Origin of the sequence: Luteococcus sp. Sow4_B9 (assembly GCF_052116585.1) — a bacterium.
Classification (GTDB): domain Bacteria; phylum Actinomycetota; class Actinomycetes; order Propionibacteriales; family Propionibacteriaceae; genus Luteococcus.
Window position 1 is genome coordinate 54835 of record NZ_JBQKKT010000011.1, and the last position, 48154, is coordinate 102988.

Sequence of the window (48154 nt, forward strand, 5' to 3'; positions counted from 1 at the left end):
GGTAGCTGGGCCTGCCTCAATGGACTCCCCGTGGCCACCGTCGCGGAGCGACTGCCCGACGACGAGTTCGCCTGGTATGTGGGTGTTCGCAGCCGCCTCGGCATGACGGTGCACGGCCACCGGGACGGTGATGTCCTCGCGCGTCTGACGGCCGACCTCCAGGATGGGCGGATGGTGTGCCTGGTGAGCGACCGCAAGTTGGGCCCCGGAGGCACGCCCGTGCACTGGCCGACCGCCGCGGGCGGAGTGGAGGTCAAGATGCCAGCCGGTGCGGCCCACCTCTCATTGAGCACCGGAGCCACCTTGTTCGGCGTCGCCTGCCACTACGAGGGACCCCGGATGCGGATGGTGATTGGTGACCCCGTGGGGCCCCGCCCCGGGGCCCAGGACCCGGTGCAGGACATGAATCAGCAACTCGCCGACTTCTTCGGCGCCCAAGCCCTGGCGCACCTGCAGGACTGGCACATGATGCAACGCTTCTTTCCGGGGGTGGTGGCCGCATGAACGGTGCGAACCGCCTGCGGGTGGGGATCGTCTGCCCGTACTCCTTCACACGGGCCGGTGGGGTGCAGAACCACGTCATGGGCCTGGCGGGATGGCTGGCCGCCCAGGGGCACCAACCGGCGATCCTGGCTCCCGGCCGGGCAGATCCGGCGGCGCTGCGAGCCGCGGGACTCTGCGAGGACGTCTTCACGACGGCAGGACCCGCCATTCCCTTGGCCTACAACGGGTCCGTGGCCAGGGTCAATGCCAGCCCGCACGCGGCCCTGAAGGTGCGCAACTGGTTGACCCGTGGCGGATTCGACCTCGTGCACCTGCATGAACCGATGACACCGTCGGTTTCCTTGCTGGCCTTGGGGCAGACGCAGCTGCCGGTCGTCGTCACCTTCCACACGGCAACTCCCGGTTCCCTGGCGATGGAGTTCGCCTACCGCGTCCTGCCGCAGGCAGCGGAACGGATCGATGAGGCAATATCCGTCTCCTCCACCGCCGCAGAGGTCTCCGAGCGCTACAGCGGTCTGCGCTCGACCGTGATCGGCAATGGCATCGATGTGGTCGATCATCCCTTGGAAGCCTGTCACGGTCGGTGGCGTGGTGGCGCCCGGCCCACCATCACCTTCATCGGCCGTTACGAAGAGCCTCGCAAGGGCCTCTCCGTGCTGCTGGATGCCCTGCCAGACATCAGGGACCACTATCCGGACCTGAGGGTGCTCGTCGTTGGTCACGGGGCTGCGCGGGATGTGCCCGGAGTGGACTTCCTCGGCGCCCTGGACGATGCGGGCCGCAATCGGGTGCTCGCGAACAGTGACTGCTATGTGGCCCCCCAGCTGGGTCGCGAGAGCTTCGGCATCGTGTTGCTGGAGGCGATGGCCTCGGGGGCCCCGGTGGTTGCCTCTGACCTGGCTGCCTTCCGCGAGGTGGTCACCGACGAGTCGGGGCCCATCGCGCACCTGTTCACGCCCGGCAGTCCGCAGGACTGCGCGCGTGCCGTGCTGGCGAGTCTCGCCGAACCGCGTGACCTGCACCTGGAGCGCGGCAGGCGCCGCGCGGAAGCCTTCGACTGGCAGGTCCTGGGTCCCCGTATCGAAGAGGTCTACCAGCAAGCCATCGTGGAGGCGCCTGCGCGCCCCGCCAACCACGGGTTGGCGCGCCACGCCTTCCTGGACGACATGCCCACACAGCTGGCCCGGCACTCCCGAACCCGGCAGCCAAGGGGTCTGGTTCCCGGCAGCCGACGTTCTCGAAGATCACCTAGGCTGGGCCCGTGAGTGCGGACGATGCGATGCGCGGCGGATCCGAGGGAGCCAGCTACGACACCGATCGCGTCCTCACCCTGCCCAATGCGCTGAGCTTCCTGCGTCTGCTCGGGGTTCCACTCTTCGTGTGGTTGATCCTGGGCCCGCATTCCGATCGGTGGGCCGTGCTTCTGCTCATGGCCGCGGGATTCAGCGACTGGCTGGACGGCCACTTGGCCCGAGCTTGGCACCAGACCTCACGGGTGGGGCAGATGCTGGATCCGATCGCTGATCGGCTCTACATCGGTTCAACCCTGATCTGCCTGGCTATCCGGGACATCATCCCGTGGTGGCTGGTGGTCCTGCTGGTGGCGCGAGACCTGCTCTTGGTGTGCCTGGTGCCCCTGCTGCGCACCAGGGGCTATACGAGTCTTCCGGTACACCTGATCGGCAAGGCAGCCACCTTCTGTCTGCTCTACGCCTTCCCACTGGTCCTGTTGGGCGCGGGGGGCACGGCATGGGCACTGGCGGCCCGTGTCTCCGGCTGGTCCTTTGCCATCTGGGGCACCGCGCTCTACTGGTGGGCGGGACTGCTCTATGTGCGACAGACCTGGCACCTGATGCAGGGGCCGCGGGTGTCTCGCTCCGGCAGGATCGGCTGACATGTCGGAGCCACTGCGCCGACCCGACGCGAGCATGGACCTGCTCACCAACCTCCAGCGCACTGCACTGGATCCCGAATACCTGTCGGTGCGTCGTGATGGGCGCACCCCTGCACCACGACCCGGACTGCGACTGGTCGGGCTGGCCATGGCCGCATGTCTCCTGGCCATCGCCGCACTCCAGACGAATCGGCACGCACCCGAGGCCCAGGCCGAACGAAACGATCTGGTGAACCGGATCCAGGCGGCCGAACGGGAACAGGACGTCTTGCGCCATCGCGTCACTCAACTGGATGACGAGGTGGGTCGGCTCAGGACGGACGCACTTCCGGTCCAGGACGAGCAGACCCGGCAGCTTGCCGCAATGGCCGGAATGGAGCCGGTCGTTGGGCCCGGCATCGTGGTGGTCGTGGACGACGCCCCCGAACTCGTGGGCAGTGACGCCGCGCGGGTCACCGACCAGGATCTTCGAAGACTCGTGAACGGTCTCTGGACGGCGGGCGCAGAAGCCGTGGCCGTCAACGGGCACCGGATCACGGTCCGCACGGCGATCCGTTCCGCAGGCTCCGCCATCACCGTGGACTATCGTTCCCTCAACCACCCCTACCGGGTCGAGGCCGTCGGTGATCCCCGCAGTCTGGGTTCGGCTCTCGCAGAATCCGACGGGGGACACTGGTGGACATTCCTCAAGGACAACTATCGCCTGTCCTATGAGGTGACCGTGTCCGACGAGCTGCGGCTCAAGGCCGACCCCGGGCTGGGAACCGGGGTAGCCCGGGCACAACGGTGAGGCGGCCGAGCATGGGACTGGGCCGCCGGGGGTTGGACTGCCGGGGGTTGGACGGCGGGGGAACAAGCGGGGACGCATTGGAAGGGGCATGACGATGATCGCAATTCTGGGGCTGTTGGCCGGGATCGCCATCGGCTTCTGGCTGGAGCCCACACTGCCGACGGCCTTGCAGCCCTACCTGCCCATCGCGATCGTCGCGGCCCTGGACGCGCTGTTCGGCGCGCTGCGCGCGTATCTCGAGGGAACCTTCGCGGACAAGGTCTTCCTGGTGAGTTTCGTGTCCAATGTGCTGATCTCCGCCATGATCGTGTGGATCGGTGACCTGATCGGGGTGGGCTCCCAGCTTTCCACTGCCGTCGTGGTGGTGCTGGGGATCCGGATCTTCACGAATTCGGCCGCCATCCGCAGAGCCCTGATCCATGCCTGAGATGAGTGGGCCTGAGATGAGTGGGCCCGAGACGAGTGGCCGGGACACGGCGCGCCGTCCCCGGCGCCACCCAGGAGGCCAGCGTCACCGCCCCGACCCCATGACGAGTCGCGCAGCGCGCAGGCGCGCACGGCTGGAGGCCAGCACCCGGGCCGGCGAGTCGCGTTCCGGTGAGCGCACGGTCGGCGAGCACGGGATTGATGAGCCCGCAAGGACCCGGCCGGAGCGTCTGCGGGCCGAGTATCCCGCTTGGGACCGGATCCTGGGCGACTTCTTCCGGCCCAGTTCCGGCCAGCTCATGATGGCCCTGGTCCTGTGTCTGGTGGGCATCCTGACCGTGATGCAGGTCCGGGCGAAGGGGGCGGACGACACCTACTCCTCGATGCGGCGCTCCGACCTGGTTCAGTTGCTGGACCAGCTGAATGCAGAACAGGCCCGTCTGTCCCAACAGGCGAGCACTCTGGAGAAGACCAGGGAGCAACTCGCCACCGGTGCTGATGCCCGCAGGGTTGCGGCCGCGGAGAACCAGAAGCGACTTGACCAGCTCGGCATCATCGCGGGGACTGTGGCGGCCAGTGGGCCCGGCGTTCGCATCACGATCGTCGATCCGCAGGGCAAAGTGGGTCCCGAGCTGATGCTCGACGCGGTGGAGGAACTCCGTGACGCCGGTGCGGAAGCAATCGAGGTCAACGACTCTGTCCGTGTGGTGGCCAGCACCTGGTTCGGGCGCCGGGGAGACTCACTGGTCGTCGACGGGACGGCAGTCCATCCGCCGTACACGCTCGACGTCATCGGCGATGAGCATGCCCTCGAGGAGGGCGCGAGATTCCGGGGCGGCCTGGTGAGTCAGGTCCAGGCTGAACAGGTGGGGGGACACGTCCTCATCAGCCGGCTGGAACAGGTCCAGGTCACAACGCTCCACCAGCCCCGGACCCCCGACTTCGCCAAGCCCGCCTGAGCCCCTACGCCATGCGGTCGCCCAGAGCGCGTTAGGCTAAGTTCGCCAGCCCCGGAAATGGTCCGGGAGACCTTGTGAAGGAGCCTTTGCCATGACCCGTTTTCCCGAGGACCTCAAGTACAGCGAAGAGCACGAGTGGGTGCGTGCGGGCAATGGGAGCACCGTCCGTATCGGGATCACCGACTATGCCGCGGAGGCTCTGGGGGACATTGTCTATGTCTCGCTTCCCACGGTCGGGGAAGAGGTGGCTGCGGGTGACTCCTGCGGAGAGCTGGAGAGCACCAAGAGTGTCTCGGACGTCTTCTCCCCGGTTGCCGGGGTGGTGACAGCCGTGAACGACGTCCTGGCCGATTCCCCTGAGACGGTCAACGGAGATCCCTACGGGGATGGTTGGCTGTACGAGGTGGAACTGTCCGCCGAGTCCGATGTCGATGACCTGATGGACTCCGACGCGTACGCAGAACTCGTCGGCGAGTGATGCTGCGGGCGACACGCCCGAACTGACAGAATGTGGGGAAGGCCACCGGCCAGTGTCCGGTCGGTCATGGTGGATCCCCCGCGGGCCCAGGACCCCTGGACAACTGGGCCCGTGCACGTCCCCGGTGTGACAAATGAGCTTGGGTGCATGATCGAGGGACATGCACCCTGCAGATGGAGAGCAGATCAATGGTCGAATGCCCCCGATGCGGAACGCCGCTCGCAGCTGACGCGAACTTCTGTTCGAACTGTGGTGAGCGCCTGGCGCCCGATGCCGCCCCTGGTGGCGACAGCACGCGCATGATCCCGGTCGTGACCGAGAACACCGGTAGCCTCGAGCTCGGTGCAGATGACCTGGCCGCCGTCAACGCCCTGCCCGCCGAGCACGCCCTGCTGATCGTCGAGCGTGGCCCCGGTGCCGGAGCTCGCTACCTGCTCGACAACGATGAGGTCACCGTTGGCCGCCATCCCGACTCGGACATCTTCCTCGACGACATCACCGTGTCCCGCCACCACGTGAAGTTCACGCTGGTCGACGGCAACTGGCATGTCGCGGACCAGAACAGCCTCAACGGAACCTACGTGAACCGCACGCTGGTTGACGGCCAGGCGATGCTTCGTCAGGGTGACGAGGTGCAGATCGGCAAGTTCCGGATGATCTTCTTCGTGAGCGAGCCTGGTCTGCGCTGATGCCACAGCCGCACCGTTCGATCGGCCAGGTGCTGGCGGTCGTCAAACCTGAGTTCCCCGATGTCTCGATCTCCAAGATCCGATTCCTCGAGAGCGAAGGGCTCCTGTCGCCCGAGCGTGCCCCCTCCGGCTACCGCAGGTACTCTCAGGGTGACATCGACCGACTCCGCTACATCCTCCGGGTACAGCGCGACCACTACCTGCCGCTCAAGGTGATCCGGGAGCATCTGGACCTGATGGATCGCGGTGAGCAGCCGCCCAATCTGGAGGCGCCTGCATCCGCGGCCGCGGCCGACGCTCCTGTCGTGGGCGTCCCCTTGCAGCCGACCACCGATGCAGCCGCCCCGGAGCGTTCGCAGTCGGCCACGCGCAAGCCACTGCGACTGACCCGTCGAGAGCTCCTCTCGGCCTCTGGCCTGAGCGAAGCGGTCCTGATCGACCTCGAGCGTCAGCAATTGGTCACCACCCGCAGGCAGTCCAGCTTCTACGGCCGGGAGGCGCTGACGATTTGTGTGGTGGCGCGCAAGCTCCAGCTCTACGGCATGGACTCGCGTCACCTCAGGGCCATCAAGCAGTCGGCAGAGCGGGAGGCCGGCCTGGTTGAACAGGCCGTCCAGCCCTTCCTCCGTCGGCCGAGCGCGGAGGCCGCCGAGGCAGCCCGCGAGGTCACGCAACTCGTGGTCCACGCGCACGCCGCGATGATGCATTCGCTCATCCAGCGCTGAAGTCTCGCGAACCGACGCGACGAGGTGCTGGGGCACGGCTCGTCGACCACGCGTTAGGCTGAGGCCATGCGGGAACTAGACGTGCTCGGTGTACGTGTCGACCAACCGTCCAATGCGCCCATCCTCCTCCTGCAGGAGTCTGGCGGGGTGCGCGTGCTCCCGATCTGGATCGGGGCAGGTGAGGCGGCCATGATCGCCAATGCGATGGAGGGCCTCCAGCCGCCCCGGCCACTGACCCATGACCTGTTCGTCGAAGTGCTCAGCAGACTCGGCCATGAGGATGTCCAGGCGCGGATCACGGAGATGCGCGACGGAGTCTTCCTGGCGGAGCTCGAGGTGGACGGCCACGTGGTCTCGGCTCGTCCCTCGGATGTCGTGGCACTGGCAGTTCGCAGTCGTCTGGTGATCACCGCGCCCGAGTCACTGCTCGAGGAGGTGGGGGTGGTGCTGGACGAACCCGGCCAGGACGAGGTGGAGCGATTCAGACAGTTCCTGGATGCGGTCAACCCGGATGACTTCGAAGCGTCATAACCACTTGTCAGCCGCCACACTCAACCCGGGCTTCACCCCTTGCCCTGATCAAAACACCTAGTCACGGCAAGTTTCAAGGTCTTCCTGAGAGTCGCGACGGGCTTCGGCGTGTTCTTTGCCGAGCCGTCGCCACAGCGATTACCGTCATGACCACGGCCACGGAGGCCCGGGCGAAACCGATCGCCCGATCGGGGAGAAGGGGCAGGACGTGCAGGAACAGTCGAGCGAGCACACCACCGCCGTGCCTGCGTCCCAGGAGGCACTCTTCGACGGCGACTTCTCCCCGCTGCCAGAGGACCTCGGCTTCCGGGGCCCCGTCGCCTGCAAGGCAGCCGGCATCACCTACCGGCAGCTCGACTACTGGGCCCGCACCAATCTGGTCACCCCCCAGATCCGAGGGGCCGAGGGGTCCGGCACCCAACGGCTGTACTCCTTCCGCGACGTGCTGCTGCTCAAGGTGATCAAGCGCCTCATCGACGCAGGCATCTCACTCCAGCAGATCCGCATCGCCATCGAGCACCTGCGCCAGCGCGGCGTCGAGGACCTGACACAGGTGACCTTGATGAGCGACGGCGTCTCGGTCTACGAGTGCACCTCTGACAATGAAGTCGTCGACCTGTTGCGGGGCGGTCAGGGGATGTTTGCCATCGCGCTGGGCGGTGTGTGGCGCGACATCGAAGGGACGCTGAGCGTCCTGCCCACGGAACGAGCGGAGGAGACGCCGTCCTCCGCCTCTCAGACCGCCGAATCCGTCCGCCCTGTTCTCCGGGCAGTGTGATCCAGCCGCTAGTGTGACCTCATGGTCACGCAGCCTTCCGCACATCTGTTCAGCAACCGCCACATCGGTCCCGACACCACCGAAGAGCACGAGATGTTGGCCCTGCTGGGCCTGTCCGAACTTGATGATCTCGTAGCGGCGCTGCCCGAGGAGATCCGTCACGATGGTGAGCTCGACCTCCCGCCGGCCCTGACCGAGCAGGAGGTGCTGAGCGAGCTGCGCACGCTGTCCGAACGCAACCGCCCCCGACGCGCCATGATCGGCATGGGCTACCACGGCACGATCACTCCCGCCGTGGTGCGGCGCAATGTGTTGGAGGACCCCACCTGGTACACGGCGTACACGCCCTACCAGCCCGAGATCAGCCAAGGCCGTCTGGAAGCCCTTCTCAACTTCCAGACCCTGGTGAGTGACTTGACCGGGCTGCCGACGGCCGGCTCCTCGCTGCTCGATGAGGCGACGGCAGTGGCGGAGGCCGTCGGCGTGGCCCGTCGAACCACTCGCAAGGGCAATGTGGTGCTGCTCGACGCGGATCTGCTCCCGCAGTCCGCAGCTGTTGTCCGCACGCGAGCCCTGGCTCTGGGCTGGCAGGTCGTGGAGGCCCAGGACCTGGTGCAGGGGCTGCAGCAGCACGAGGCCTTCGCCGTCGTGGTGCAGGTTCCCGGCACATCCGGCCTCGTTCGGCCGGTGGAGGAGCTGACCTCCATTGCCGAGAAGGCCCACGAGAACAACGCCACGGTCATTGCCGCCGCAGACCTGCTGGCACTCACCCGCCTGGAATCCCCTGGATCCTGGGGTGCAGACATCGCCGTCGGTTCCAGCCAGCGCCTGGGCGTTCCGCTCTTCTACGGTGGCCCGCACGCCGGCTACATCAGCGTCCGCGAAGGACTGGAGCGCTCGCTGCCCGGCCGTCTCGTGGGTGTCTCGGTGGATGCGGACGGAACCCCCGCCTACCGACTGGCCCTGCAGACACGCGAACAACACATCCGTCGAGAGAAGGCCACCAGCAACATTTGCACGGCACAGGTGCTGCTGGCGGTCACGGCGTCGATGTATGCCGTCTATCACGGCCCCGACGGGCTGCGGTCGATCGCGGACACCATCCATGGCCGGACCCGGATGCTGGCGGCGGCCCTGGACAATGCTGGCCTGGAACTGGCCGGGGAACACTTCTTCGACACACTGACCGTTGCCGTGCCGCGTCGCGCCACGCAACTCGTTGCGCAGGCGCGGGAGCGGGGTGTGCATCTGCGCCTGGTGGACGACGACCACCTGGGCATCAGCATCGGTGAGGACACGGAGATCACCGACCTCGAGGCCGTCGCGGAGGTGCTGGGTGCCACCCTGGACGAGCGGCAGGGACTGGGTGACCTTGCAGACCACGACCGTGAAGAGGACTACCTCCTGCACCCGGTCTTCAACAGCTACCACTCCGAAACGCTGATGCTGCGCTACCTCCGCGCGCTCAGCGACCGCGACTTCGCGCTGGACAAGGGGATGATCCCGCTCGGGTCCTGCACGATGAAACTCAACGCCGCCGCCGAGATGGAGCCGATCAGCTACCCGGGATTCGCCAATCTGCACCCCTTTGCCCCCGCCGAGGACGCCCGCGGCTATGAAGAGCTGGTGGACCGGCTGTGCCGGTGGCTGGAGGTGATCACGGGCTATGACCGGGTGAGTCTGCAGCCCAATGCCGGCTCCGCGGGCGAGTTCGCGGGTCTGATGGCGATCCGCAGCTACCACCTGGCCAATGGCGACGATCAGCGCACGATCTGCCTGATTCCGGCATCGGCACATGGCACGAATGCTGCCAGCGCCGCCATGGCCGGCATGAAGGTGGTTGTGGTCAAGAGCTTGGATGACGGCTCGATCGACATGGATGACCTGCGTGCCAAGGTGGACAAGCACGCTCAGGAATTGGCGGCCATCATGGTCACCTACCCGTCCACCCACGGAGTCTATGAGGACACGATCGGGGAGCTCGCCCGCCTGGTGCACGAGGCTGGGGGACAGGTCTATGTCGACGGCGCCAACATGAATGCACTGGCGGGACTGGCCCGGCCTGGCCAGTTCGGCGGCGACGTGAGTCACCTGAACCTGCACAAGACCTTCGCCATCCCGCACGGAGGCGGCGGTCCCGGCGTCGGGCCGGTGGCGGTGCGCGAGCACCTGGCTCCGTACCTCCCCAACCACCCCCTGGTTCCCCAGGCCGGTCCGGCGACCTCCTACGGGCCGGTGGCAGCTGCACCTTACGGATCGGCCGGGGTGCTGCCCATCTCGTATGCCTACATCGCGATGATGGGTTCCGAGGGATTGCGTCGAGCCACGCTGACCGCGGTGCTCGGCGCCAACTACATCGGCAAGCGCCTGGCCGGTCACTACCCGGTGCTCTACACGGGTGCCGACGGTCGAGTGGCCCACGAGTGCATCCTCGACCTGCGGCCCATCACCAAGACAAGCCACATCAGCGTCGACGACGTGGCCAAGCGCTTGGTTGACTACGGCTTCCACGCCCCGACGATGAGCTTCCCGGTGGCCGGGACGCTGATGGTGGAGCCCACCGAGAGCGAGAGCAAGTACGAGCTGGACCGCTTCTGTGACGCGATGATCCGCATCCGCGAGGAGATTGCCAAGGTGGAGTCGGGGGAGTGGGACGTGCAGGACAACCCCCTGGTCAATGCACCCCACACCCTGGCCCGGGTGACTGCCGACGAGTGGACCCACCCCTACAGCCGTACCGAGGCTGCCTTCCCGGCGGGTCGTCACGTTGGTCCGATCGCGGGCTCCGGACAGGACAAGTACTGGCCGGCCGTGGCCCGCATCGACGGGGTCTACGGCGACCGCAATCTGGTCTGCTCCTGCCCCCCGATCGAGGAATTCCAGGACTGATGCCCGGCACCGTGCGCCAATGGTCCTTGTCGTGCGCACGGTGCGGCTACCCTCGTTGTCGATAGATCATCGAACCGGGGAGGTGCGACTGTGCGGTTGTGGCGGTGGTTGAAGCGCACGCCGTGGTCAGCCCATCTCATTCGCGCCAACGACCGTTTCCAGAACCGGATGGGCAACCAGCTGGCTGGCGGAATCACCTATTTCTCGGTGCTCACCCTGGTTCCTGCGCTGATGTTCGCGTTCAGCTTCCTGGGGTGGATGCTCACGGTCTTTCGCCCGGACTGGTTGGTTCAGCTCAAGGACGTGGCCGTGCGTGAGGTTGGGGCCGTTGCGGGCGGTTACCAGGCCATCCGGCTGATCGAACGTGCCTTGAACAACTGGCGCACCGTCCTGTTGATCGGTGTCTTTGCCGCGGCGTACTCGGGCTCGGGCTGGATGGGCAATCTGCGGGGTGCGGTGCGCGCCCAGTGGCGGCCTGAGTTCGACATGAGTCCCCCGGGGCGCAACTGGTTGGCGGAGCGCTTCGTCAACCTGCTCTACTTCCTGGCACTGATCGGAGCCCTGGCAGTTTCCTTTACGGTGGTGACCCTGTCGGGCAACTTTGCCGATCGGGTGGTGCGCTGGCTGGGCATCGAGCAGACCCCGGGCGTGGCGGACCTGTTGACCCTGGGGGCCATGCTGCTGACGGTCGTACTGTCCAGCCTGCTCTTCTGGTTCCTCTTCCACGTCCTGCCGCAGTACCGCGCGCCCATGAAGGACATGATCAAGGGTTCCCTCATGTCGGGCGTGGCGATGACAGCCCTGCTGTACGGCACGACCCAGGTCATCGAGGTCTTCAGCCGCAGCCTGTCCACCGTCGTCTTCGGCAACATCATCATCGTGATGCTCTTCTTCAACCTGTTCGCTCGGTTGATCCTCTTTGCGGCCGCCTGGATCGCCACCAGTTACCAGCCCGCCATTCCCCGACGCTATTCGGAGGTGGACCTGCCGCTGCGTCGTCGCTCGGACGTCATGACCGTGCCCGGTCACTGGGAGGCGGCGGAGGCAGCGCGCCTGAGGGACGAGAAGGCCAAGGAACGCGAGAAGCTCGCACGAGAGGAGGCCAAGCGGCTCGAGTCGGAGCACCGGCGACGGCGAGGCCTGCGGCGCCACAGCTGAGCACCAACCCGTGAGCTCGGCATCCTGCCCAGCGACGAAGGCCCGTTCCCGGGGAGGGAACGGGCCTTCTGTCGGCCATCCGCGACTGTCGCATGGCAGTCGCGCAGCTGGTCAGTGCTCGGGCAGGTGCTGGACCGGCTTGGGCGCGCCCTGTCCGATCGTCTCGAGCATCTCGACGAACCAGGGCTCGTCGATGTTGAAGGCCTTGCCACCCTTGATGCGCTTGAAGTCGATGGTGCTCAGCACGTCGCCAGCCTCCTCGTCCTGGCCCACCACTCCGGGCTTGCCCGCCAGAGCCGAGTCCACGGCCAGATCGGTGCACTGCTTGATCAGGGCAAGGTCGGCGTCATTGGCGGCCGCGGCGCGGCTGTAGTAGCCGGACTTCTGGACCATGACCTTCTCAGCCTTCAGCAGCTTGGCGAACTGCTCCCCGAACCACTTGCCGGGGTTCACCTTGTCCAGCTTCACGTGGCCGAAGGGGTCGCGCGGCACCTCCTCGCCGGCCTTCTCCATCTCGGCGATGATGGACTCGAGTCCCGCGCCCTCGGACAGGAAGATGGTCACATTGCCCACCTCGTCCATCACCTTGTTCAGACGCTCGGCCTCGGCAGCCAGGTCCAGCTCTGCCTCGGGGACGTACACCGCGTGGACATCCCAGGCCTCCTTGCTCAGGCCGATCTCCGGAACCCAGGTCTCGACGCTGTCGAGCCACTCACGGTACTTGGCGGCGGTGGCGGCGGTCAGCCAGCCACAGTTGCGGCCCATGACCTCGTGGATGATGAGCATCCGCGAACCGGAGTTGTGCTCGCCGATGATGTTGCGAGCGAAGCCGGCGCCCTGCTCGGCTGCCGTCCAGGCACCCAACGACTGCTTGATCGGGATGACGTCGTTGTCGATGGTCTTGGGCAGCCCCACCACGGTGAGCTCGTAGTCATTCTCGTGCAGGTAGGCGGCCAGGTCAGCCGCCGTGGTGTTGGTGTCGTCGCCGCCAATGGTGTGCAGGACGTCGACGCCATCGGCCACCAGACGGTCCGCCGCCACCTTCAGGGGGTTGTCGCCCTCCTGGACGAGGCCGCGCTTGACCAGGTCAGCGGCATTGGTGAGCTTGACGCGGGAGTTGCCGATTGGGGAGCCACCGTACTGGTGCAGCACGGCCGCATTCTCGCGGACGGACGGCGTGACGGTGTAGAAGTCACCCTTGAGCAGACCTTGGTAGCCATGCTTGTAGGCGATGATCTCCGCATCAGGGGCGATCTCGGTGTAACGCTCGATCAGACCACCGACGGCGGATGACAGACACGGGGCGAAGCCACCGGCGGTGAGCAGGGCAACCTTCTTGACCATGGGGTCGGACCTTTCCTCGAAGATGTGACACCGTCAGCCTAGCCAAACCCGCCTCACCACACCGGCACGGGGCGGGCCAGCGCGCTCGAAATGGCACACCGACATGGCCATTCGTCCGCTGGCCATAGCTGTGCAGCCGGTGAGACAGTTTCGCCATGAATCGGGACGAACGTGGTTCCAGCCTCACGGTCTTCACGGCCACCGCCATGATGGCGGTCTTCCTGACCGCGGGACTCGTCGTGGACGGGACGGCACGGGTGCGCGCCCATCGAGAAGCGGAGGTGGCGGCGGCGAGTGCGCTGCGCAAGGGCACGGATGCCACCGCAGCCCAGCGCCTGATCGGCCGCGACGGTACGGCAGAGGGCCTTGCAGCAGCCAGACGTGCTCTGACCGACGCCGATGTCCAGGGCGATGTCACCGCCCAGGCAGGTGTCATGACCGTCACCACGAGATCGGCCGCAGGCACCACCTTCCTGTCACTGATCGGAGTTCGTGAACTACCGGTGACTGGCTCTGCATCGGGTGAGCTTCGGCGCGTCTGAGCTTGCTGGAGGGCTTCGGCATGGCGGACCCTCGCGTCTTGGACAGGCACGTAGTCTGGTTCTTCGTCCAGCCCAGATCGATGCCCAGCCTGACGGTGGTTCGTCTTCCGTCGACCTCTGAGAGGAGTCCTCAATGTCTGACATCGAGATGACGCCCGGTCAGGACGAGCTGGACTTGCGCTTCGCGGAGCTCCTGGCCACAGCCATTCGCAGGCGCGGCCTGTCGCTGGAGCAGATTCGGCGGCTGCTGCGCTCGGCGGGCACACCGGTCTCGCTGGCCACCCTGAGCTACTGGCAACGTGGTCGTTCCCTTCCCTCGAAGGAGAGCTCGCTGCAAGCCATCGCGCATCTGGAGGAGATCCTGCTTCTCCCCGTGGGGCGGCTCTCCTCCGCCTTGCCCTCCGATGCGTTCAGCCGCTGGGACTTCCTCGCAGCCCTGCCGATGTCCGATCGGGACAAGGCACTACTCGAGCGGCTGGGCATCGCGATCCATGGCCCCAGCATCACCCACTACATCCATGACCGCGTGAGCATCCTCGACGCTGGGCGGACGCGCCTGGAGGAAACCAGCGAGGTCATGGAGAGCACGGTGGACGGCCTGGAGCGCACGGCTCTGCTCTACGGCCTGAATCCAACCTCACCGCAGGCCATGGCCGAGGGGGACCAGGTTCCGTTCGTGGAGGCCATGTGGGGCTGCGAGCTGGGGCGCGTGATCCCCTTGGAGGAACGCGGGCTGATGGCGATTGAGCTCATCCTGCAGACTTCCGTGAACCGGGGCGAGGGATATCTTCGCAGCTATTCCTTGCGCTGGGAGGATGAGCCGCCCTGCACCGAGAGCGACATCCAGCGGGTGGGACCGGGGACGGTGGGCATGATGGTCCTGGAGGCGGACTTTCCGGAACGTATCCCGGAGAGGGTGACCTACGAGACCAGTCCCTATGCCTACGATCCGTACAACCCCCCGGAACGGCTGGTGCAGGAGCTTGCGCCAGGCCCGCAGGTACAGGTCTGCCTCGTGGATGCGCCGGCTGGCACACATCTCCTTCGATGGACCTGGGGTGGGCATGACTGAGACCACCTTCTCCCTCCTCCTGGCGCAGGCGGTGGCCGAGCATCCCGCGACCCTGGAACAGATCAGCGCCGAACTCCGTTCCCGGGGCACGCCGCTGTCCGCAGCAACGCTGAGCTACTGGACCACGGGCAGGTCCCGCCCCGCCCGGCGCAAGTCCCGGCTGGCGGTACAGCATCTGGAAGAGATCCTGGGGCTGGAACCCGGCCACCTCACCAGTACCCTGCCCGGGCCGACGGACAGTTCGTGGCTGCCGCGCGTGGGCGTCGAGGACCTGGCAGCGGTGCAGGAAGTGACGACGCGACTCGGGCTTGACCTGGGCAAGCACAGCGAAGCCCTGTCACTGATCGAACTGGTGCACCTGTCGGCAGAGCGCGGTCGAATGGTGCGTGAGTGTCGCCAGCTCCACCGCGCAGACGACCCTCAGGTCGAATCCATCGTGATGCTTGCACCACGACCCTCTGACTCCGCCACGCTGCTCGACGTCGAAGCACTGCGCTCCTGCCGAATCGGCGCGGTGGAGATCGTGGACGTCGCCGGGGTTGCCCTGGTGGAGGTGGTACTCGACCGTCCGCTGCGCAGGGGCGAGCTGGTGCAGATCGAGTACCGGCTCGCCTGGCAGGGCCCACCAGGAAGCATCGACCGGATCACCCGTCGGGTGCCCACCACCGTCGGCCAGTTGATCTTCGCCATCCACTTCGAGGGGAAGATCCCCGACGCCATCGAGCATCGAGTGGTCCAGGACGGCACGATCCTGCGCAACAGTGCGGTGCAGCCAGCCCAGACCGTCAACGTGGTGGCGCGCGATGTGCCCTGGGGACTGTACGAGGTGCTCTGGCATGACACATCCGGCCACGGCCACGCCTCGAAGGGCCTGTCCTGACCGCGCTCGGGGCCCTAGACTCCCTCCATGGCCCGCTACCTAGACGTCCACCCGAACAACCCCCAGCCCCGTGCCCTGGCCCAGGCAGCACAAGTGATTCGCGATGGGGGACTGGTGGCCTACCCGACGGACTCCGGCTTCGCCTTGGGCTGCCAGATGGGCAATCGGGACGCGATCGACCGCATCAAACGGTTGCGCAGGCTGGATGACAAGCACCACTTCACACTGGTGGTCAGCGAGTTTGCCCAGCTGGGGCAGTGGGTGGAGATGGACAACTGGGAATTCCGGGCCATCAAGGCCAACACCCCCGGTCCCTACACCTTCATCCTGCGTGCCACCCGGGAATTGCCCAGAGCGATGCTGCACCCGCGCAAGAAGACCGTCGGCGTCAGGATTCCGGACCACGTCACCGCGCTCGCGCTCCTCTCGGAGCTGGGGGAGCCCCTCACATCATCGTCGCTCATCCTCCCGGACCAGGACGACCCCATGACCGAGGGCTGGCAGATCGCCGACGAGCTTGGTCACGACATCGACCTGGTGCTGGACTCCGGTGACGTCGGCGCCGGCCCCACCACCGTCGTGGACTTCACCGGCGATGGCGTCGAGGTGGTTCGTGACGGGACCGGCGACCCCGCCCCCTTTGTGGAGTGACGGTGGGCCCCGGGTGTCACCTAGGCTGGAGCTCATGCCCAGCAACCCACTCACTTTCTGTTCCGAGCGGGCCTTCGGCCTGCCCGACTTCGGTTCCCTGACTCCCCAGCACTATCGGGAGGCCATCGAGGAGGGAATGGCGCACCACGAGCAGGAGATCGCGGCGATCGCCCGCAACAGCGACGCGCCGAGCGTGGAGAACACGGTGATCGCGCTGGAGCGATCCGGCCGCGTCCTGAACCATGCCCGCCGCATCCTGGCCAACAAGGTGGCGGCCGATTCCACCGAGGAACTCCGTGAGCTCGACGCCGAACTCGCACCCCGATTGGCGGCCCACGCCGATGCCGTTCTGCTCGACCCAGACCTGTTCGAACGCATCGCAATCGTCCACTCGCAGCTGTCCGAGCTGGATCTGGACCCGGAGACCGAGCAGTTGGTGAAGCTCACCCATGATCGCAGCTGGCTGGCCGGGGCCGGCCTGCCGGAGGAGAAGAAGGCTCGCCTGCGCGAGCTCAACCAAGAACTTTCCCGGCTGACCACCGACTACCAGCGCAAACTGCTGGCCGACACCAATGAATCGGCGGTGCCCTTCACCAGCGCCGACGAGCTGGACGGCCTCAACGAAGGGCAGCTCTCGGCCTGTGCCCAGGCCGCAAGGGACCGTGGGCTGGACGGATGGCTGGTCACCCACACCCTGTTCAGTGACCACCCCTACAACGCGCAGCTGGTCCGCCGCGAGAGCCGGCGCCGCATCCACCAGGCGTCAACGGCACGGTGTCGCCGCGGCAATGAGCACGACACCAGTGCGCTGGTGCTGCGCATCACCGCCCTGCGAGCGGAGCGTGCCGCGTTGCTCGGCCACCCGAACCACGCGTCTGCTGCCCTGGCCGACCAGACCGCGCGCACTCTCGCGGCGGTCGACGAGATGGTCTATCCGCTGGCTGGACCCGCTCTCGCGAACCTGCACAAGGAGGCCCAGATCCTGCAGGAGGCCCTCGACGCACACCAGGCGTCAGTGGGCGAGCCGACTCACCCCTTGGAACCGTGGGACTGGTCCTACTGGGCCGAGCGCGTGCGTTCCACCGAGCACCAGGTGGACACGGCCCAGCTCCGGCCGTGGTTCGAGCTGGAGCGGGTGCTCCACGACGGAGTCTTCTGGACCGCCACTCAACTCTTCGGCATCACGTTCACGGCGCGGCCGGACATCGTCACCTACCACGAGGAGGCGCGTGCCTTCGAGGTGAAGGATGCCGACGGGAGCACCCTGGGGCTGTTCATCCTGGACGTCTTCACCCGCGACTCGAAGCGGGGCGGCGCCTGGATGAACAACCTGGTCGAACAGAACCGGCTCTTCGACGAGCTGCCGGTGGTCTGCAACAACCTCAACGTGCCCAAGCCAGCCCCGGGCGAGCCCGTGCTGCTGAGCCTGGACGAGGTGACCACCCTCTTCCACGAGTTCGGGCACGCTCTGCACGGACTGCTCTCCGATGTCACCTACCCCAGCCTGTCGGGGACCCACGTTCCCCGGGACTTCGTCGAGTTTCCCAGTCAGGTGAACGAGATGTGGATCACCTGGCCGGAGGTCGTCAACCACTATGCCCGGCACCACGAGACGGGCGATCCCATCGATCCCGAAGTGCTGCGACGGATGGCAACCAGCAGCACCTTCAATGAGGGCTTCGCGACGACCGAGTACCTTGCGTCAGCGCTCCTGGACCAGGAGTGGCACAGGATTTCCGCCGACGACGTGGTGCAGGACGTTCAGCTCTTCGAACAGCAGGCTCTGGAGCGGGTGGGGCTGGCCAATCCGTGGGTGCCGCCCCGCTACGGCAGCTGCTACTTCTCGCACACCTTCTCCGGAGGCTACGACGCAAAGTACTACTGCTACATCTTCAGCGAGGTGATGGATGCCGACACCGTTGAGTGGTTCCGGGAGAATGGTGGTTTGACCCGGGCCAACGGCGATCGTTTCCGCGAGGCGGTGCTGTCCACCGGGCACTCGCGCAATCCCCTGGACAGCTTCCGTGAGTTCCGGGGACGTGACGCCGACCTGCAGCCCTTGCTGGTTCGACGCGGGCTGGCCTGACGGGCCCTGAAGAGGCTGCTGCCCACAGCTTGCGGGGCCCAGGCAGGTTCTCGCCTGCCTGGCCCCGCAATCCTGCCGGGGAAGTGCGCTGGATCAGCAGTGGTAGGTGTCGCTGGGAGCGGGGAAGTGGTGGTAACCGTCGGGAGGTGTCATCCCGAAGGAACGAGCCAGGGACAGGATCTTGTTCGCCCGTGCCAGGCGAGGCAGGTCCGAACCGTTGCGGATCTCGCCTCCGGCCTCATTGAACTCGGCCAGGAAGTCCAGAGCCCAGGACATGTCATCGATGCTGGGGGAGAGAATCTCGTTCACGGTGTGCGTCTGCTCGGCCATCAGGCAGATCTTGCCGGTCATGCCGAACTGGCTCGTGACTCCGGCCGACGTGGCCAGCGCGACGCCGGTGGCGCCCACCGCGGGCCCGTCGATGGCCCCGGGCAGTCCCGCGGCCTTGGAAGCGATGGTGAACTGGCTCCGGGTATAGGCGAGCGTCGTTGGATCATCGGCGAAACCGGTGTCGCGTCGGAAGTCACCCAGGCCGAAGGCGAGACGGAAGGTGTTGCGGCTGGCGGCGATCTGCGGCAGGTGGGTGATCCCGCGAGCGGTCTCCACCAGCGCAACGATCGGCATGCCGTCGGGCAGCAGACTGGCGGTGCGGATGACGTGCTCCGGTCCTTCCACCATGGCCAGGAAGATGCCGTCGAGTCCGGGCAGTCCGGCAAGCTCCTTCAAATCGCCCTCCCACCACTCGGTGCCGAACCCGTTGATCCGAACCCAGGCATGGTGGTCCCCCGAGGTCAGGTACTCCACGACATTGGCACGCGCCTGTTCCTTGTGGGCGGGGGCCACCGCATCCTCGATGTCCAGTACGACGACGTCCGCCTCACCGATGTGCTCATAGCGATCGGTGTGCAGGCCATTGACGAGCAGCCAGGAACGGGCCAGGTCTGGACCAAAGGTGACGGTGTCGGTCACGTGCGTGCCTTTCTCGATTCCGGACGCAAGGGCCCACGCCGGGCGTCCTTGCCTGGACGGAGCCTAGCGTTGATCTCTCGACGTCAACAGACCTTCCATCGGGTGAGATCACCCTGCGCAGTCAGTCGTCGTCGATCTCGCCCGCCAGAGCCCGGGCTGCCAGGCTCTCGCTCTCCGCAACCTCCCAGACCTCCTTGGCCGCCGTCACGTTCAGGGCGACGATCAGCAGGCCCAGCACGATGTCCGGCCAGCCGCTGTTCGTGTACCAGGTGACCAGTCCCATGGCGATGATCGCGATGTTGGCGATGACATCATTGCGGGCAGCCAAGAAGGCTGCCGTGGTCATGGAACCGCCATGATTGCGCCAGCGGGCCAGCATCCAGGTGCAGGCCAAGTTCACCACGACTGCTCCTCCCGCCGTCAGCACGAGCGAGAGGACTGCCGGAGGCTCCGGGTTCTGGAACTTGGCCACGGCCTGCCACACTGCGGCGATCGCTGGGAGCAGGATGATGCCGGCCATCACCTTGCCGGCGACAGCGCGCTTCTGGATGCTCCAACCAAGCGCCAGGGCAATGAGGCTGTTGACCGCGAAGTCCTCGAAGAAGTCGACCGAATCGGCAAACAGACTGACCGATCCGATGGCCAGGGCAACGGCCCCTTCGACGAAGAAGTAGGCCAGGTTGAGCAGGGCCACCAGGACCACGGTCCTGCGCAGCGAGGCCTTCAGATCCGGATCCGCGTCCAGATCGGCCCCGGGAAGTTCAGATGTACACACGTGGCACCACGGTACGCTTCGGCTGGGTAGTTTGGTGCAATGCACTCCGCACAGCCCCTGCGCGTCTCACTGCGGCGCACTGCTCCCGACGGGAGCCGATCAGACCTCGTCGGCGACCTGGTGCGAGCTGATGACGAGTCGATCGTCGTGCTGCCCCTGGGCAGGGGCCCGGTGACCATTCCGCGGCAGGAGGTCACTGCGATGCGCAAGGTGCCACCACGCGTGGTGCGGCCCACCTCGTCGGTCGATGACCTCGTCCGGCTGGCCGACGAGTCGTGGCCTGGCACCCGGGTGGTCCGGATGGGCGGTTGGACGCTCCACGTGGGCCTGGGATATTCCCGGCGAGCGAACTCCTGCCATCCGACGGGGGACCCGGAACGCCCCCTGCCGCTGGCCATCGACCAGGTGGTCGGCTTCTACCGCGAGCAGGGCCTCGCGCCGCGCTTCCAGCTCGCCACCAGGCCGGGGGACCGCGCGGGTCAAACGACGGAACTGGACCGGCTGCTGGCGGATCGACGTTGGGAGCGCGGTGCCACGTCCCTGGTCATGGTGGCCGATCTGACCGTGCTCGATGTGGAGCCGGCCCCGAGCCACTCCACCAACAGCATCCGCTGGACCTCCGTCCCCGACGAGCGCTGGTTGTCCGTCCAGGGGGAGGAGCACCCCGGGCGGCTGCCGGTGCTCACGTCCGCCGAGGCGCACTACGCCACGGTGGGGGAGACTGAGCCCAGCGCCTGCGGGCGACTCGCGGTGGTGCGCGACTGGGGTTGCCTGTCCGGTCTCTTCGTGCGGCCCGACCGGCGACGATGCGGACATGGGCAGGCCCTGACCATCGCGATGATGGTCAGGGCCCGGGATCTTGGAGCCAGCTACTGCCACCTTCAGGTGGAGGCCGGGAACTCCGCTGCGATTGCCCTCTACGAGTCACTGGGCTTCGCGGAACACCACCGCTACCACTACCGGATGCTCCGGTGAGACTGCGGCGCTGACCCTCAGGTGAGGATCCGCAATTGCTTGCGGTAGGTGTACTCCTCACCATTGAGTGCCCGCAGGCAGGCGCGGACGTGGGCGAAGACCTGCAGGATGGCGGCGAAGATCATCAGCGGGATGCCGATCCACGCCAGGATGATCGTCAGCGTCAGGATCCAGCCAATCACCATGGCGATGTTGACCCAGATGTTGAAGTTGAATGCACCTGCGGCCGCCTTTCGGACATAGGGCGACTTGTCCTTGTACAGCATCCAGATCACCAGCGGCCCCACGAAGCTCAGCCACCCCGCGCTGATCACCATCGAGATGAGGGTGGACGCGTGTGCCAGGGCAGCAGCGCTTCGGTCATCCGGTGGAATCGCCTGGGCCCCTGCCGGCTGGTACGCCGTGCCATAGGGGGACGTGGGGGGCTGCTGGCTCGGGTGGGGCTGCTGGCCCGGATTCCACTGGTTGTACGCCTCGTGATTCTGCGGCTGGGCACCAGCGGGCTGCGAGGTGGACACCTCCCACGGATTCGTGGGGGCCTCGAAGGAAGGACGGTCCGGTCCGGCGTGGTTGCTCATGGCACCATGGTGCCCTCTCCAAGGCCGACGTGGCCTGGATCCCATGGGTTACCAGGGTGGGTTCAGGGCCCGCTCGGGGTCGCACTCGTCGATTCACTAGGCTGGTCGCCATGACCGGTCAGATCGTCTTTGCCACGGCCACGCTGCTGCTGCTGGCCATGCCATTGGTGGCGCTGCTCGCACGCGCGCTGGGCGTTGAGTCCCGGCTCCGTCAGGACCACGTGGCACGTCTGCTGGGTGAGCAGGACCTCGGATGACCGTGGTGGATGACTACCTTGCGGGTTGCCGCGAGGAGGACCGCGATTGCCTCGAGCAGATGCGGCGGGTCGTCCACGACTGCTGCCCTGGACTCGACGAGGTCACCAGTTACCGACTGCCCGCCTTCCGCCTGCACGGTTACACCACAAGCAAGGGGATTGTGGGTGGCTTCGCGGCGGGACGCTCCTTCTTGAGCTGGTACCCCTTCTGCGGGCGCACCCTCGTGACCCTGGCCGACGAACTGTCGGGCTTCGAGCAGACCTCTGGATCGGTGCACTTCAGTGCCCTGCGCCCGTTGCCGGAGGAACTGGTGGTCCGGCTCGTTCACACACGACTGGCCGAGATCCTGGAACTCTCCTGACGAGGAGTACCTGCCCACACGACCGGTGGAGCATCCCATTCAGAGCTTGCTGCGCAGGGTTTCAGAGCTTGCTGCGCAGGATTTCAGAGCTTGCTGCGCAGGGCGTCCAGCACCTGCGCTTCCAGGCCCAGACCCTCCGTGATGTAGCCGTCGAGACTGCCGAACTGACGCTCCACCTCATCCAGCCCGGCCTGGAGGAAGCTGCGATCGACCACATTCATCGGTCGGTTCCGCCGTGCCAGGGCACGGCCGCCCCGGGCGGTGTCCGTGAACCAGCGGAATCGCGCCATGTGGGAGACCTTGGGTTGTGAGGCCAAGTAGTCGGTCATCACCTGTTCTGCCGAGTCACCGTGGATGTGCTGCAGAAGCACCGCGATCCATCCGGTGCGGTCCTTTCCATCGGTGCAGTGGAAGAGCACGGCCTTCGGCTCACCCGCGATGAGGCGCAGCGTCTGCGCGATGCGCTCCCGCTGCCCCTCGTCGTTCACCATCCGGAGGTAGCGCGCCTTCATGGCCTCGATCGTGTCGGCCTCGGTCCTGCGTTGGCCCGTGACGGCCTCACCCGTGCCGTGCAGGTCCACCAGGACCCAGCGCACGCCCGGCAGATCGGGGTCGGGGAAGTTGGCGGCCACCTTCTCGGTGCGCAAATCGATGATCAAGCCGATGCCCAGCTGCGCGATCATTCGGCGATCGGCGCGGGTTGCTCCCCACAACAGGGAGGACCGATAGACCCCAACGTGGGGGCGGGTCGAGCTGGTCACCGGTCGCAGGTTGTACACCCCGAAGGGGATGCGGACACGATGAGTGACGGCACGAAGCAGGGCAAGAGCGTTGGCCATGCCCAGCACTCTAGAGCTCCTCGAGGTAGGAGCCGTCCAGATGGGCCAGTTCCTCGGTGATGCGCTCCCGGGCTGTGGCCTCGAAGAGCCGTCCAGCGTGCGTGCCGTGGAAGATCTGGCTCATGCCCAGGAATCCGGTCAGTGCGCCCCGGCGCCCGGAGCGCCACTGGACATCGTCGAATCTGGCGTATTCGCGGCGCAGGTCCCGGACGGAGACGTGGTATCGGCCCGGAGCCGACGCAAGGATGGCCATGTCGGCGTCCGAGATGCGTTGCCCACTGGGGTCATCGCTCTTGGGAGCATGGTCCAGGGTGATCAGGACCAGTCGTTGCACCTCGCTGACCTCCGCGTCGGGCAGCCCCAGCGTCGGGAGCATCTCGCCGGCCAGGTCCGCGGAGGACCGCTCGTCCTCTCCCGGAGCCCCGTGGTGCACGACGTCGTGGAAGAAGGTCGCCAGGACTTCCGTCCGATGCAGGGATGTACCCGACAACTCGGCCAATCGTCGCTGTGTCCGCAGCATCTCCGCCAGATGACGCAGGTCGTGGTAGCGCCGCCGCTCCACCTGTTGGCGGTCCAGCAGGGAATCGATCGTCCGGACGGCCGGCTCATCCGTCCGGGGCAGCACCTCAAGCACTTGAGAGCGCACCTCTTCCCGGGCCCGGCGTCGGCGCGGAGCCTTCTGGTGGGGAAGGATGCGAAGCCCAACCGCGCGCAGCCTGTCCACCAGGTCGCGTTCGTCGACCTGGACGGCCCCCGCGGCAAGGGCAGCGCCCAGCCGGTCCACCCTCAGGTCGTAGTGGTCATGGTCGAAGGCTCGAACATCCAACCCGGCTGCCCGTGCTCCTTCGTGCAGCTCCCACAGATTTGCGTCACTGACCAGATGTCCGTAGACGCTCCCGTGCGCAGGCCACCGCGGGGAATCAACCAGAAGCATCAGCTGAGTCCCAACAGCCACAGGGCCAGTCCGGCAGCGCCACAGGCCAGCAGGACACTCACGAAGGTGCCGATGATGAAGCGCTCGGCGGCGCCTGCCGTCGTGGCCTTCAGCTCTGGGTAACGCGCAACGCCCTTGAGCGCCAGACTGATGGGTATGGCCTCCGGATAGTGCGCCACGAGGCCCGCGTAGATCGCCAGCCGCTCGAGCGCGCCGATCCAGGATCCACCGCGCAGTTGCTGTCCCGCTGCCACCAGCCCATCCACGGAACCGTCACTGGACGCACCCGGGGGGTCATCCTGCGAGGACCGCTCAACGTCGGTGTCCGGACCAGTAGCAACGGCGGTGCGCCGATCCACCCGACGAAAGACGATCTGGACGATCGGTCCGCCACCCCAGGTCACCAGGGCTCCGAGCAGGACGACCACCAGCACGTCGAGTGAGAGGTCTGCCCAGCGCCCGAGGAGCAGGACTGATGCCATCGCATCCTGAATGATCGTCATGCGTGACCACCTGCCTCCCACAGCTGCACGATCAGCTCGACACACAGCTCACGGCCGCGACGCGACTGTTCCCAACCGGCCCGACGGTGTCGTTGACTCGCGGCGGAAGCGGTGATGCCCAGATGGTCTGCAGCCTGCCCCACGGTGCGCCCCTCGTCGAGGAGGTCCACGATCTCCCACCCTTCATCGGTCCGTCGTCCCAAGAGTTCCTGCCACAACCACAGTGCGGTCTCCGCACGTCGAGCTGGCCCCGCACAGGAGGGACGATCTTCACCGTAGACGGCTCGTCCGACACTTTCGTGCACCATGAGACGCAGTCCGGTGGGGGAGTGACGTGCCTCCTCCAGCGCTGTGCGGGCAGCGAGATAGGCGCCACCCCGTGCAGCCCGGGTGGAGTCCGGCAGGGGTCCCTCCACATCGCCGAGCCCGATCCCTAGCCGCCAGACCTTGAGTCTGGTGGCCACTTCCACCACGTCGACCACAGCGGCAGGGTCTGCGAGCAGCACTTGCACCTCATCTCCTGCGGTGCGTTCCGGGGGCAGAAGGAATCGACGTCCAAGGACTCGTTCGAGGTCCCGCATGAGGCCGGGAACGGCATCACGTGCGTGTCTGGAGTCCCTTTGGTCCAGCGTGACTGCCCAGACCCGAGTTAAGTCTCGTCCCTTCATATGCTACATCTTAGGCCACAGACTTCACGAATTGGGGAGCGATGAAGTGCCAAGGCCCCGATCACGATGGCGGCAGTGTTGGACGTTGCTGTGCTAGACAAGGTGTCATGGCTACCACTGCAATGAAGGGCAACCCGGTCCACACCGTCGGGGAACTGCCCACCCCCGGAACCGTCGCTCCCACCCTCAACCTCGTTGGCGCCGACCTCTCAGCCGTCACCACGCAGTCCCTCGCGGGTCGCCGCGTCGTGCTGAACATCTTCCCCAGCGTTGACACCGGCGTCTGCGCCACCAGCGTCCGCAAGTTCAATGAACTCGCCAGTGGCTTGGAGAACACCACCGTCCTGTGCGTGAGCAAGGACCTCCCCTTCGCCCAGGCCCGCTTCTGCGGCGCCGAGGGCCTCGAAAACGTCCAGGTCGCCTCCGACTTCCGCGGCACGTTCGGCCAGGACTACGGCGTGCTGCTGACCGACGGCCCGCTCGAGGGTCTGCTGGCCCGCAGTGTCGTCGTCCTGGACGAGCAGGGCTCGGTGCTGCACAGCCAGCTCGTACCCGAGATCACCACCGAGCCCGACTACGACGCAGCGATCGCAGCCCTCGGCTGAGGAACCGGACTCCATCTGGCCGTGGCCCGTACCCTGCAGGGTACGGGCCACGGCCATCGCTCTGTTCGGGCCCGAGGTCCGGGCTGTCCGCAGCTGTCAGGCGAGGTCTCCGCTGAGGATGTAGCCGGTCTCCAGATCCTGGATCCGAACCGAGATGATCCCGTGGGGGTCGATGGTGTAGATCTCCTCCACCAGCGGCCCGGTCTCCAACCGGCGGACCTCCTGCTCGTGCCCGGGAATACCTGCCTCCTGCAGCTCACGGTCGAAGGGGAAGACAAGTTCGCCGCGAGGCGAGATCTCCCCGCGCGGCTGGCCCAGCGGATCCAGCGCTGAGTACTCGACGAAGCGGAAGATACCGACATTGTGAGCCGCTCGATAGCGACGGGTCACCACCATGGTGTCTGTGACGCTGACGGCATGGTCGGGGGACAGGATCGGATCGAACCTCACCTCACGGCCATCCTCCCCCTCGCGGAAGACGCCGAAGCCCCGCGAGAGCCGCTCGGCGAGTGTGAAACCAGATTCGGGATCAGCGGCAATGGCCAGTCCGATGGCAGTGGAGGCACCGGGATAGGGCGACTTGTGGACCCGACGGCCGAATCGTTCCCTCAGGACTCGAGGCACCAAGGGCAACGCGGAGGCACCCCCCACCAGGTAGAGCCCCGCGATGTCGCTCGTGGACTGGTCCAGCCCAGCCACCAGCGGTTCGGTGATCTGCAGTGTCTGCTCGACCAGTGGCGCTGCAGCCTCGTAGTAGTCGGCAACCTCCACCGTGGACAGGACCTCTCCCACCTCGATCGCGACCCGCCGGGTCTGTGGGGTCAGGGACTCCTTGGACTGTCGGCAACTGGCCATCATCGCGCTCTGCTCGGCCCGGGAGAGGGAATCTCCTGCCATCCCGGCTCGATCCAGGGCCAGGTGGGCCAGCACCTCGTCGAAGTCGTCACCGCCCAGGCGGTTGATGCCGACGCTGCTCAGCACCTCGTGGGCATCGTCCTGCACGGAGACAAGCGAGGCATCGAAGGTGCCACCACCCAGGTCGTAGACCAGCACCCGGTTGCGTCGGGAGGTGATCGTTCGACTCTGCCGATGGGTGTACTCGAATCCGGCGGCCGACGGCTCGTTCAGCATCGCGCGGACGGGGAAACCCGCACGACGGAAGGCCTCGAGCGTCAGCAGGCGCTGGGCGGTGTGGGCATGAGCCGGCACTCCCACCACCACGCCGTTGATCTCCCGAGACTCCAGCGATGAGGACTCGACGAGTGCCGTGCGCAGGGCAGTGAGGAAACTGGTGACCAGGTGCAGCAGCCCGATCTGGTGCCCGTCCACGTCGATGGTGGATTCCAGGGTGAGGTCGGGCCGTGCGAGGTGCCTCTTCACCGAACGAATTGCGGGGGCCCCGGCGTCGATGGCCTCGAGCGCGTCGAAACCGTGGATGAGGACGCCATCGGCGAGGGCGGAAATCGTGGGGAAGTGGCTGACGAAGTCGGAGTGGAGGTCCTGGAAGTCGACCACCGGGTAGTTGCCGCGATCAACGAGCGCGACGACGGTGCGGGTGGTGCCGAGATCAATGCCAAGGTGCATGGTCCAAGCCAATCACGGAAAGCGCCCAGCCGAGGGCTGTCGATCCAGTGGCGGACCCGGCTCCGGACGGCCGCGCAGATGTGTCTGCCGCACCGTCAGCTGACACAATGGGCGCCATGGCAGACAACCAACCCCGCGACGACCACGCCAAGAAGCTCAAGCAGACCGTCTCCACGGTGAAGCAGTTGCGTGGCTGGGTTGCCAGCGACCCCACCAGGACGGAGGACTTCGTCGACGCGCTGAACGAGGCCACTGGCCTGCGGGTGCTGTCGCGGGCGTGGGCGGAGGCCGCACCCGAGGCTGCGGAAGCCGTCGGGGCTGCGGACAAGCTGGTGCGCTCTCGTGGCCCGATCGGGCCCTACACACCGGTGGTGGATGCGGCCCGCTACTTCACGGCCCTGACCCACGTGGCCACGGTGCAGCTGGGCATGGGTCTGGTGGAGCCGGCGGGATCGACGATCGGGGCGGCCCTCGCATGGAAGGACCAGCTGACCGAGCGTGGCCTGGGCGAGGCCTTGGTTCCGCGCACCGCGATCTGGTCGCTCCTGACCGACGCTCGCACGGCCATGGCGCGCGGTGACCTCGCCCATGCCAATGCCATGGCCGACTCGGCTCTCGCCATGGCCCGGCGCAGCGTCCTCGAGCCCGACCACACCCCGGTGCTGCTGGATGCCCTGCACACCGTTGCCGACGCTCGCACGAGCGTCGGCCTGCCCGACCAGGCGGTGGAGCTGCTGCGAGAGGCAGTCTCGGTGTGGCAGGAATGGACCGAGAGCGACTTCACACAGCTTCCGCGGATGGCCAAGCCGCATCTTGAACGCCTGATCACCCCTGCCGTCCAGCTCCACCGATCGCTGGTGGCTGCCCTGTGGCAGGTGGGCCGAGGGGACGAGGCGCTGGACGTGCTGGAACACTGGTGCACGCTGCTGCACCGCAGCGCTCCCCGTCGCGGCGAACCGGGACGGGTGGACGTTGCCCTGGCCCGCAGCGACCAGGCCTGGTTGCTTGCGGAGGCCGGACGTGGTGCGGATTCCCTGAAGGCCTCGGAGGCGGCTCAGCAGGCCATGAATGCCCTCCTGAAGGCGGAGAAGCCTGTCGGGCAGCATCTGGCCACCCAGCTGGCGGTCTGCGCCTCACGCGCCCATGCCGAGCTGGCAACCGGACGTGTGGACGCGGCCGCGGCGAGCATCGACCAGGTCTACAACCGCCTGCAGGCACACCGTCAGGTCACCGTGCCCGAGGCTGCTCGAGGGCTGGCGCACTGGGTTCGCGCCGATGTGCTGTCCGCTGCAGGCGACGAGGCCACCGCCACAGCCAGCCGCACAGACGCGGAGCAGATCGCCGATGCCCTGCGTGAGCAGCTGATGGGTTCTGGTCTGCTCAACGGAGAGGGCGCACTCGCCGTCCTGTTGGCCGGCACCCGTCACACGGCCCTGCCGGGCAATCAGCCGACACCGCACTGGGATGTACCGGATGCCTTGGACGCGCTCTCCCCGGCCGGTGCACCGGTCTCCACGACGGTGTTGAGCGACGAGGAGGCGATGCGCCTGATCGACGAGCAACGGGAGCAGGAGGCACGTGAGCGTGCCGTGGCCGAGCTCAGGGCCGCGACCGAGCGTGCGGAACGCGAACGGGCACAGGCGGAGCGTCGAGCTGAGGCCCGAAGGGTCGAGGAGGCGGCCGCAGTTCAGAGCGCCGCCGGCCAGGAGGCGGAGGAGACTGCTCGTCGGGAAGCCGAGGAGACTGCTCGTCGCGAGGCGGAGGAGACTGCTCGTCGGGAAGCCGAGGAGACTGCTCGTCGCGAGGCGGAGGAGACTGCTCGTCGGGAAGCCGAGGAGACTGCTCGTCGGGAAGCCGAGCAGGATCCAGTCGCCCGGGCGCGCCAAGCGGTGGACCGCGCCCAGAACTCCACCGACAAGCAGGAGCTGGTGGAGGCGCTGGAGGGGCTGGTCCATCAGCTCGAGCCGCTGGCCCCGCAGGATCCCCAAGGACGTGGACGAGAGCTCGTACGTGCTCTGGAACAGTTGTCGGATGCCCAGGGCTGGTGGGGCGGCCGTGCCGCTGGCAAGCGGGCCAAGCAGCTGTCGAAGCAGTGGGGCCTCTAACCGAGCAGGGAGTCGACGGCGTCCCCGAGGGTGGGACCCAGGTCTTGGTGCAGCACGAGTGATGCCTGCCCGTCGTGGGCCGTCGGATCACGATTGATCAGGACCAGGTCACGCCCCTGGTAGAAGTTGACCAACCCAGCCGCCGGATACACGTTCAGCGAGGTGCCTCCGACGATGAGGACGTCGCACGCCAGGATCGCCTCGATGGCAGCATCCATCACCCGCTGGTCCAAGGGCTCCCCGTAGAGGACGACGTCCGGGCGAACCATCCCTCGGCAGATGGGGCAGCGGGGGACGCCCGTCGAATCCAGCATGAAGCGCATGTCCTGTACCTGTCCGCAATCGATGCACCGATTGCGCTGGGCAGAGCCATGCAGCTCCAACACGCGGCGCGAGCCGGCCGCCTGGTGCAGGCCATCGATGTTCTGCGTGATGACAGCGGACAGTTTGCCGACCTCCTCGAGCCGGGCCAACGCCTGATGCGCCCGGTTGGGACGGGCCTTGGGGTGCAGCAGCGACGTGCGGTGGAAGTCGAAGAAGGATTCCGGATCATGCTCCAGGCATTCGTGGCTCAGCAGGTATTCGGGAGCAGGGGAGTCCGGGGTGGCCGTGGCGTACAGCCCGGCGGAGGACCGAAAGTCCGGGATGCCGCTCTCCGTCGAGATACCCGCACCTCCGAAGAAGACGATGTCCTGCCCCCGGTCAAGGATTGCCTGCAAGCTGTCCATGTCTGCATTCTCCCATCGGGAGAGCAGAAGCGGGCGGGAGCTTGTGCTCCCGCCCGCCCTCCTGAGAGTGCGATCAACCCAGCTCGATCAACCCAGCTCGATCAACCCAGGGTCTCGCGCCCGCGGGTGACGATGAGCGGATCGGGCTCGTGCACCACGGAGGTGTCCTTGCCGTCGTAGTCGAACTGGTTGAGGAAGAAGCGCATCGCATTGATGCGGGCGCGCTTCTTGTCATTGGACTTGATGGACCACCACGGTGCGTAGTCGGTGTCCGTGGCGGCGAACATTGCATCCTTGGCCTGCCCGTACTCCTCCCAACGGTCCAGGCTCTCGATGTCCATGGGGGAGAGCTTCCACTGACGGACGGGGTCAAGCTGGCGGATCGCAAAACGGGTGCGCTGTTCGTGCTGCGTGACCGAGAACCAGAACTTGGTCAGGGAGATGCCCGCATTCGTGATCATCTTCTCCAGCAGGGGGGCCTGCACCATGAACTGCGAGTATTCCTCCTCCGAGCAGAATCCCATCACGCGCTCGACGCCCGCACGGTTGTACCAGGAGCGGTCGAACAGAACCATGTCTCCGCTGGTGGGGAAGTGCTCGATGTAGCGCTGGAAGTACCACTGGCCGAGTTCCTTGTTGGAAGGCTTGGTCAGGGCGACGGTGTGCAGGTGACGAGGGTTGAGGTGCTCCTCGAAGCGCTTGATGGTTCCACCCTTGCCTGCGGCGTCCCGACCCTCGAACAGGATGATGTGCTTGAGGTCGTTGTCCTGGGTCCAGTACTGGAACTTGAGCAGCTCCACCTGCAGGGCGTACTTCTCCGCCTCGTAGGCGTCGCGGTCCAGGCGAGTGTCGTACGGGTAGTCCTCGCGCCATGTCTCGACCGCCGAGCCACCCGGATCGATGAGATCGGGATCGCTACCCGCAATGTCGGGCTGCACGGTGTAGCCCTCCGCTCGCAGACGATCGATGTACTCGCGGTAGTCGCTGTTCTTCTTCGGCATCGCTCTTTCCCCATGTCGGCGCGGGTTTCGCGCCCCTGATCGATCCTAGGGGCGCTGCGCTCGGAGCGCCTAGGGGCTGGGACTGCTCACAGCGATTGTTGGTCCTCCGGACAACTGGTCGTCACCCAGGGATTATCCACGGAATCAGGCGTGTGAATGGTACCGTCGATTCGGGGCAGACCCATCCGTCGCCCCACCAGTACATCCAGGGAGATGAAATCCATGGCCGACTTCCAGATCGAAAGCCTCGACCCACAGCACGCCGAGACCATCAGGGCAACCCTGCCGCTCGTCGGATCCAAGATCGACGACATTGCGCCCAGCTTCTACCGTCGCATGTTCGCGGCACATCCCGAACTTCTCCGCGACACCTTCAACCGCGGAAACCAGGCCCAGGGGGCACAGCAGCGAGCCCTGGCTGCATCCGTGGCCACCTTCGCCTCGCTCCTGGTCACCCCGGATTCCCCGAGCCCCGATGAGCTGCTCTCCCGCATCGGTCACAAGCATGTGTCCGTCGGAATCACCGAGGACCAGTACCAGATCGTCCACGACCACCTGTTCGCGGCCATCGTCGAGATCCTCGGCGCGGACGTGGTCACGCCTGCGGTGGCCGCAGCATGGGAAGAGGTCTACTGGATCATGGCGCGCACCCTCGTGCGCTTCGAGAAGCAGCGTTATGGCGAACTCGGGGTCGCCGACGGCGATGTCTTCCGCACCGTGCGTGTGCTCGAGCGGATCGACCACTCGGATCTGGTTGCTTCCTTCCTTCTGGGAGCGCGTGACGGCGAGTCCACCCTGCCCACCTTTGAGCCGGGCCAGTACATCTCCGTCCGCAGGACGATGGGCGACGGTGCGCGCCAGCTCAGGCAGTACAGCCTCTGCAACACGGGGGAGCAGGGGCAGTGGCAGATCACGGTCAAGAAGATCCTGGGCAGTTCAACCCCCGATGGGGAGGTCTCCTCGTCGATCATCGACGGATTGCACGCGGGCGACGAGCTGGAGGTGAGCCTTCCGACGGGTGATCTGGTCCTGACGCCGGGTGATGACCCCGTCGTGCTGATCAGCGCTGGCATTGGTGCCACCCCCATGCTGGGCATGGCGCGTCACCTGGCGATGACGGGCGGCCGCCAACTCCTCACACTGCACTCGGACCACGATGCTGCCGATGCACCGCTGGTGGACGAGTTGGTCGAGGCCACCCGCGATGCCGGCGGACGACACGAGCTCTGGTTCAGCACGTCGGCCGCACAGGGAGCGCACACCGGGCGGATGGACCTCACCGGGGTGGAGCTTCCTGAGCGTGCCCAGTACCACCTGTGCGGTGGGAATGCATTCCTGCAGAACCTCCGGGAGCAGCTTCAGGCCCGTGGCGTACCGTCCGAGGACGTGCACTACGAACTCTTCTCGCCCAACGACTGGCTGCTGCCCGGCTGACCCGGACTCACCATCGAAGGGCTGTCTGGACTGGTCGGGATTCAGGCGAGTTGGCTGATGGCATGGATGACCAGACCAGCCAGACAGCCCACGATCGTGCCATTGATGCGGATGAACTGCAGATCGCGCCCGACGAACAGCTCGATCCTGCTGGCGGCCTCGTCCGCGTCCCACCGGTCCACGGTTGTGGAGATGACGGTGGCGAGCTCCTGGCCGTAGGTGTCCACGACGAATGCCACGATGTCCAGGACCCGGTCATCCAGCCGTTGCCTCATCGAGGCATCGGTGGCCAGTTGCTCCGCAAATTCCGCCAGCCATTGATCGGTGCGCTCCCAGACCGGCGAGGTTTCATCATCGAGGGCGGTGGTGATCGAGTCTCTGACGCTCTGCCAGACGGCGACGACGGCCGGACCAATCGACGGATTGTCCAGCAGACGTTCCTTGACGGCCTCGGCCTTGGCCATGATCGATGGGTCGTGTCCCAGATCGTGTGCCAGCTTCGCCAGATAGGTGTCAACCGCCTTGCGGAAGGGGTGGTGGGGCTGGACGCGCACGGCCATCGTCCACTCCAGTGCTTGCGAGTACCCGAAGCCAGCCACTTGCTTGTCCACCCAACGGGGACTCCAGCTGGGCGCACGCTCACCGATGACGTGTCGCGCCGCATCCGGGTTTCGTTGCAGCCATTCGTGGAGCTCGCGGACCAGCACATCCACCATCTGTTGATGGGCACCGTCGCGCACCACGTCGTCGAGCAGGCCGCCGGCGATCGGGCTCATCTGCGTGGCCTTCAGGCGGGGGAGGACGGTGTCGGTGACCACGGCGCTCACGTCGTCGTCCTTGACCCGGTCCAGCAGCAGCCGGGCTCCGCGCACCAATTGGGCCATCAGACGATGTCGATTGGCCGGGATGGCGAGCCACTCGGAGATGCGGGCGGACACCTCGGCCTCGCGCACCCGTTCCTGGAGGATGTCCACCGTCAGGAAGTTGTTGGTGACGAATTCCTGCAGGCTTCGCCCGAGTTCGTTCTTGCGGCGCTTGACCAGGGCCGTGTGCGGAATGGGAATCCCCATCGGGTGGCGGAAGATGGCGGTCACGGCGAACCAGTCCGCCAGCGCACCCACCATGGCGGCCTCACTGCCCGCATTGACCCATCCGATCCAACCTGCGCGCTGCTCACGCAGGGTCAGGGCGTAGAGAATCGCCGCCAAGACCAACAGCCCGGTGGCCAGCGTGCGCATCTTGCGCAGCTCCACCCGTCGCTCTGCGTCTCCCGGGGCATCCATCATCAGGCTCACCCCTCCAGTCTGTCGCACACCGCAAGTTCCGGCTTCCACCGCGGGCCCACAGCGGCACGGAGGCGGCGGCGGTGAATCCGGATATCCTTGGCCCCATGAGCCGCCCATTTGACCGACAGTGGCTCGACTCGGACCAACAGCGGGCCTGGCGGCTGCTGATCGCGCTCATGTCCGCGCTGCCGCAGCGTCTCAGTCGCGAGCTCGTGGCCGACAGCGAACTGACCTTCCACGAGTTCGACGTGATCGTCCGACTCAAGGAGGCACCGGAGGGGCAGCTGCGAGTGTCCGCGCTGGCCTCGACCCTGGGGTGGGAGCGCAGCCGCACGTCGCACCAGCTGGCTCGCATGGAGTCGCGCGATCTGGTCATTCGGCAACGAGTGCCCCACGACGGCAGGGGTGCGGTGGTGCGCCCGACTCAACGGGGACTCGATCTCATCGAGCACGCGGCGCCGGCTCACCTCGACTTCGTCCAGCGGACGCTGTTCGATCCACTCACGCCCGAGGAAACGCTCATCCTGGGCAAAGCCCTGTTGGCGATGGCCCGAGAACTCGAGGTCGACCTCTCGAGCGTCGAGGCCTCAGCGACCCTGCCCAGCGGTCCCCGAAGTGCCAGCGCGACCACCGTCGGGCAACAGCATCTGAACCAGTACCCTGCAAGCGACGAGGACGAGTTATGAACCAGACGGACAAGCAGACCGCAGGCACCTGGGCCGTGGTCGTGGGTGCACTGGCGGTGCTCGTCACGACGATCGCCTCGGGCGTCCTGTTCAAGGGCTATCTGGTGCTGGCGCGGATGCCCGGCCCCATGCCATCGCTGGACGCACTGCCAGACAACCCCGAGGCACGGGCTGGCAGTCTGTGGATGATGGTCGGCGCCGGCTGCTTCGCGGTCGCCGCGATCCTGGCTCTGGTGGCCATTGGGGCCGGCTTCCACTTCTCACGCCGCCCAGACGGATACTCCCGCGGGGTCTGGGCGCTCGCCCTCGGCGCCTGCACGCCTGTGCTGGCCATCATGCTGCTCTCCGGGATGGGAGCCACCTGATCGCGTCAGAGACGACTTCTGATCGCGTCAGAGACGACGAAGCGCCTGCCCCCGGGATGGGGGACAGGCGCTTCGCTGCTCTCATCAGGTCAGTCGCGCACGATCATCGCGAGGCCGCCGAAGGCCGGCAGATTGACGGTGAAACCGCCCAGGGCGTCGACATTGTCCACCTTGCGGCGCGTGGACAGGTCGAAGACCCGACCCTGGGGGATGTGCTCGGACTGCACGCGGGCGCTCAGCCGTTCCGACCCGAAGTTCAGGGCGGTGATCTGCACCGCACCGATCTCCAGGCGGTTCACCATCACCAGCAGCGACTTGTGCGGTACATCAGGAGTGTCGAGCAGCTCGCCCGAAGCGATCCCATTGCGCTTGCGGACCTTCAGGATCTGGGCCAGCCGGGAGGCAAAGGAGTGGGAATTCTGCAGCTGCTCCGGCAGGGGACCGTAGAGTGACGTGGCCCGGGCCATTCCGGACTGCGACACGGTCGCGTCGGGGCTGGTTCCCAGCAGGTCATAGGCTCCCCGTTCGATCCACCGGGTGTCGCCCGACTCGATCAAGGCAGAAACCTGACTGCGGTCAAGGGGGAGCGCCCCCACCAGATCCCATCCCGAGAGTGCGAAGACGCCTGGCTGCCAGGCGTTGTACATGCACAGCAGGAGATGGGCACTGGTGATGCGCTTCACGTCGGACTCGGTGATGTCCGCCAGATCAGTGATACCGAGCGAGGCACTGATGATGGACGCCGTGGTGCACGCGATGCCGTTCTGGGTGAAGACAGCATTGTAGGGACCCGCCTGCGCGGTGAGCGTCTGGCGCATGGTCTCGCGGATGTGTTCCGCCATCTCGGCGCCCGTCCAGTCGCGACCGTCCAAGTGGTAGACGTCGTCCTTGTGGTTGTTGGCAAAGTGGACCAGTTCATAGGTGAGCTCGTCATGGTTCTGCAGGGCGTGCACCAGCGAAGCCTGGTCGATTCCCACCTTCGCGGCCTCGCGCAGGGTCATCCTCAGGAATTCGGTGTCACCCGTGGCCATGGCGTACTGATAGGCGGGGCGCGTCACGAAGTCATAGCTGAGGTCGGGACCCACCGCCGAGGTGCTCTTGATGTCCTCCATGCCCAGGTTCATCTCCTGGAAGGTGAAGCCACCCACCTTGCGCACCATGGAACCAATCAGCTGGTTGGCCGCCTGGGAGAGCGGATGCCCCTCAGACCACGCGGCATCCCGGTCCACGGACTTCTCCACGCCCAGGAAGCCATTGGCGTCCAGACGTAGACCGCCCGAGCCGAGATCCAACTGGGAGTGCAGCGCATCGCCCATCACCAGGCGCATCCCGGCGAAGGTCGGGTCCAGCCAGTTGATGGAGGGCTGCCCATCCTTGAAGTAGTGCAGGTAGACCCAGCGGCGCTTGACGCCCTTGTAGTCATAGATTTCGGGAGTGGCAGACCAGTTGGTCTCCTTCACCCCCGGCTCGTAGAAGATGACCCGCTGCATCTCGCCGATGATGTAGCCAGCGTCGGACAGTGCTCGCTCCGCTGCCGCATCCAGATTGACCGCGTCCTTGCCCGGGGGGACCTCCGGCAGGAGGTGCCAGGCCTCCTCGGGAATGTCGATCATGTGGTAGATGCCGGGATAGTCGTGGTAATTGAGCTCAGCCAGCCGGAAATCGGCCCCCTTGCCGGTGTGGGCAGGGATGATGTCGTCGATGATCGTTCCCTGGTGGCGCGCTGCGTTCTCACACATGGTGCGGAACTCCGCCTCCGTCCCGAAGACAGGGTCGATGGCCATGCTGATCCGGTCGAAGTGCCCGTCGACGCTCGGGGTCGGCTTCCATCCGTTCAAACCGCCCGCAAGCTTCACCGGCCCGGTGTGGATGGCATCGATGCCGATCTGTTCGAAGACCTCCCACAGTTCCTCGGATCCCAGGGCGCCCAAGAAGGACTGCCCGTCCTCGGTGATCATGCTGAGCGGATAGGCGGTGAACCAGGCGGAGGCCGTGGAGACAGCGGCACGCGGGTCCGGAGCCGAGAAGGGGTTCACCCACATCTGGTGGCTTCCGGCCAGCTGACGAGCCACCGTGGTGGCATCGTGCAGCATCGACTGGCTCTCCAGCCAGTCCACATAGGCCCGGTTGCGGCCGTCGGCCTCGAAGGGAGGGGTCAGAGGGCTCGCGCCCTTGCCCTGGCGATGGCGGGTTGCCTTGGGACGGACGATGGCGGGCCGAGCCGCATAGCGCTGTTGCTCGAAACTCACCTCGGGAAGGATGTCCTCCAGCGGGATGCCGTCGGGAGTCACTTGATCGGTCTGACTTGCCTCGGCAGCGGTCACGGGCGCCTTGTGGTCGGGATTGCTCACCCTGCCAATCTAGCGATCCGCGACGACCTCTGTCTGCCCCCGGACGCTTCGCCGGCAGCCGAACTCGTCAGCACGCTGGGAGCAGCCTCAGCGACGATTGCGCAGGCGCATCAACTCACGTCGCTGTGCGGGGGTCAGGGAGTCCATGCCCTTCTCACTGATCTGGTCCAACAGGGCATCCAGGCGCGCTCCGTCGTCGGCCTTGCGCTGCTGCTCCTTCGCATGGGCCTTCTGCGCACGGGTGGGGCGGCTGGGCCGGGCGGAAGGCGCTCCCGGGATCCACTTCAGGTCACGCAAGAGCCCCAGACCACGCGCCAGCACCGCCACCAGGGCCGTGGAGGAGAGCAGGGTCAGCAGCCCGGCGAGATCTCGCACACCGATCATCCCGAGGATCTGGATTCCCACCAGGACGGCGCCGATCACCCAGGCAGGGATGTTGAAGAAGAAAGGGCGATGCGGATTGTCGGCGATCCAGATCAACAGGACGACGAACTGGACGAGCCAGATTCCTGCCACCGCATTCGACGAGCCGAGCAGCAGGCCGAAGATGACGGTGGTGATGCTCAGCGCGGCCCAGATTCCCGCCAGCAGTTGGGCCATCCGAACCTTGCCCATCGAGGCCTCCAGCTCGGAGCCGAAGACCCAGAAGAAGAAGAGGTTCAGGACCGGCCACAGGCCGATCGCATTGGCCAGCGGCCAGGTCACGAGCCGCCAGACCTCTCCCCGCAGAAGTGCCTCGGGGGTGAGCATCGACAGCGCGGGCAGTGCCGGCGCCCCGGCAGCGACCAGCCAGGAGATCACGACGAGCCCCACCACGGCGAGCGTCGTGCCCACCTCGGTGCGGCCGATCTTGAACCAGTGGTCGCGCAGGTTGTTGCCCATCGGGAAGTATCCACTCACGGCCACCACCGTACCGGCCGGCGCAATGGACGTGCAGGGGGCGCAAGTGCGCGAACATGCACGCGGGGTCCGCATCGTCACCGATGCGGACCCCGCGAGACAGTTGGGTGGATCAGACGCTCAGATTGCGCGCGACCATGTTCAGCTTGTGACGGGCCAGCGCCAGGTTGGCGTTGTTGCGGTTCAGCACCAGGTACACGAACAGACCCTTGGTGGTGTCCTCATTCATGACATTGATCAGGTGGTACTGCTTGCCCAGGGTGATGAGGATGTCCTCGACCTCGTCAGACAGGTTCAGGTCGGCCATGGTGCGCAGCTTGGCCTGGATGACATTGGCATTGCCGGCCGCGGCCACGTCGAGGTTGAAGCCGGGATTGCCACCGGTGGCCAGGGCCATGCCCGAGCCGAGGTCGACGACAGCGGCGCCGGTGGCGCCATCGATGTTGAGGAGGTCCTGGACGGACTGCTGCAGAGAGCTCATGGAGAGTTCCTTTCCGATGCAAGGGCAGCTGGAGTGCTGCTGGAAGTGCTTTCGAACCGTGTGGCTCGTGTGGCTTGTGTGGCTTGTGCCTGCGCATCGGCGGGAGTACTGAGTGTTCGTGGCTGATCGTGGCCGACGCTTGCGATGGACCTGACATCCATCCAGCGGTGTGCCTCGCTGGAACCTGACAGCGTGATCAACCCTTGTCACCGACGGCAGCCGAGGCTGCCGGTCGTCCCCCGACGACGCTTGGAACACTAGGGTTCCCGTGGTGTGGAGTCGAGCCGAACCGGCTGACTCCGGTCATACTTCAGTCAGCCCACAAGAAAGCGGCTGGCCCGGAAGCCCTCGAAACCATCCGCGGGCTCGTCATCAATGTCGTCATCCACCTCCAGCGCTCGTGCTGGGGGAGCGACCATGGCGTCGTCCAGCTCGTCGTCGGTGATCTGGTCCGGCCGCACGATCGAGGTCACGCGACCATTGCGCATGATCGCAATCCGGTCGCACCAACCGCGCAACTCCGCGGGATCCGACGAGATGAGAATGGCGGCTCCACCGGTCTCGGTGTGTTCGAAGATCATCTGGTAGAGGTCCTGACGCGAGCGCACGTCCAGCCCCAGGGTGGGGTGGTTCAGGATCAGGACCGCCGGCGCGGAGTCAATCCAGCGTCGCAGCGCCACCTTCTGCTGGTCACCGCCGGACAGATTGCGCACCTCGCTCTGGGCACTGGTGGCCTTGATGTTCATGGTCTGGATCACGTCGATGATCTGACGCAGCGCGGCCATCTCCGTGGCATCCGAGTTGCCCGCGGTCAGCGAGCGCGCGATCGTGGCGGAGTCCTCGAAGGCGAGACGCTCCTCAGTGGAGAAGTAGGCAATGGGCGCCTTGCCACCTGCCAGGTTCTGCAGTTCCTCAGCCACGTCGACCTCACCTTCGACGTCATGGTCGCAGCGACCGCTGAGCGCCTCGGCCAGCTCATCCATCCCGCCACGACGCGCCGGCCCGGTCAGCCCCAGCACCTCGCCTCGGCGCAGGTCCAGATCCACCTCCTGGATGGTGTCACCGGAAAGGCCGCGCACGCTGAGAGCCAGTTCATCCCGGGGGTGGTCGGAGCGATCACTGAGAGCGATCTGTTCACGGGTCAACAGCAGCTGTGCCATCTCGTCCACGCTGACGTCGTCGCTGTTGACCACCCGGAAGACGTGCCCCTCCTTGAGCACGGCGACGCGATCGGCGACGCGCTTCATCTCGGAGAGCCGATGGGTGATGTAGATCGCGCTGGTGCCACGCTCGTTGAGCTCCTGCAGCTGGTCGTGCAGGTCGTCGATCTCGCGCCGGTTGAACAGCGCGCCAACCTCGTCCATCAGGATGACCTTGGCGCCCTCGACGGACATCCGGGCCATCTCCAGCATCACGAGCTCCAGGCCCGACAGACTGCCCAACCGGGCGTCGACGCTCAGGCCGTAGCCGTGTTCGGCCAGGCCGCGGGCCGCCTGCTCACGAATCTCGTCGTGTGGGAGTCCGCTCAGTCGGCCGGTACGGAACAGTCCCTGGGCCACCGTGAGGCGAGGATTGACCTTCAGGTCCTGGCGAATGACGCCGATGCCGAGACTCATCGCCTCTCGTTGGCTGCGCGGGTTGATGCGCTCACCATTGAGGTAGATCTCGCCATCGTCCGGGGCGTAGGTACCAGACAACAGGCTCATCAAGGTGGTCTTGCCAACGCCGTTCTCACCGATCAGCCCCATGACCTCGCCCGGCGCCACGTCGAGATCGATGCCCCGCAGGACCGGTCGCCCACCGTGGCGCTTCTTCACGCCCACCAGACGCAGCAATGGTTCCATCAGTTTCTACGCTTCCCCTCGAGCAAAATCAGGCGTCCACAACGCCCCAACTGTCCGATCAGAAAGCGTATCCGCACCGCCCGGGGGCGTCGGTCACCCGAAGCGTCTGCGGGAGGCAGCCTCAGCAGCCGGACAGGTTTGGGAAGCGATTCCGACGCGCTCAGGGGCGGATCCAGTTAGCGTGTAGCCATGGATGCCACGCCAGACCGACAGTTGGCCGATGCAAGTGTCAGCGACCTCGTGCAACAAGCCTGGCAGCAGGCCGGCGATGCGGTCATCATCATCGACAGCGACGGCAAGATCCGCGGTTGGAATGCCCACAGCGAGCAGTTGTTCGGACATCGGGCAGCGGACGTGCTGGGGGAGGACGTCGCCGTCATGATTCCGGAGCGCCTGCGCGCCGCGCATGACGCTGGTTTTGCGAAAGCTATGACACAAGGGCATTTGTCCTCAGAAGGGCGGGCACGTCGGACGAAGGCAGTACGAGCCGACGGCAGCACCGTGTACGTGGAGATGACCTTTGCCGTGGTTGTCGATGCCAACGCAGAAGCCATTGGCTCGGTGGCCGTGGCTCGCGAGTGGGTCAAGCCTGCCTGACCTGACCCACCTTCCGTCCACGGTTCACCGACGGGCCACGCGTTGCGGAGCTGACGGCGTGGCCATGGAAGAGCCGAGAGAAGTGCACGGCGTGGCTACGGATTGTCATAATGTACGTTATCGGTCACTTGTGGTGTGGTTCACGGGAGCCTGGAGCGGCCCCAGCGGCACCTGCACGAACCCCTCGCTGCCAGATCCACCGCACCGCGCCAAGTCACGGATATTGAGGACGCTGTACGTGCCGCCATGTGAACAACTCTCGTGAGCGAAATCCGCACGAAACGTCCGCCGACGGATGGCCGTGGCACGCCATCCAGGTCAGCACCATCCGGGCAAACCCGATCTGAGCCCGCGCGACCCGCCGTCTCGAACATGGAACTCAACCATGCGTATAAAATCGAACACATTCGCACAGAATCGAACGCGGGATCCCCCTGCGCATCCGCGACCATCGTGCCCATCAGCGCATCCCGGCGCCTACTGGTCCGGCTGGCGCCGCAACCGTCGCAGCTGTTCCAGGGCCGCGTGCTCCAGCAGGACGGGAATGAAGTCCCGCACCGGCCCCGTCATGTCCTCATAGGCGTCCTCGATCACCGCTCTGACGGTACCGGGCGGCAGGTCCGGGAAGGCCTGCTCCAACCGCTCGATCACGTGCTGCACCTCGCGCCATTCGAAGTCCGGAGTCACTTCCAGCACCACCGAGGTGCGCCCGTCGACCCGGTAGCGGCACTGGTCGCTCAGCGCCACTGAGGGCTCGGCGAAGTCATCAGGGCTGGCCAAGGACGTGTCGACCACTCGGCACCAGCGATAGCCCTCCTCCAACGGAGGCAGCGCGAAGTCGAGAGGCTCCCAGTAGGAGTTGAAGACCACGAACAGGTGCTCGTCGCTGGTCGGATGCCGCAGCTCAACGGCAAGGCTGTGGGAGTTTTCACTGAAGTCTGGCCGTCCGAGCTCGACGCCGTGCCAGGTGACAGAGGTCCCGGTGGCGTCTCCCCAGTAGGACGGTGCGGCGCACAGCACCGACGCGCTCCGGAAGCCCAGTGTCTTCTGGACGAAGCGCAACAATCCCGCGTGCTGGATCGTGCCGTGCCAGTCGAACCAGCTGATCTCGTTATCCTGGCAGTAGGCGTTGTTGTTGCCGTGTTGGGTGCGCCGCACCTCGTCGCCCATCAGCATCATCGGGCGCCCCTGCGAAACCATCAGCGCCACGAACGCATTGCGGATCTGTCGCTCACGCAGCGCTTCGACCTGTGTGTCATCCGTCGGCCCCTCGGCACCACAGTTCCAGCTCTCGTTGTCATTCGCACCGTCACGGTTGTCCTCGCCATTGGCCAGGTTGTGCTTCTCGTTGTAGCTGACCAGGTCGTTCAGCGTGAAGCCGTCGTGCGCGGTCACGAAGTTGATGCTGCGCAAGGGGTCCCGATCGGGTTGGCTGAACAGCTGGGCGCTACCCATGAGGCTGTCGGCAAAGCGACTGGCCAGGCCAGTGTCACCCTTGAGGAAGCGCCGCACCACGTCGCGGTAGGCGCCATTCCACACCGCCCACCGATCCCCGACGAAGGTCGTCACCTCGTAGAGGCCGACCGCATCCCAGGCCTCGGCGATGATCTTGGTGTCGGCGAGCAGCGGGTCGGTCTCGATGTCCCACAGGATCGGTGGATTGCGCAGCGGCGCACCGTCCTGGCCGCGCGAGAGCACCGACGCCAGGTCGAAGCGGAAACCGTCGACGTGCATGTGCTGCACCCAGTACCGCAGGCAGTCCAGGATGAGCCGCCGCACCACGGTCTCGTTCGTGTTGAAGGTGTTGCCTGTGCCGGTGAAGTCGTCGTAGCCGAGGCCGCCCGCAGTGTTGACGATGTAGTAGGTGAGGTTGTCGAAGCCTCGCCAGGAGGTGACTGACCCGCCCACTCCCCCTTCGCACGTGTGGTTGAAGACGACGTCGAGAATCACCTGGATCCCTGCGGCATGCAGTGCCTTGACCATGTCACGAAACTCGTCGACCGGGCCCAACGGGTCCACCCGCGAGCTGAACTGCGCATGCGGGGCGAAGAAGGCCAACGGCTGGTAGCCCCAGTAGTTCGATCGCCCCTCCGGGGCCGTCTGCCAGTCGAACTGCTGCACCGGCAGCAGTTCCACCGTGGTGACTCCGAGCTCTTGCAGATACGGGATCTTCTCGATGAGGCCGCGATAGGTTCCGCGCACCGACGGGTCGAGCCCCGAGTTTGGATGGGCGGTGAATCCCTTGGCGTGCATTTCGTAGATGAAGGTGGCATCCAGATCGCGTGCCAGGGGCCGGTCACCTTCCCAGTCATAGCTTTCCGGATCCACCACGACGCCCTTCGGCGCGAGCGCGGCATTGTCACCGGGCCTGCAGGCAGCCTCCCGCGAGTAGTCGTGAGGGAAGCTCAGGCAACGCGCATAGGGGTCGACCAACAGCTTGTCAGGGTCGAACATCAACCCCTCTTCCGGGCTCCGCGGACCGTCCACGCGATAGCCGTAGAGTTGCCCCGCTCGCAGACCGGGGACGAAGACGTGCCAGTAGTAGTAGGTGCGATTGGTCCGCGGATCCAGCTGGATTGATCTGCTTGGGCAGGCGTCGTCGGCATCCTCGAAGAGGAGCAGTGCGACGGACGTCGCATCCCGAGAGAAGACGCAGAACGTGACACCCGTGTCGCTCACCGTCGCGCCCAAGGGTGGTACGCCGGAGACGGACAGTCCTGCACCGGCCGGGCCGGAGCGTGCGGCCAGCCGTGCGCGGCTGCGCCGTTCGACCATCACCGGGATGAGGTCTGGGTTGAGGCTCAAGGTCATCGCTCTGACCTCGCGCACCGTCGTGTTGACCTCAGCTCCGGCCAGCCGCGGGAACTCGCGGGTGAGCCGTGCGATGAGGGTGTCGAGTTCGAGTTCGTCCATGCCGGCCATCAGCCACCTCGATGAGGATCTTCGCGGTGCCACCAACCTAGCCCTGCCGAGGGAGAAGGGCCATCCCCCGCTCACGTCAGGACGCATCCCATGGCGTCCCACATGAACCACGCTGGAAATCGACGCGATCTTTCAGGCAATGGCCGTGGCGCCGCCCCGAGCACAGGCGATGCTGGAACCAGACGAACCGTCGCGACGACAGACCGGAGGAAGTCCCCATGCGTTCCCGCTCCCTTGCGACGGCACTGAGTGCTCTTGCCGCCGCTGCCTGTTTCATGTTCGTGGCCGTTGATCGATGGGCCATCTGCCTCACCGGGGATCGCGACGCATGCTTCGCCCGTGAGGATGACTCCTACGACAGAATGCTTGAGGCGGCGGGCTCTGCCCAGCCCTTCATCCTCGCCCTCGGCTATGGGCTGCTCGCCCTGTCTTTCCTGCTCGCTGCACGTCGCCGACGAGCAGTGATGCCACCGGCGCTCCTGCTGGCCCTTTCGCCGGCAGCCTATGTCCTGTTGTTGGCTATCGGACGCTGGGCATCTTGGGGCCACCTCCTTCCGGCCGGTCCGATCTCCATGATCTACACCTTGGGGCCGTTCATGATCCCAGCGGCAGCTCTCTGGTTCGGGCATCGTGCGGGAATGGGTACAGGCCAGCGGGCCCTACTCACGGTCGGAAGCTTCATGACAGCGTTCCTGGTCGACTTCGTGATGGTGGCGCCCCTGCTCATGGGCGGCTATGTCTCCCACGACACCACGCCCTACTCCTGGGTGTCGAGCGCCGTCGGCTCCCTCCTGGTCGGGATCGCCTTTGCCTGGGATGGCATGTCCTCAGGCAGGGCCGTCCCCGTCGAAGTGCGCGATCGTGCTGTCTCCATGACGCCGGCCTGAGCAAACCACCGCACGCCGGCCCAAGGCCGCGGAATCACCACAGGCGACGCAACAGCCCCACCGTTTCATCCAGGTCGAGCCCGCTGCGCTTGGCCGCCTGGACCACCCTGGCCATGTCCGTACTCAGCATGTCTGACGTGCCGGTTCCCACCACGATGGTCCCATTGCGGCCGCGCGTCTCCACATGGCCCTCCGCTTCCAGCACGCGATAGGCCTTCGCCACCGTGTTCACCGCCAACCCCAGACCAGCTGCCAGGGCCCGAACCGATGGCAACCTCGTCCCCGTCGGAATCTCGCCCGAGCTGATGCCACGAACGACCTGATCCACGACCTGGGCGAAGGGTGCCGTTGCCAGCTCGGGGTCCACCGCGATGACAACGTCATGGATGCGAGCCCGCCCCGGGCCCACTCCCCCGCTCGTCGATACGTCGTTCATGATTGCGATGCTAGCGCCGAAGAGCACCCGTCAACCGTCTGGGCAGACGCGACGAGGCTGCCACCCCGATGATGGGATGGCAGCCTCGTCATGGACGGACGGACCACCGCGCCGAATCGTCGATGGTCAGCTCGGTAGCTCTCAGGCCTTGGAGGGCTTCTCCAGGTTGAGCACCTCGGCCGTGTGACTCATCACCTCGTAGGCGCGATCAGGGTTCTCGGAGAGCTTCTCGCCATAGGACGGGATCATCTCCTTGACCTTGGGCTCCCACTCCTCCATCTTGTCGGGGAAGCAACGAGTCAGCACGTCCAGGACGATCGGCACCGCGGTCGAAGCGCCCGGCGAAGCGCCGAGGACGGCGCCCAAGGTGCCGTCGGCAGAGGTGAGCACCTCGGTGCCGAACTGGAGAGTGCCACCCTTGCCGTTGGCGTCGGTCTTGATGATCTGGGCACGCTGACCGGCCTTGATCATGTGCCAGTCCTCGATGCTCGCGGCAGGAGCAAAGGCGCGCATCTCCGCGAGCTTCTGGGCCGGGGTCATGAAGATCATCGTGGCCAGCATCTTGATCAGCGGGATGTTGTCCTTGGCAACATTCAGCACCGCGCCGATGTTGTCCGTGCGGATCATCTTCGGCATGTCGAGCAATGATCCGTACTTCAGGAAGCGGGGGTCGATACCGGCATAGGGACCGAACAGCACCGAGCGGCTGCCATTGATGACGCGGGCGTCCATGTGCGGGTTGGACATCGGCGGGGCGCCCACCGGGGGCTTCGCGTAGACCTTCACCTTGTGCTGGTTGACGACCGACGGGTCGTCGGTGGAGAGGAAGGCACCGGTGACCGGGAAGAGGGCGTATCCCGCAACTTCCGGGATGCCGGCCTTCTGCAGCATCTTGAGGGCCCAGCCGCCGCCGCCGTTGAAGACGAACTTGGCGCGCACGAACTTCTCGCGCCCGGTGCGCTTGGCACCTACCTCGCCGTGCTCGACGATGCGCAGGGTCCAGCTGCCGTCGGTGTTCTGCTTGAGGTCGGTCACCTCGCGGGAGGTCTCGACGTTCACGCCATGGAAGGCCAGGTAGTTGAAGATCTGTGTGGTGATCGAGCCGAAGTCGACGTCGGTGCCAGTGGGATCGTAGGTGACAGCGATGTGCTCGTTGGGATCGCGACCCTCGGTCAGCATCGGGGCCCACTCGGCGATCTTCTCGGGATCGTCGCTGAACTCCATGGAAGTGAACAGGGGGTTCGTGTGGAGGCTTTCCCAGCGACGACGCAGGAAGTCGACGTCGTCGTCGCCGCGGACGAAGGACATGTGGGGGCACGGGTTCACGAAGGTCTCCGGCAGACCCAGGATGCCCTTCTCCACCAGGTGAGCCCAGAGCTGACGCGTCTGCTGGAACTGCTCGTTGATCTCGATGGGCTTCGTGTTGTTCATCGAGCCATCGGGGTTCTCACGCGTGTAGTTCAGCTCACACAGACCCGCGTGGCCGGTGCCGGCGTTGTTCCAAGGGTTCGACGACTCCTTCGCCACCTTGGGAAGGCGCTCGTAGCCGACGATCTTCCAATCGGGCTGGAGCTGGTTCAAGATCAGGCCGATGGTGGCGCTCAGCACACCACCACCAATCAGGGCAACATCAACTTCTTCGGCCTCGACGGGCCACTTGCCGGGCTTGCGCTTACCGAACGCCACAACTACTCCTCACGAATACCTGCATCCAGGCCCGATGTCGTTGGCTCCCGACTGCTACGGCGCAGTCGCTCGCGCGGCATCGTGCAACCCCCGTTGGACTCCCTGAGTGCGACCGGGCACCGGAGCCGAAGGCTTCTCCAACAGTATGCCGTTAACGGTTGGATCACCAGTCGAGTTCCGCTGCGTGACCACGGGTGACGTCGGCTGCTGCAGGGCTCGCCCGCACCTGTGTCACGCTCATCGCGAACACGTCAACCAATGCTCCGGTCCCCCATCCGGCGAGCCGACTCAGAGGCCGAATCAATGGCGTCGATTCCCCTGCCTGCCGTCGAACACTCCCCGGCCCCCAACGTGTTGGACCAGCCCCGAACGTGTTGGACCAGCCCCGCTGCCGGCGAAGGCTGAAACGTTCGCCAGGGCCCACTCCCACTCCTGCAAGGGACCCGCCCAATCCACTCCTGCCGGGGTATTGGCGAATGGACCCCGGCTTCGGTCGCGTTCTGCGCTGTCGCGTGGGTTTGGTTGCTTCGCTGCTGGTACAACACACGCTAAGGGCTGGATCCCACGCGCACTGGTGGAACAGAGACGACGGCCAGGATCCGGCGCCAGGGAAGTGCTCCAACGTGACTGGGTGCTGGTGTCGGCACCCATCAGGGGCGACGTGGTGGTTGTCGCGTGGGTTTGGTTGCTTCGCTGCTGGTAGAGCACACGCGAGAAGTTGGATCCCACGCGTCGGGGCTGGAATCCATGCCTCCGGGCGGTGGTGCCGGCACCCATCTCTGACGACGTGGTGCCCCGCGCGCGGTCGAGACTGTTACGCGATGGCTTGTGGGTGCCGCGTCGGACGGGGAAGAGTCCGCGCGATTTGGCTGGCTTGGGGTGTGGTGGGTGGGGATGCAAAACACCCCTTTGGGTGTGTCACCGTGGTGACAACCCAAAGGGGTGTTTGTGTAAGTCCGGCGGCGTCCTAGTCTCCCACAGGATCCCTCCTGCAGTACCA

47 protein-coding genes (1 of these 47 cut by a window edge) are annotated in these 48154 nt (G+C 66.0%); 28 read left to right on the forward strand and 19 right to left on the reverse strand.

Going from position 1 to position 48154, the window contains the following annotated elements; translation table 11 throughout:
• The 13 genes from ACTQ49_RS08670 to ACTQ49_RS08730 form a co-directional block, all read left to right on the forward strand.
• Positions 1-504 carry the 3' portion of an LpxL/LpxP family acyltransferase gene (locus ACTQ49_RS08670; protein ID WP_441827442.1) on the forward strand. 357 nt of this gene lie to the left of the window's left edge, so 504 of the gene's 861 nt are visible here — the last part of the coding sequence; its start codon lies beyond the left edge, outside the window; its stop codon occupies positions 502-504.
• A complete protein-coding gene (locus ACTQ49_RS08675) occupies positions 501-1769 on the forward strand; it encodes a glycosyltransferase family 4 protein (RefSeq protein WP_441827443.1) in 1269 nt (422 codons plus the stop codon). The genes ACTQ49_RS08670 and ACTQ49_RS08675 overlap by 4 nt, the downstream gene beginning before the upstream one ends.
• A gap of 14 nt (positions 1770-1783) precedes the next feature.
• Positions 1784-2398, forward strand: a complete 615-nt coding sequence (locus tag ACTQ49_RS08680) for a CDP-alcohol phosphatidyltransferase family protein (RefSeq protein ID WP_441827491.1) — start codon at positions 1784-1786, stop codon at positions 2396-2398.
• Position 2399: 1 nt separating this feature from the next.
• Positions 2400-3188: a DUF881 domain-containing protein gene (locus ACTQ49_RS08685; protein WP_441827444.1), complete on the forward strand. Its 789-nt coding sequence runs from the start codon at positions 2400-2402 to the stop codon at positions 3186-3188.
• A gap of 94 nt (positions 3189-3282) precedes the next feature.
• A complete protein-coding gene (locus ACTQ49_RS08690; RefSeq protein ID WP_441827492.1) occupies positions 3283-3615 on the forward strand; it encodes a small basic family protein in 333 nt (110 codons plus the stop codon).
• 100 nt (positions 3616-3715) lie between these two features.
• Positions 3716-4573, forward strand: coding sequence for a DUF881 domain-containing protein (locus ACTQ49_RS08695; RefSeq protein WP_441827445.1), 858 nt, complete (start codon positions 3716-3718; stop codon positions 4571-4573).
• Between the two features lie 91 nt (positions 4574-4664).
• Complete coding sequence (gcvH, locus tag ACTQ49_RS08700; protein WP_441827446.1) at positions 4665-5051, forward strand: glycine cleavage system protein GcvH; 387 nt, start codon at positions 4665-4667, stop codon at positions 5049-5051.
• 188 nt (positions 5052-5239) lie between these two features.
• Positions 5240-5740 carry an FHA domain-containing protein gene (locus ACTQ49_RS08705; protein WP_441827447.1) on the forward strand — a complete coding sequence of 167 codons (501 nt, stop codon included), beginning with the start codon at positions 5240-5242 and terminating at the stop codon, positions 5738-5740.
• Entirely contained in the window at positions 5740-6465 is a 726-nt protein-coding gene (gene ftsR / locus ACTQ49_RS08710) for a transcriptional regulator FtsR (RefSeq protein ID WP_441827448.1), read from the forward strand. Before ACTQ49_RS08705 ends, ftsR begins: the two co-directional genes overlap by 1 nt.
• Before the next feature lie 66 nt (positions 6466-6531).
• Entirely contained in the window at positions 6532-6996 is a 465-nt protein-coding gene (locus ACTQ49_RS08715) for a bifunctional nuclease family protein (protein ID WP_441827449.1), read from the forward strand.
• Positions 6997-7204: 208 nt separating this feature from the next.
• On the forward strand, positions 7205-7774 hold the full coding sequence (locus ACTQ49_RS08720) for a MerR family transcriptional regulator (protein WP_441827450.1): 570 nt from the start codon (positions 7205-7207) through the stop codon (positions 7772-7774).
• 21 nt (positions 7775-7795) lie between these two features.
• A complete protein-coding gene (gene gcvP, locus ACTQ49_RS08725) occupies positions 7796-10663 on the forward strand; it encodes an aminomethyl-transferring glycine dehydrogenase (RefSeq protein ID WP_441827451.1) in 2868 nt (955 codons plus the stop codon).
• A gap of 108 nt (positions 10664-10771) precedes the next feature.
• Positions 10772-11821, forward strand: coding sequence for a YhjD/YihY/BrkB family envelope integrity protein (locus tag ACTQ49_RS08730; protein ID WP_441827452.1), 1050 nt, complete (start codon positions 10772-10774; stop codon positions 11819-11821).
• Between the two features lie 111 nt (positions 11822-11932).
• On the opposite strand, the gene ACTQ49_RS08735 is transcribed toward ACTQ49_RS08730, so the two are convergent.
• Positions 11933-13165 carry a pyrophosphate--fructose-6-phosphate 1-phosphotransferase gene (locus ACTQ49_RS08735; RefSeq protein ID WP_441827453.1) on the reverse strand — a complete coding sequence of 411 codons (1233 nt, stop codon included), beginning with the start codon at positions 13163-13165 and terminating at the stop codon, positions 11933-11935.
• 155 nt (positions 13166-13320) lie between these two features.
• Here ACTQ49_RS08735 and ACTQ49_RS08740 point away from each other — a divergent pair, with 155 nt between their 5' ends.
• The 5 genes from ACTQ49_RS08740 to ACTQ49_RS08760 all read left to right on the forward strand — a co-directional run bounded on the left by ACTQ49_RS08740 (position 13321) and on the right by ACTQ49_RS08760 (position 18396).
• On the forward strand, positions 13321-13707 hold the full coding sequence (locus ACTQ49_RS08740) for a pilus assembly protein TadE (protein WP_441827454.1): 387 nt from the start codon (positions 13321-13323) through the stop codon (positions 13705-13707).
• 133 nt (positions 13708-13840) lie between these two features.
• The gene (locus ACTQ49_RS08745; protein ID WP_441827455.1) at positions 13841-14779 is read left to right on the forward strand and encodes a hypothetical protein; all 939 of its coding nucleotides are present in this window, start codon (positions 13841-13843) and stop codon (positions 14777-14779) included.
• A complete protein-coding gene (locus tag ACTQ49_RS08750; RefSeq protein WP_441827456.1) occupies positions 14772-15659 on the forward strand; it encodes a hypothetical protein in 888 nt (295 codons plus the stop codon). The genes ACTQ49_RS08745 and ACTQ49_RS08750 overlap by 8 nt, the downstream gene beginning before the upstream one ends.
• Before the next feature lie 27 nt (positions 15660-15686).
• Complete coding sequence (locus ACTQ49_RS08755; protein WP_441827457.1) at positions 15687-16310, forward strand: L-threonylcarbamoyladenylate synthase; 624 nt, start codon at positions 15687-15689, stop codon at positions 16308-16310.
• 34 nt (positions 16311-16344) lie between these two features.
• A complete protein-coding gene (locus ACTQ49_RS08760) occupies positions 16345-18396 on the forward strand; it encodes a M3 family metallopeptidase (protein WP_441827458.1) in 2052 nt (683 codons plus the stop codon).
• A gap of 93 nt (positions 18397-18489) precedes the next feature.
• Here the strand turns inward: ACTQ49_RS08760 and ACTQ49_RS08765 are convergent, their stop codons facing one another.
• Together ACTQ49_RS08765 and ACTQ49_RS08770 are read right to left on the reverse strand one after the other, a co-directional pair.
• Positions 18490-19365 (reverse strand): HpcH/HpaI aldolase/citrate lyase family protein, encoded by an 876-nt coding sequence (locus ACTQ49_RS08765; protein WP_441827459.1) that lies wholly within the window; start codon positions 19363-19365, stop codon positions 18490-18492.
• A gap of 121 nt (positions 19366-19486) precedes the next feature.
• Positions 19487-20140, reverse strand: a complete 654-nt coding sequence (locus tag ACTQ49_RS08770) for a cation transporter (protein WP_441827460.1) — start codon at positions 20138-20140, stop codon at positions 19487-19489.
• Positions 20141-20179: 39 nt separating this feature from the next.
• Between ACTQ49_RS08770 and ACTQ49_RS08775 the strand changes: the two genes are divergently transcribed.
• Positions 20180-21115, forward strand: coding sequence for a GNAT family N-acetyltransferase (locus ACTQ49_RS08775; RefSeq protein WP_441827461.1), 936 nt, complete (start codon positions 20180-20182; stop codon positions 21113-21115).
• A 17-nt stretch (positions 21116-21132) separates the two neighbouring features.
• Here the strand turns inward: ACTQ49_RS08775 and ACTQ49_RS08780 are convergent, their stop codons facing one another.
• The gene (locus tag ACTQ49_RS08780) at positions 21133-21693 is read right to left on the reverse strand and encodes a DUF4870 domain-containing protein (protein WP_441827462.1); all 561 of its coding nucleotides are present in this window, start codon (positions 21691-21693) and stop codon (positions 21133-21135) included.
• A 110-nt stretch (positions 21694-21803) separates the two neighbouring features.
• Between ACTQ49_RS08780 and ACTQ49_RS08785 the strand changes: the two genes are divergently transcribed.
• Positions 21804-21950, forward strand: coding sequence for a hypothetical protein (locus ACTQ49_RS08785; protein ID WP_441827463.1), 147 nt, complete (start codon positions 21804-21806; stop codon positions 21948-21950).
• A complete protein-coding gene (locus ACTQ49_RS08790) occupies positions 21947-22312 on the forward strand; it encodes an iron chaperone (protein WP_441827464.1) in 366 nt (121 codons plus the stop codon). Before ACTQ49_RS08785 ends, ACTQ49_RS08790 begins: the two co-directional genes overlap by 4 nt.
• 83 nt (positions 22313-22395) lie before the next feature.
• Here the strand turns inward: ACTQ49_RS08790 and ACTQ49_RS08795 are convergent, their stop codons facing one another.
• From ACTQ49_RS08795 to ACTQ49_RS08810, 4 genes are read right to left on the reverse strand one after another with little or no spacing between them, the layout of a single operon-like run.
• A complete protein-coding gene (locus ACTQ49_RS08795) occupies positions 22396-23151 on the reverse strand; it encodes a tyrosine-protein phosphatase (protein WP_441827465.1) in 756 nt (251 codons plus the stop codon).
• A 10-nt stretch (positions 23152-23161) separates the two neighbouring features.
• Positions 23162-24085 (reverse strand): DUF4031 domain-containing protein, encoded by a 924-nt coding sequence (locus ACTQ49_RS08800; RefSeq protein WP_441827466.1) that lies wholly within the window; start codon positions 24083-24085, stop codon positions 23162-23164.
• The gene (locus tag ACTQ49_RS08805; RefSeq protein ID WP_441827467.1) at positions 24085-24588 is read right to left on the reverse strand and encodes a hypothetical protein; all 504 of its coding nucleotides are present in this window, start codon (positions 24586-24588) and stop codon (positions 24085-24087) included. Before ACTQ49_RS08805 ends, ACTQ49_RS08800 begins: the two co-directional genes overlap by 1 nt.
• Positions 24585-25100, reverse strand: a complete 516-nt coding sequence (locus tag ACTQ49_RS08810) for a transposase (protein WP_441827468.1) — start codon at positions 25098-25100, stop codon at positions 24585-24587. The genes ACTQ49_RS08805 and ACTQ49_RS08810 overlap by 4 nt, the downstream gene beginning before the upstream one ends.
• Before the next feature lie 263 nt (positions 25101-25363).
• On the opposite strand from ACTQ49_RS08810, the gene tpx reads away from it, so the two are divergent.
• The gene (tpx, locus tag ACTQ49_RS08815) at positions 25364-25861 is read left to right on the forward strand and encodes a thiol peroxidase (RefSeq protein ID WP_441827469.1); all 498 of its coding nucleotides are present in this window, start codon (positions 25364-25366) and stop codon (positions 25859-25861) included.
• A 96-nt stretch (positions 25862-25957) separates the two neighbouring features.
• Here tpx and ACTQ49_RS08820 read toward each other — a convergent pair whose 3' ends face one another.
• The gene (locus tag ACTQ49_RS08820) at positions 25958-27445 is read right to left on the reverse strand and encodes an Hsp70 family protein (RefSeq protein ID WP_441827470.1); all 1488 of its coding nucleotides are present in this window, start codon (positions 27443-27445) and stop codon (positions 25958-25960) included.
• A gap of 116 nt (positions 27446-27561) precedes the next feature.
• Here ACTQ49_RS08820 and ACTQ49_RS08825 point away from each other — a divergent pair, with 116 nt between their 5' ends.
• Positions 27562-29550: a hypothetical protein gene (locus ACTQ49_RS08825; protein WP_441827471.1), complete on the forward strand. Its 1989-nt coding sequence runs from the start codon at positions 27562-27564 to the stop codon at positions 29548-29550.
• On the opposite strand, the gene ACTQ49_RS08830 is transcribed toward ACTQ49_RS08825, so the two are convergent.
• Positions 29547-30278, reverse strand: a complete 732-nt coding sequence (locus tag ACTQ49_RS08830; protein WP_441827472.1) for an NAD-dependent protein deacylase — start codon at positions 30276-30278, stop codon at positions 29547-29549. The genes ACTQ49_RS08825 and ACTQ49_RS08830 overlap by 4 nt on opposite strands.
• A gap of 101 nt (positions 30279-30379) precedes the next feature.
• Positions 30380-31279 (reverse strand): polyphosphate kinase 2, encoded by a 900-nt coding sequence (ppk2, locus tag ACTQ49_RS08835; protein ID WP_441827473.1) that lies wholly within the window; start codon positions 31277-31279, stop codon positions 30380-30382.
• A gap of 222 nt (positions 31280-31501) precedes the next feature.
• Between ppk2 and ACTQ49_RS08840 the strand changes: the two genes are divergently transcribed.
• On the forward strand, positions 31502-32713 hold the full coding sequence (locus tag ACTQ49_RS08840; RefSeq protein WP_441827474.1) for a globin domain-containing protein: 1212 nt from the start codon (positions 31502-31504) through the stop codon (positions 32711-32713).
• A gap of 41 nt (positions 32714-32754) precedes the next feature.
• Here ACTQ49_RS08840 and ACTQ49_RS08845 read toward each other — a convergent pair whose 3' ends face one another.
• Entirely contained in the window at positions 32755-33999 is a 1245-nt protein-coding gene (locus tag ACTQ49_RS08845) for a DUF445 domain-containing protein (RefSeq protein WP_441827493.1), read from the reverse strand.
• Positions 34000-34103: 104 nt separating this feature from the next.
• Between ACTQ49_RS08845 and ACTQ49_RS08850 the strand changes: the two genes are divergently transcribed.
• Both ACTQ49_RS08850 and ACTQ49_RS08855 read left to right on the forward strand, forming a co-directional pair.
• Positions 34104-34685 carry a MarR family winged helix-turn-helix transcriptional regulator gene (locus tag ACTQ49_RS08850; protein ID WP_441827475.1) on the forward strand — a complete coding sequence of 194 codons (582 nt, stop codon included), beginning with the start codon at positions 34104-34106 and terminating at the stop codon, positions 34683-34685.
• Positions 34682-35050 (forward strand): hypothetical protein, encoded by a 369-nt coding sequence (locus ACTQ49_RS08855; RefSeq protein ID WP_441827476.1) that lies wholly within the window; start codon positions 34682-34684, stop codon positions 35048-35050. Before ACTQ49_RS08850 ends, ACTQ49_RS08855 begins: the two co-directional genes overlap by 4 nt.
• An 89-nt stretch (positions 35051-35139) precedes the next feature.
• Here the strand turns inward: ACTQ49_RS08855 and treS are convergent, their stop codons facing one another.
• From treS to ACTQ49_RS08875, 4 genes are all read right to left on the reverse strand, one after another.
• Positions 35140-37401, reverse strand: a complete 2262-nt coding sequence (gene treS / locus ACTQ49_RS08860) for a maltose alpha-D-glucosyltransferase (protein ID WP_441827477.1) — start codon at positions 37399-37401, stop codon at positions 35140-35142.
• A gap of 87 nt (positions 37402-37488) precedes the next feature.
• Positions 37489-38301, reverse strand: a complete 813-nt coding sequence (locus ACTQ49_RS08865) for a rhomboid family intramembrane serine protease (RefSeq protein ID WP_441827478.1) — start codon at positions 38299-38301, stop codon at positions 37489-37491.
• Positions 38302-38413: 112 nt separating this feature from the next.
• Positions 38414-38782, reverse strand: a complete 369-nt coding sequence (locus ACTQ49_RS08870) for a hypothetical protein (RefSeq protein ID WP_441827479.1) — start codon at positions 38780-38782, stop codon at positions 38414-38416.
• 314 nt (positions 38783-39096) lie between these two features.
• On the reverse strand, positions 39097-40626 hold the full coding sequence (locus ACTQ49_RS08875) for an ATP-binding cassette domain-containing protein (protein WP_441827480.1): 1530 nt from the start codon (positions 40624-40626) through the stop codon (positions 39097-39099).
• 189 nt (positions 40627-40815) lie between these two features.
• Between ACTQ49_RS08875 and ACTQ49_RS08880 the strand changes: the two genes are divergently transcribed.
• Complete coding sequence (locus ACTQ49_RS08880) at positions 40816-41223, forward strand: PAS domain-containing protein (RefSeq protein WP_441827481.1); 408 nt, start codon at positions 40816-40818, stop codon at positions 41221-41223.
• A 477-nt stretch (positions 41224-41700) separates the two neighbouring features.
• Here the strand turns inward: ACTQ49_RS08880 and glgX are convergent, their stop codons facing one another.
• The gene (gene glgX, locus ACTQ49_RS08885; protein WP_441827482.1) at positions 41701-44145 is read right to left on the reverse strand and encodes a glycogen debranching protein GlgX; all 2445 of its coding nucleotides are present in this window, start codon (positions 44143-44145) and stop codon (positions 41701-41703) included.
• Between the two features lie 218 nt (positions 44146-44363).
• Here glgX and ACTQ49_RS08890 point away from each other — a divergent pair, with 218 nt between their 5' ends.
• Positions 44364-45032, forward strand: coding sequence for a hypothetical protein (locus ACTQ49_RS08890; RefSeq protein WP_441827483.1), 669 nt, complete (start codon positions 44364-44366; stop codon positions 45030-45032).
• 34 nt (positions 45033-45066) lie between these two features.
• Here the strand turns inward: ACTQ49_RS08890 and ACTQ49_RS08895 are convergent, their stop codons facing one another.
• Positions 45067-45468, reverse strand: a complete 402-nt coding sequence (locus ACTQ49_RS08895; RefSeq protein ID WP_441827484.1) for a GntR family transcriptional regulator — start codon at positions 45466-45468, stop codon at positions 45067-45069.
• Positions 45469-45609: 141 nt separating this feature from the next.
• Positions 45610-47154 (reverse strand): malate dehydrogenase (quinone), encoded by a 1545-nt coding sequence (gene mqo, locus ACTQ49_RS08900; protein ID WP_441827485.1) that lies wholly within the window; start codon positions 47152-47154, stop codon positions 45610-45612.
• Positions 47155-48154 lie beyond the last annotated feature (1000 nt).

What these genes read in the sequence shown, in the direction of transcription:
- ACTQ49_RS08840 (WP_441827474.1), top strand. Translation starts at nt 31,502, where the DNA reads ATGGCCGACTTCCAGATCGAAAGCCTCGACCCACAGCACGCCGAGACC.
- ACTQ49_RS08830 (WP_441827472.1), bottom strand. Translation starts at nt 30,278, where the DNA reads ATGGACAGCTTGCAGGCAATCCTTGACCGGGGGCAGGACATCGTCTTC.
- ACTQ49_RS08875 (WP_441827480.1), bottom strand. Translation starts at nt 40,626, where the DNA reads ATGGAACCATTGCTGCGTCTGGTGGGCGTGAAGAAGCGCCACGGTGGG.
- ACTQ49_RS08845 (WP_441827493.1), bottom strand. Translation starts at nt 33,999, where the DNA reads ATGATGGATGCCCCGGGAGACGCAGAGCGACGGGTGGAGCTGCGCAAG.
- gcvP (WP_441827451.1), top strand. Translation starts at nt 7,796, where the DNA reads ATGGTCACGCAGCCTTCCGCACATCTGTTCAGCAACCGCCACATCGGT.
- ACTQ49_RS08805 (WP_441827467.1), bottom strand. Translation starts at nt 24,588, where the DNA reads ATGACGATCATTCAGGATGCGATGGCATCAGTCCTGCTCCTCGGGCGC.
- ACTQ49_RS08790 (WP_441827464.1), top strand. Translation starts at nt 21,947, where the DNA reads ATGACCGTGGTGGATGACTACCTTGCGGGTTGCCGCGAGGAGGACCGC.
- ACTQ49_RS08680 (WP_441827491.1), top strand. Translation starts at nt 1,784, where the DNA reads ATGCGCGGCGGATCCGAGGGAGCCAGCTACGACACCGATCGCGTCCTC.
- ACTQ49_RS08895 (WP_441827484.1), bottom strand. Translation starts at nt 45,468, where the DNA reads ATGAACGACGTATCGACGAGCGGGGGAGTGGGCCCGGGGCGGGCTCGC.
- ACTQ49_RS08850 (WP_441827475.1), top strand. Translation starts at nt 34,104, where the DNA reads ATGAGCCGCCCATTTGACCGACAGTGGCTCGACTCGGACCAACAGCGG.
- ACTQ49_RS08780 (WP_441827462.1), bottom strand. Translation starts at nt 21,693, where the DNA reads ATGAGCAACCACGCCGGACCGGACCGTCCTTCCTTCGAGGCCCCCACG.
- ACTQ49_RS08735 (WP_441827453.1), bottom strand. Translation starts at nt 13,165, where the DNA reads ATGGTCAAGAAGGTTGCCCTGCTCACCGCCGGTGGCTTCGCCCCGTGT.
- ACTQ49_RS08890 (WP_441827483.1), top strand. Translation starts at nt 44,364, where the DNA reads ATGCGTTCCCGCTCCCTTGCGACGGCACTGAGTGCTCTTGCCGCCGCT.
- ACTQ49_RS08675 (WP_441827443.1), top strand. Translation starts at nt 501, where the DNA reads ATGAACGGTGCGAACCGCCTGCGGGTGGGGATCGTCTGCCCGTACTCC.
- ACTQ49_RS08825 (WP_441827471.1), top strand. Translation starts at nt 27,562, where the DNA reads ATGGCAGACAACCAACCCCGCGACGACCACGCCAAGAAGCTCAAGCAG.
- ACTQ49_RS08855 (WP_441827476.1), top strand. Translation starts at nt 34,682, where the DNA reads ATGAACCAGACGGACAAGCAGACCGCAGGCACCTGGGCCGTGGTCGTG.
- ACTQ49_RS08745 (WP_441827455.1), top strand. Translation starts at nt 13,841, where the DNA reads ATGTCTGACATCGAGATGACGCCCGGTCAGGACGAGCTGGACTTGCGC.
- ACTQ49_RS08785 (WP_441827463.1), top strand. Translation starts at nt 21,804, where the DNA reads ATGACCGGTCAGATCGTCTTTGCCACGGCCACGCTGCTGCTGCTGGCC.
- glgX (WP_441827482.1), bottom strand. Translation starts at nt 44,145, where the DNA reads ATGGCCGGCATGGACGAACTCGAACTCGACACCCTCATCGCACGGCTC.
- gcvH (WP_441827446.1), top strand. Translation starts at nt 4,665, where the DNA reads ATGACCCGTTTTCCCGAGGACCTCAAGTACAGCGAAGAGCACGAGTGG.
- ACTQ49_RS08880 (WP_441827481.1), top strand. Translation starts at nt 40,816, where the DNA reads ATGGATGCCACGCCAGACCGACAGTTGGCCGATGCAAGTGTCAGCGAC.
- ACTQ49_RS08820 (WP_441827470.1), bottom strand. Translation starts at nt 27,445, where the DNA reads ATGCACCTTGGCATTGATCTCGGCACCACCCGCACCGTCGTCGCGCTC.
- ACTQ49_RS08685 (WP_441827444.1), top strand. Translation starts at nt 2,400, where the DNA reads ATGTCGGAGCCACTGCGCCGACCCGACGCGAGCATGGACCTGCTCACC.
- ACTQ49_RS08775 (WP_441827461.1), top strand. Translation starts at nt 20,180, where the DNA reads ATGCACTCCGCACAGCCCCTGCGCGTCTCACTGCGGCGCACTGCTCCC.
- ACTQ49_RS08870 (WP_441827479.1), bottom strand. Translation starts at nt 38,782, where the DNA reads ATGAGCTCTCTGCAGCAGTCCGTCCAGGACCTCCTCAACATCGATGGC.
- ACTQ49_RS08690 (WP_441827492.1), top strand. Translation starts at nt 3,283, where the DNA reads ATGATCGCAATTCTGGGGCTGTTGGCCGGGATCGCCATCGGCTTCTGG.
- ACTQ49_RS08695 (WP_441827445.1), top strand. Translation starts at nt 3,716, where the DNA reads ATGACGAGTCGCGCAGCGCGCAGGCGCGCACGGCTGGAGGCCAGCACC.
- ACTQ49_RS08750 (WP_441827456.1), top strand. Translation starts at nt 14,772, where the DNA reads ATGACTGAGACCACCTTCTCCCTCCTCCTGGCGCAGGCGGTGGCCGAG.
- ACTQ49_RS08795 (WP_441827465.1), bottom strand. Translation starts at nt 23,151, where the DNA reads ATGGCCAACGCTCTTGCCCTGCTTCGTGCCGTCACTCATCGTGTCCGC.
- ACTQ49_RS08800 (WP_441827466.1), bottom strand. Translation starts at nt 24,085, where the DNA reads ATGCTTCTGGTTGATTCCCCGCGGTGGCCTGCGCACGGGAGCGTCTAC.
- ACTQ49_RS08760 (WP_441827458.1), top strand. Translation starts at nt 16,345, where the DNA reads ATGCCCAGCAACCCACTCACTTTCTGTTCCGAGCGGGCCTTCGGCCTG.
- ppk2 (WP_441827473.1), bottom strand. Translation starts at nt 31,279, where the DNA reads ATGCCGAAGAAGAACAGCGACTACCGCGAGTACATCGATCGTCTGCGA.
- tpx (WP_441827469.1), top strand. Translation starts at nt 25,364, where the DNA reads ATGGCTACCACTGCAATGAAGGGCAACCCGGTCCACACCGTCGGGGAA.
- ACTQ49_RS08705 (WP_441827447.1), top strand. Translation starts at nt 5,240, where the DNA reads ATGGTCGAATGCCCCCGATGCGGAACGCCGCTCGCAGCTGACGCGAAC.
- ftsR (WP_441827448.1), top strand. Translation starts at nt 5,740, where the DNA reads ATGCCACAGCCGCACCGTTCGATCGGCCAGGTGCTGGCGGTCGTCAAA.
- ACTQ49_RS08740 (WP_441827454.1), top strand. Translation starts at nt 13,321, where the DNA reads ATGAATCGGGACGAACGTGGTTCCAGCCTCACGGTCTTCACGGCCACC.
- ACTQ49_RS08755 (WP_441827457.1), top strand. Translation starts at nt 15,687, where the DNA reads ATGGCCCGCTACCTAGACGTCCACCCGAACAACCCCCAGCCCCGTGCC.
- ACTQ49_RS08715 (WP_441827449.1), top strand. Translation starts at nt 6,532, where the DNA reads ATGCGGGAACTAGACGTGCTCGGTGTACGTGTCGACCAACCGTCCAAT.